Here is a 57671-nt window from a genome sequence, read left to right on the forward strand (position 1 = left end):
GAGGGTCTTCGATGAGTTTCAAGTGTTCAAATAAAGACATGGATTAGGCTCAGTAGAATAACATGTCCGATCAGATCATGCAGATACGAAGAAGTTCCCTACTGTAACAAAGTATGATCCCGCCCTGGGGATTAGGTGAACTTCTGTGGCATTAGAGTTAACTATTCGCATTAAAAGAGTTATGCATGTCCTATCTTTTGATCTTTTGTACTGAGTCTAGTATAGGAGCCTAAAACACGCGATCTATTATGGGTGGCTCAATTTATCTTTCCCTGATAGGTGACTCAATTTTTCCTGAGAGCTTTCAGTTTAAGCCCTAAAATTACTTCCACCAATACAAACAAAGATATAGAATTGCTTTGGACGTCAAAATAAAAAAGGATTGAAAGTGGCTACACAACAAGAAGACATAAGAGTCATAAAACATTACCTAGGAAAAATTGATTATCAATCTCGCACACAAAAAGTAGATGCTGGAAATATATCGGAAAGTCATGTAATAACTGTAGAAGAGCTTTTTGAATATATATTCAAAACTAAAGAATATAGCAAAGGGTATTTTAATGGGAAACTCCTTTTTACTCTTGAAAAAGTTGAGATCGTAAACGACCACTTAGTTTTAATGATTAATATTTTAGACAAAAGCAAAGCTACAACAGTATTAAAAAACCAAAAAACAAAGGAACGAACAGAAATAACTCCAAATATAAAAAATGGACAAGGTTACGAATATTCATGCCATATATTAATAGATCTAAAACCAAATAAAAAATCAAATTACAACATCCTAATCGAGCAAGTTAACAAAGTAAGCCAGCAAACTATCTCTCTATTTTTGAATAAAATACTTTTTCAGATTTCTAAAGAGAATGAAGAAGAATTGAGCTGTGCACCTAGATATCAAGATCCTAAGTTAAAGACTATAAAATACAAACCTGTTCTGACTCTTAATTCAAAACCTTGTGATTCATTTTTACAAGACATAAGAAAAGGTACAATATCCAATATCACTCTGATCAAAGAAACTATTAGCGATATAAATATACCAGACAGTCATAAAATTATTCGTCCAAAAGATTATAAAATGAGTATTGACGCCAGTGTTATAACACAAGATTCGATCGGTTATTTACGAAGTGTGTGCGAATACTTAACGGATAGTGAAGATTATAATTTTGATAAAATAAAAATATCTTATAAGCAACAAGAGGCCTCCAAAGGGTCAAGCACTGCCACCTTGCTAGTAGACGGATTTATTGCTGAGTCAACGGATAACATTGTAACAAAAAAATATATTTTGCAGAACTTTGAAAATCCATTAAAAGACTCATATGATGAGATAAATATGGAATTGATTCAAAAAATGCTTACTGAAAAGGAATTATAATATGTTCTATCAACTATTAAGACCTTTTTGCTACCTCACAATCGAAGGGATGAATGGAAAAAGGTTTTACGACATCATATTACCAATTATTTTAATGGCACTAACAACTTTAATAATCTTACACCCAAACTACAATATAAAAATGTTGTTTGAAGAAAAAGGTTTCATTGAAAAAATTGTCTCATTTATCATTGGTCTTCCTGGTTTCTTTATTGCCGCACTTGCAGCAATCGCAACATTTAACAGAGATGGAATTGACGAACCAATAAATAGCAACGGTGAATCACCATATATTTCAGTAAAAGTAGTAAGAGATAATGGAAATGAGTATACATCAAAAGAAATCATAACAAGAAGAGTTTTCCTTTGTATGTTATTTTCCTTTTTAACTGCACAAAGTTTTATTCTTATTATAGGGTACAACATTTTCAATTCTGCTGAGTATTTAAACTCAAATTTAATAATCACAATCAGCATGGCATGCACTTTTATATTTATATTCTATCAAATAATTGTAACTACATTTTTTGGTCTTTATTATCTTGGTGATCGAATACACCATTAAATTATTAATCCCAGACTAATGAATACACTAAAAGTGGCCCTATTGCACCAGTGACCTTATAAAATATGAATTTTAGTAGAGCTTACAAGGATTCTATTTTTTAAATCAAATACCACAGCATGTTACTGGAGTAGCTAATACAATAGAAGGCAAAAAATGCGGCAGGCAATTGGTCACACTATTGCTTTGAAGCGATAGCATTGCTAATTCGCAACATCTAGCGTACCAGAAATATCATCTGGTGTGTGGTGAAGCCCTACGACTTTGATTCACCTCGGCCGACAGGCCTTATCAATCCAACCATAACGCACCAAGTAAAGAAAGCATCCAATTCGATTGTAAAGTGTTTAATGATGCTTTAAACGCCTAAAAAACAATGTAATGAATAAATGAAGGGCAGCCATAATCATATGGTATAAAGATATGGCTCCTAATTTTTACGTATAAAATATCTAATACCTTACTACGGCAGCACTAATTCCCCTGAATCGTATGCTCTATCAAATTCTGCTTTTGCATCGGCTTTGTGGTTGATGCACTTGACCATGTGTTCGTCGGACTTAAAGTTTTTACAGTCTTCGGGGACTAGATAATACTTGCGCCATGCTTCGGCTTTGCGTAATCGCGTGGCCTCGTTTTGCTTAGCTGTACGAGATTTATCTAGCGCTTTTTGCTGTAACTTTTGTTGAATTTGATACTCTGCCTGCTGGCGAGCAAGTTCGGTTTGCTTTTGTTGCATAGCAAACTCATTAAACCCTTGCGTCAGCCGGTATTCGACATAACTCAGATAGCCAATTCGCACTAACAAAGTGACCAAGCCCGCTAACAAGATACCCAACGTAATTTGTAAAACTGATTTCATCCCTAACTTCCAAAGTCCATTACTATTCTGAATTGTTATTTTTTAAGCAGAGAACAAAAATGCTAAGGGCTACACCCAAATTGGCATTGTTGCACCAGTGACCTTCTAAAACATGGATGTTTTAGCAGAGCCTACAGGGATGTATTCACGGCGAGTCATTGGTGTAACTGTGCGAAAGCCTGCGGCAGGCAATTAGCTGCACTGATAATTGGCAGAGATATCAATGCCCATTAGCTACCCAGACAAATCAGCACAATCAAAACAATCAAAACATTTCAACTTTCTCGTTCGACAAAGCTTCCCCATTGCTACCGCACTTCGCCAACATCCGTCAGCCAAGCCATCAATCAAAACAAGGTCGCACTAGCTCAAAACGTCCACTGCGGAACATTGAGCAAAATGCCAATAAGCACTATGGCAACAAGCATAAGTGCCACAGCATATTCACTAATTTGCAGGAGGATTGGGGTATCTAAGAAAGAGAAAAGACACATCATCCTGATGCAAGTGACTTATATTACTGATTATCGACAGGTGTTATCGATAGGTAAAAAAGTTCATCCTTGTTGAAAACCTAAGATAGCGTTCCGATTAATTCATGTCTAGTATTTTAATAATATAAATTAGCTAGTTAACCAATTAATTCATCAAAATATAGTGGCGGTCACACTAAGGTCTAATGCCGAATATTTAGCCCACTGGCTTAAATGTTATATTAAGTGAGTGATCAAGCCATGAATGTTACCTAGCTTACAAAGTACCTAAATTTAGCTCAGTACAACCGTTCTATTCGCGCCTTCAAATAACGCGGTCAAATACTTACTTATACCGACTAAAGCAACATGAACCGCGCCGTTATACTGCTGCACCAAAGCTATATAAAGGCATTACAACATTAAAATAACGCAGTATTGGTATAAACGGCTGTCGGTTAGGGCTAGGCTAGCTTAAAATAACGTTTTCAATTTTAGAGGGGCCCGCGTGATACAACATAGAGCTAGCCAGATGGTGATATTTCACACTCTGGTGACCAGTGGTAGTTTTACCCAAGCGGCGGCTAAGTTAAAAACCTCGACCTCCTATGTCAGCAAACAAATTGGTGCACTAGAAGCTGAGCTGAATTTACTGCTAGTACAGCGTACTACTCGCACCTTAGTGCTAACCGACGCAGGCCAGCAGTTTGCCCATTACTGTGAGCAAGTGTTTGAAGCAACACAAAATGCCGATGCGATGATGCTCGATGCCCGTGATGATATAAGCGGTACTATTCGTCTAGGTTGCTCGCAATCCTTTGGCACGTTACACATTATTCCTGCGTTAGAAGTATTGCAGCAAAAATACCCTGAATTACGCTTTGCGCTTAGCCTGTTCGACCATAAGGCTGACATGCTAGAAGAAGGTCTGGATCTGTGGATCACCAATCATGAGCAGCTACACGAAAGTTACATCGCCCAGCACCTCGCTGAGACTAACTTTGTAGTCGTGGCCTCCCCCGATTATTTACTCAAGCACGGCGTGCCGCACCATCCACAGGAGTTGGCTCAACATAATTGTGTTATCTATCAAAGTAAAAGCCGTAATTATGACCGCTGGAGTTTTGCTAAAAATGACCTTGAGCAAACCGTGCAGGTGGCGGGGAATTACCGTGTTGATTTAGCAGAAGCGGTGCGTAATGCCGTGATTGCCGGGCGCGGCATAGGTTATGTGGCCACTTATTTACTCAGTGATGAGTTTCAAAGCGGTAAACTGATTCAACTCTTGCCCGATTGGAAACCCCTACAGCAAATGCCCGTTTATGTGGTTTATCCAAGGCGGCGCCATCTACCGACTAAGTACAAACTGATCATTGACTGCTTAAAGTCACATATTGGTCACCCACCCTATTGGGATAAAAGGCTCAAGCCTTGGCTAGGTAAGGCGGTCACCTAAGCTGTATTTCACGCAGACATTGGCTACGGTATTGACACCAAGTCGTCTGTGGCGTGATATCGATTATTGCCACAGACACAAATATTATTTCCTGTTGGCAACAGTAAGCTGATTAGTTTTTATAATCCTTCATAAACAGCAACTTAAACTGCTGCATTTTCAAGCTTCTTTATCGTAACAGCCCAGTAACGCCCCCGACTTGCCCTTACTATTACTCAGCCTACAATGCGCGACTTCTTCCCTCACTAAAAAGAACAAACCCATTATGACCGCGATATTAGGCATGATTAGCATACTGTTTTTTGCATGGTTGCTGTCAGTGAACCGCAAAAACATTCCTTACCGTACAGTGATTTTAGCCCTAGGTTTACAAATTCTGTTTGCCCTGTTAGTGCTCTACGTGCCTGCGGGTAAGTCCGTATTGCAAGCGGTTACCGCTGGTGTATCGAGCGTAATAGCCTACGGCAACGAAGGGATTGGTTTCTTGTTTGGCGATCTTGCCACGGGTAAAGTCGGCTTTGTATTTGCTATCAATGTGTTAGGTATTATCATTTTCTTCTCGGCATTGATTTCAGCCCTATACCATATTGGCTTAATGCCTAAGGTGATCAACATTATTGGTGGTGGCCTACAGCGTTTTCTGGGCACGGGCCGCGCCGAGTCGTTATCTGCTACGGCGAATATCTTCGTTGGCATGATTGAAGCGCCGCTGGTAATCAAACCTTATTTAAAGCACATGAGCGACTCGCAGTTTTTCGCGGTAATGAGCTGCGGCCTAGCCTCTGTGGCGGGTGGCACCTTAGTGGGATATGCCGCTTTAGGTGTCGACCTTAACTATTTGATTGCCGCCGCCTTTATGTCAGCTCCTGCGGGTCTGTTGATGGCAAAAATCTTAATGCCACCGAGCGAGCATGATAAAAATAGTATTGATGAAATCACTTCAGTTGAACTGCCACGCGCGACCAATGTGGTTGAAGCCTTAGCCGATGGCGCAATGTCGGGTATGCGAATTGCCGTAGGGATTGGTGCTACTCTGCTGGCTTTTGTCAGCGTTATCGCCCTACTTAATGGTATTTTAGGTGCTGTGGGTGAATGGTTTGGTTACAGCTTAAGCTTCGAATTTTTACTTGGTTATTTATTCGCGCCAATGGCTTGGCTGCTAGGTATTCCTTGGCATGAAGCGATTACTGCGGGATCTCTCATCGGCCAAAAAATCGTCGTTAATGAGTTTGTGGCCTTTATTCAGTTAATGAAAGTAGAAGACCAACTCAGCATCCATTCTCAGGCCGTGGTCACCTTTGCCCTGTGTGGTTTTGCAAATATTTCGACTATGGCAATTTTGATTGGTGGATTAGGTAGCATGGTGCCAGAGCGCCGCGAGTTTATCGCCCGTAATGGATTTCGCGCCATTGCAGCTGGCGTATTGGCTAACCTAATGAGTGCTGCTATTGCCAGTATTATTCTCTCGTTATAAGTTGAGCCACTGTGTTTAGCTGCCAGTGTTTAGCGGTCGGCAGCTAACTTGCAGAATTTAATATCAGCTATCAAATCACCGACGAGCGCCTTTACTCAAAATAAACCCCACACCAACGTAAACTTGATGTGGGGTTTATTCCACCTATCCCTAAAGAGGTATTTTCGACTATAATATCTGCTTCTTATCTAGCAAAAACACAAACAATATCAGCATCAAGAACACACTCAAGCAATTGAAATTATTTACCTTACACCCATAATTAAATGTAAAAATGGCAAAGTGCGAATGGGTCAATTAGTCAATTAACTACATTTATTTAATACAACTTATGAACTATTTTGTGTGTTAGCTCGTAAGACTTGTTCTTAAATTAACTTATACTTTGTTATGTGTTACAACGCACCTTCCCTCTGTCTGGATATCTATATGATTTTATTTAGTAAACGCTTAAAAGAAGAGAATGAACTCTTAAAAGAAGAGCTATCATCAATGCAGCAGGTTAGGGAAAGCCTAGACAGTGAAATGATCGCAATTACCCTTGATGCTAATGGCAAGGTATCCGCCATTAATAGTCATTTCATTAATGACATGCAGTATAAAAATACATCGCCTGTGGGCAAGCATTTAACTGATTTAGTACCTGAACGCGCCAAAAACACCATCCACTTTAAACGTATGGCTGATGCATTAAGGCAATGTGAGCATTGGGCGGGCGCACTACAAATAACGAAGGGCAATGGTGAAGAAGCATGGCTGCGGGCAATTTTACAGCCGGTAAAAAATAGCAATGGCAAAGTAAAACACTTTTCTATTTATGCTAATGATCTCACCCGTACGATTGAAGAAGCCCAAGAGCACGAAGATTTAACCCAAGCATTACTGCGCTCTACCGCAGTGATAGAGTTTAATTTAGATGGCACAGTCATAACCGCTAACGATAACTTTCTACATGCGATGGGTTACAGTAAAAACCAAATTGTCGGTAAACACCATAAGATATTTTGTGAGCCAGAAGAATATAACTCAATAGAATACCAGCACTTTTGGGAACAATTGCGCAAAGGCAACTTTGTGGCGAGTCGCTTTAAACGTGTCGACAGTTATGGTCGTGTAGTCTGGTTAGAAGCCTCCTACAACCCGATTTTTGACGGTTATAAACAGCTTTATAAAGTCGTTAAATTTGCCACCGTCATTACCGACCAAGTGAACCGCGAGCAGGCTGTTGCAGAAGCAGCAGATATCGCCTATGACACTTCTAAACACACCGATTCTATGGCACAAAAAGGCAGTAAAGTGCTACAAGAAATGGTTGAGGTCATGAATAAATTGGCGCTTCAAATGGGCGCCGCCGCCCAAGGTATTGAAGATTTAGATAAGCAATCGCAGATGATTGGCACTTTGGTACAAAGTATCAGCGGCATTGCGGATCAAACCAATTTACTGGCATTAAATGCCGCCATTGAAGCCGCTCGCGCGGGTGAGCAAGGCCGCGGTTTTGCCGTCGTCGCCGATGAAGTCAGGCAGCTAGCCTCACGCACGAGTAAGGCTACCGAAGAAATCGTTGATGTGGTTTCTAAAAACAAGAAACTCACTGAAAGTGCTGTCAATATGATTGAAGCTGGCAAAAAACAAGCTCAGCTTGGATTAGAGCTCTCTACTGAGTCAGGAAATGTGATGACAGATATCCAAGATGGGGCACAAAAAGTAGTGAATGCTGTGGGTCAATTTACCAACCAGCTCACGGTTTAACGTTAAGTTAAGCGCGATTTTAGCTTTTTTTTACCCGCATTATTTTTAAAGTGCAGCAGACTTTAACCTATTAATTTTAAAATCTTACTCTTTATCTGCTTGTTTTAAATACTGATGTTTAAATTGAATTAGCTAAGGATGGCTGTAATTCTTACTCGTTCACTTACACTCTTACTCGTTCACCTACACTTGGGATAGTGGCTGAATTAACCGATTAAGTTTATTACCTTATCCATAAATTTATTGCAGATAAAGGGAAAAATCATCTGCAGAGGTGCAGCGCTTATACCGAGTGCAGGGTAATATAAACGTATTCGCGTTAACGGCATTTAACTCATTTTTGATGGGGATTAACTTCCCTAAATTATTCTTATCAATTTGTTTAATAGCGTTATTTCTATTAAACACTATTCTCTATCCACAAAAAATATAACGGTCAATACCTTTGTTATGCAGCGAAATGGCTATAGCAATCCTCAGTCAAAATGATGAGTTATCGTCTTTGTACAATTGCGTACTAGGGCGTGTTGACGTTTCGAGATGAAATTTTGTTCGCTCTGGCAAGCTCGTGATCACGAAACGAGGAGTGACATTATTCTACTCAAATGACGAGTGACAAAGAGCAAGAGCTTGCCAGACGAACCCTTCGGGCAGCGTTTGGCTGGCGTTTCTGCTGCGTTATCGCCCGTTTATGTAGAATAACTACACTGCACGGGCTTTGCCTTGCATAAAAGCCAGCCAACTCGCTGCAAAAATAACCCTGAAACGTCAACACGCCCTAGCGTAACCCATCATTCTTTAAGCCATAGTTAATTCAATAAATGAGTTGGCATATTACTCGCTACGCAGTTTGGTTTCGAAAAAAGCTAAACTCCGCGACCAAGCAAGTTCCGCAGTGGCTTTATCATATCGGCTAGTGGAATCGTTGTGGAATCCGTGGTGTACATTCGGGTAAAGATACGCAATATAATCGGCTTTATTGGCTTTTAACTGAGTTTCGTATTCTGCCCAAGTATCATTAACGCGTTGGTCAAGCTCAGCAAACTGCAGCATTAATGGGCCCTTGACGCGATTACGCAACGGCATCGCTGCTGGAGTTCCGTAAAATGGTACGCCCGCATTAAGCTCATCAGGGATGGTAGCGGCTAACATATTGACGATATAACCGCCAAAACAAAAGCCGACCGCACCCAATTTGCCATTGCTCTGCGGATGAGCTTTTAAAAACTGTGCGGCGGCAATAAAGTCTTGTTCTATTTTGGCTTTATCTAAACTACTTTGCATGGCGCGGCCCGCATCATCATTACCGGGATAGCCACCCAGTGAATATAGTGCGTCGGGAGCAAAGGCGATATAACCTTGCGCCGCTAAACGGCGGGCAACATCTTCGATATAAGGATTTAAGCCTCTGTTTTCATGTATGACTAACACCACAGCGGCTTTTTTACTGGGATCTATAGTTCTCGCTTCACCAGCGGTGCTTGCAGCTAACAGTAATTCATCGGGGATCACTAAATAGCCACGCCCTTCACCAAAGCCATTTGGCGAAGGAAATTTTACATAGCTTGCTTGAATAGCGGGATCATTAAAAGATACTTGCTCGGCGAGGGCATAATTAGGTAAAAAGGCGCCTGTCAGTGTCGTCATGGTAAATCCTAACGCGACGAGCCCAGCAAGGCGCCCCATAAATTCACGGCGATCAATAATGCCGTGTGCATATTCGTCATACCAGTCAAAGGCTTCTTGTGGAATAGCTTGTGCATCATGCGCAATTTGCGGGGTTATTATATCTTGGGCTTGCTTATCTTGCTGTGTCATGAGGTGTCTCCATTGGACAAGCTAACCGCAGGTAGTATGCCTTCCCTAAGCTTGAGAGTAATAACGTTTTGAGGGTCTACTAGAGAGTAAAGGAATAATCGTGCCCATGGCAACGTTAGCGTTTATCGTTTTGTAAATAAGTATTTAAATCACACTAAAAGCAATTGAAGTAACAACTCTATGTTCTATATCAATGAGGGCATTCAAGTAATAAAAAAGCAGCATGGCATGCAAAGTCACCATTCCGATTTGAATGTAGCCTATTTGGCTGTAGAGCAAGATATTGAAGGGAAAAAATGTGAGGCATAAACTATCAACCGCAGAATATGCAAAATGAACCAATACTGCAAACGAGACGACCTTTGCGGTCGTCTACTGAGGGCTAACCTAAGCGCTTGCTAAACTAACTAAAGCACTATGGTGTAAAACTATTACGTGAACTGCAGAGTACTAAACCTCGTTCAAAGCTTAGCTAATTGCTGCTGGCTACGCACCCTTTTGTATTGTCTCGCTTCAGCAGGAATCGGGGTCACTTTACCAGTCTCTAACCAATTACGCAGACGATTAGCATCGGCGATATGAGTATATTTACCGTAGGCATCAAGCACCACAAAGGCTACTTGCCTTTTTGCCATTTCGGTACGCATCACTAAGCAATGACCAGCTTCGTTAGTAAAACCGGTTTTAGTCAGATGGATATTCCAGTTATCCTTATAAACCAAACGGTTGGTATTGCGAAAATCCAAACTATATCTTGGCTTAGCAAAGGTAACAGTCTTTTTTTCAGTCGAGCTCAATTGGCCTAGCATAGGATAACCTTCACTGGCTTTAAGTAGCACAATAAGGTCGCGGGCGCTGGAGACGTTTTTATAGGATAACCCTGTAGGCTCAACATAGCGGGTATTTTTCATGCCAAGCGCTTTAGCCTTGGCATTCATCGCCCTAATAAAAGCTTTATGGCCACCAGGGTAATGATGTGCAAGACTCGCCGCGGCACGGTTTTCAGATGACATTAACGTCAGCAGTAGCATGTCTTTACGGCTAATTTCACTGCCAATACGCACCCGAGAATAAACGCCACGCATTTCCTGAGTGTCTTTAATATTGACCGTTAACTTTTGATCCATTGCGAGTTTAGCATCTAAGGTCACCATCGCCGTCATCAGCTTAGTGACTGAGGCTATAGGCAACACAGCATTTGGGTTACTTGAATATAAAACTTCGTTGGTTTTAAGGTCGACCACCATAGCGCTACTCGATGCCACTTCTTGCTGTTTTACTATCGCTTTTTTAACGGCAGTACTTTTGCTGGCATAGCTAGCATAGTTAACGGGGACAGGAGCCGAATCGGCAGAATGCGCTGTCGTGGCAACAGTTAAACTGCTGCATACAAGGATAAAACTACTGAGTAGAAAACGGATCTTCATTTAGATTTCACTGAATAAAAAAGGGATCGATTGTGCTATGGCACAAGGTTTGGCTAAGTATAGGAGTTCTTCAGTGAAAGAAATAGAATGTAATGAGATTTTTATCTGCAAGATCAGCACTTTCTTGTCTATTTTGCCTATGTAAAGCCAGCTTAACCTGTCACTAATCTTGAATAATCAAGCGGCTAGATCCAAACTTTTGACTTACTACAGCAACTATGTCTTTAAAAGAGGGGTTTGGCAGTAGAATCATTGGCAATAAAAATAATGGACGACTTTTTACACTTTTAACAAAAGCGGCTCTGTTAAGGGGTTTTAAGGATTGGAAGACACGATTTATGGCGTATAAACGCATTAACATACGCCATAAATGCCGCGATGGTGCCGTTACAAGCTAACGTAAAACAAATTCGAGCAATGCTTCAGTATCTTGGCTCTCTTGAATTAATTGACCCGTCAGCACAAACCCGTGTTTTAAGAGGACTCGCTGGGAGGCCAGATTATGCTTAGCGACTTCGGCAAAGAGTGGTCTCGCACTCACTAAAGGCAAGAATTGCGCTAAGGTTTGTGTCGCGATGCCTTTGCCCCAGTAGTCACGGTCAATCCAATATCCTATCAGCGCTTGCCCGTCACTGTTCCAATGGCCAATGTTGCCCACAAACTTGCCATCAAAATCGATAGCCCTCGCTAGCACATTGACTTGCCTAAGAATATTCCCATGCCAATGCTTAAAAAATGCTTCCCGATCCCGAGGTGGAAACTGAGCAAGCTGGTTAGCAATAGGATCGCTTTGATGGGCAAAAATCGCTTCAAGATCAGTTTCATCAACCGGACGTAAACTCACGCTTTGTTGTGTTTCTAGCGGTTTATTTCGCTCATTGGACATCTGTAATCACCCTGAATTCTTTGTATTTCAACTGGGTACAGCATGCCATATTTAGGATGGGTCACAAGCAAAAAAAAGGCGCATAACTGAGAAGGTGTTAGCGCCCGAAGAGGCAAATTTGCCAAAATTGAGGTGTGTGAATTCAAGCCATAAAACTCACACGATAGAATTCAAAGCCTAGATAACCTGAACTCGGGATAAGCTCTGCGTCTCTACAGGGTATTTTTCCCTTTATCTGCGTTAACTTTGCTACTAATAGCCCGCTATTAGGTACGCAAACTTGCCTTAATAACGAAAAAACTCACTCTGTAGAGTTAATTTTGTGAATAAGATAATAAGATTAATCAGTTACCACAGCCACTATCCAGAGTTCAGGTTAGATAAAGATCAACGCAAAAACAGGGGCCCCTAGCACCATAGCAATACCAATAAAAATCATTGTTAAACTGGCGATAACCCCCTCTTGCTGACCAATTTCGTTAGCTTTCGCAGCGCCTGCACCGTGAGCCGATGCGCCCAGTGCCACACCTTTACCTAACGAAGTACGAATCCGCATGAATTTGAATAAAGGCTCACACACCAGCATGCCAATCACTCCAGTGATTAACACCATCATGGCGGTCAGTTCAGGTACACCGCCAAAGGCACTGGTAGCCTCCATCGCAAAGGGAGTTGAAACCGATCGCACCAGCAAACTCTTAGACAATTCCACCGGCAAAGGAACAAATTTCACTAGTACCCAAGAAGAAATCATCCCTAAAAATAATCCAGCGAGTACTCCTAAACCAATCGTCAATGGATATTGACGGATAAGCTTACGCTCACGGTAGATAGGTAAAGCAAAGGCGATCGTCGCTGGCGCTAACATGGCCATTAACCAATGGGTATATTCGAAATAAGTAGGTAATGGTATTTCAAGATTAAATACCAACAAGGTAATCACTATCGGCGCTAATACTATCGGCGCTAACCACCAAACTCTATGGTACTTGTATAAACGCTTAGCGCCGAAATAACAAAATACAGTAAGCAGTAAGCTAAATAAGGCTAACCCCGTTTGTGACATTACAAAATCGATGATATTTGAATTAGCCATAACTAAGCAGCCTTAGCGTGGCGACGGGCCTGCTTTTTGATATTGAGTTGCCGTTCAAAACGAAACACTCTGTCGACGACAAAACCAGTGCCAAACATCACACACACACTCCCCATCACTAAGGTGAATAAGATATTGGTGCCGTATTGCTCAAATAACGCCTCGTACTTAATCACTGATATCACTGGAGGGATGAAAAACAACAATAACTCACCAATTAACCAAGCGGCACCCAGTTGCACAGCATTTTCGGGTATTAGCTTAAAACCCAATAAAAACAAAAGGATTGCTAGACCAATCACACTCCCAGGGATAGGCGAATGTGCCCAAGTCGCAAACCAGTGGCAAGCAAAGGACAGTAAACAAAAGAGGCCGATTTGGGTTAATAACAAAGCCCAATGTCGACACTGACGTATTGCGGCTTGTAGGAATGACATGATTTTCTCGGTTAGAACAAAGTTTTCTATGGGGCTATTTTAGGCTTGCTTATTTGATAAAAAAAATGAATATTAAGAATGTGATGCATGAATTTTAGGAATACATTAAAGGTGAATCCAGATGGATCTCAAAGTCATTCGCTATTTTATCGAAATCGTTGATGCCGGAGGCTTTGGTAAGGCCAGCGAAATAGTTCATCTCACGCAACCTGCGCTATCAAAAGCCGTGCGCCAATTAGAACTGGAGCTCGATCTCACCTTGCTTGAGCGCGGTAAACGCGGCACCCAAGTGAAACTCACTCCCGCAGGCGAAGTCGTCTATCGTCACGGTAAAGACCTGCTCGCAGGCCGGCAACGTATGCTTGCTGAACTCACCGCGCAGCGCAGTTTAACGGCTGGCGAGCTCAAACTCGGGTTAGCTCCATTAGGCAGTGCGGAAATTTTTGCACCTATTATTGCCAAATATCGTCAGCAATATCCGCAAATTGATATGCACTTGCTCGTTCGTGGGGGCGTAGAACAAACCGCAGCAATCCAAAAGGGTGAAATTGAACTTGCGACAGGCATTATCGAAGTTGATGATGGTTATGAGGGTATCCGTGTATTTAACGATCCTATGGTCGTCGTACTGCCTAAAGAAAATCCTTTATCGACTAGAGGCGTGCTGCTATTTAGCGACCTTAGTAACGAGCCACAAGTGATGTTCGAAACTGAGTATACTCTTTACCAATTAGTGCTCAGAGCCTGCCAACACGCCGGATTTACCCCTAAAAATATTACTCGTGTTAGCCAAGCTGACTTTGGTATAGCCTTAGTCGCAGCGGGGACTGGTGTGATGGTATTACCGCGCTCAATTGCGCGGCGTTACAGCGTGTCTGGTGTGGTGAATATCCCGCTGGCGAGTGATGAGCTACGCTGGGAATTATCACTATTTTGGCGTAAAGATCAGGTATTATCCTTTGCCGCACAAGCCATGATTAACTTAGTCAAAAAACACTTAACTCAGCAATAATGCTGTTTTCTACCAAGGGATCACAAGGCTTAGGCGCACTAGAGTGTCACTATCCCAAGGTAAAATAGGTAAGTAATCAGCCGAATTAACATCCACTTTAGCGTAGTGGTCTAAATTATATTGGGTATGTTCAGCACTGAGCACTAAATGGCTACTGGGATACCAAAAATCAGTTTGATAACTCATCTCGAATCGATATTGACGCTCTAGCCATTGATCATCATCTTGCCAAGTTTGAGCAGCAACTTGCATATGTAGCTCAGCGGTCGCATCTATACCTAACTGCCCCATCAAGGTATATGCAAATTCACTATTACCAAAATCGCTACGATCGTAACCTCGCGTTTTAGGCACATCATCATCGATTTCAAGATAGTAATAACCCGCTCCCGCTTTCAATTGCGCTTGTAATTGCTGTCCATCAAAGTTGGCCGTTAGTTCAGGAAACAACTTAACTTGCTTTTCGACTGAACTGACAGTGTTACGTTTTCCTTGTAAATCAAGCTGCCAACCCAATGAGAACTCAGGGTTTACACGGTAGAGCTCGCCACTGGCGGCATAGTCAGACTTAAACCACACGGGGATATGGTCAGGATCGAGCTTATCTGTATCAATATCGAAATAGATATCAATCGCCGCAGTCAGCAGAATATCGGTTTGAGTGTGATGTTCAATTAATAAACTCGCATTCACCCCTGGAGTATGGGAATCCTCAACAATAAAATCGTGGACACCTAAGCTGTAATGCCACTGAGTTTGCTCCTCAGCCTTTAGCGTCCCCGATGCACACAGGGCAGCACAAACTAATGCCAAATTGAGATAGTTCACTTTAAGCTCCTAACACATATTCTATGGTCTGTAGCGTCAATAGACCCGTGGTTAACACTGTATAAAATTAGCATAACATCGATAAAAATGGCGCGATGAATAGCGTGCCTCAACGAGTTAATTCTGGGTTTGTGCGCTCCATAAGTTAATTTAGCTTTGATGCATAAGTGAATATTCACATCACGATAAGCCGCTTAAAAATAACTAACATAAACACCCGCGAAGGAGACTCAACACTTACAATAACGTTAGATACCTCCATACAAACAAATATTTAACCAATAAAGAACAACTCAGGTACAAGGCGTCAATCCATCACTTCCCTCTGCTATAAATAAAAAATAAAAATGAATCATTAGTCAATTTTACAGCATAAATATTGACACTCATTCAGCGTCTGCCTATAGTCGCCACACTGATAATGAAAACGATAAGAGAGTCTTAAATGAAAAAATCCATGTTATTAGGCGGCCTGACCTTAACAGCCACCTTGATGTTAGCAGGATGTGGGAAAAGCGATGACGTGTTAGTTGTTGGCACCAACGCGGCATTCCCGCCGTTTGAATATGTTGGCGGCCAAAGTGGTGATGAAATCAAAGGCTTCGATATCGAATTGGCAAAACAAATCGCTAAAGATGCCGGCAAAACATTGAAAGTCGAAAACATGAAGTTCGATTCGCTGATCGTCGCACTCAACTCAGGTAAAATTGATTTTATTGCTTCTGGCATGACTATTACCGCTGAACGTCAAGCAAGCGTTAACTTTTCTGAACCCTACTACGAAGCAACGCAAGTGGTACTGGTTAACAAAGATAACGATAGTATTCAAACAATTGAAGATATTAAAGGTAAGCATTTTGCCGTGCAATTAGGTTCCACTGCCGACATTATGGCAAAGCAGTACACCGAGAATGTGACTGCTTTTAATACCGGTTTTGAGGCCATTATGGAGCTTAAAAATGCCAAAGTAGATTTGGTGTTATTTGACAGCGAACCTGCGGCTAATTATCTGGCAAAAAATCCTGAATTAAAGCTGATAAAACTTGATTTTCCGGCTGAGTTTTACGGCTTTGCCGTTTCAAAAAAGCAACCAGAACTGTTAACTAGCATCAACAATACCTTGGCAAAAATGAAAGCCGACGGCCAATACCAAACACTGGTTTCTACCCATATAAAGTGATTTCAGCATGATAGACGCGATTAATAATTCGCTATTTAGCCCAATCGGCGAAGATGGCATGATAGGTATACTGCTGATATTAAATGGCTTGAAGGTGACATTAATTGTCACTTTCTTCGCCATGTTATTAGGTGCAGTGTTAGGCATTGGCACCACCTTTATGAAGATGTCGTCTAAGTGGTATATCCGCTTCCCCGCCAATCTTTATGTCGGCGTGATCCGTGGCACCCCTGTAGTAGTACAGTTAGTGATTCTTTACTTCATCGTGCTTTCAGCCTTAGATGTCGATAAAATCACCGCTGCTATTATCGCCTTTGGCCTTAATAGTGGCGCTTATATTTCTGAGATTATCCGTGCGGGTATTCAAGCCGTCGATAAAGGTCAAACCGAAGCGGCACGTTCACTCGGTTTATCGCAAACGATGACCATGAAATCGATTATTTTGCCCCAAGCGGTTAAAAATATTCTGCCTGCTCTCGGTAATGAATTTATCGTACTCCTCAAGGAAACCGCAGTAATTGGCTTTATTGGTGGCGTTGATTTAATGCGCGCGGGTGAAATCATCCGTAGCCGCACCTTTGAAGACAGTGTGCCGTTATTTACCTGCGCCCTTATTTATCTATTCCTGACGTACAGCTTCACCTTCGTGCTATCGAAATTTGAAAAGAGGTTGAAACAAAGTGATTAAAATAACCAACCTGCATAAAAACTTCGGCGATAACCACGTGCTCAAGGGCATTAGTGAGCATATCCGTCAGGGCGAAGTCGTCAGCGTGATCGGCCCTAGTGGCAGTGGAAAAAGTACTTTTTTACGTTGTATCAATCTGTTGGAGCAACCTAGCCAAGGTGATATCGAGATTGAAGGTCAGCTCATCACAGCACCAAACGCCTGTGTGGATAAATTGCGGCAAAAAGTGGGCATGGTGTTTCAAAACTTTAATCTGTTTCCCCATAAAACCGTGATTCAAAATATTACCTTAGCGCCCATTAGCCTAAAGCTGATGACGCCAGCTCAGGCCGAAACTAAAGCCCTCGACCTACTGGCACAGGTTGGTTTAAGTGACAAAGCCAATGCCTACCCCGCCAGTTTATCGGGTGGCCAAAAGCAAAGGGTCGCCATTGCCCGTGCATTAGCGATGGAGCCGGACTTAATGTTGTTTGATGAGCCAACATCGGCACTCGATCCTGAAATGGTCGGTGATGTATTAGACGTGATGAAAGATTTAGCGCTAAAGGGCATGACCATGGTGATTGTCACCCACGAAATGGGCTTTGCACGAGATGTATCCGATCGAGTGATTTTTATGGACGGCGGTTATGTAGTTGAATCAAGCCCACCCGAAGAGCTATTTAGCCACCCAAAAGAAGCCCGTACCCAAGCGTTTTTAAGTAAAGTACTGCGTGCTGGTTAGATTGAATGATGTGAAATAATCATACTCACTGCCGTTACTTTTATCAGAGCGTGCAGTGAGTGAAGGATTCAAATTAATAGTAAGTTCCCTCTTACTTCAACGGTAAATGTACCAAACTCATATCCATAATGCTTTTTGCGTTTGAACCTTAACCCACCAGCCCATTTAACGTTTTTGCCTCTAACATCTGCCGTGATCACATTGTATTTTATGTAAACCCGCTTAGAATGCTGGCATTGAATTTGTATTCCTTGATGATTTGGAGCCGTTACATGAGTGACTTAAGTTTCCTTGCTAAAAAACGTTACACCACGAAAGCGTTTGATCCAACTAAGACGATCCCTGCAGATAAAATACAAGAAATCAAAACTTTATTGCAGTTTAGCCCCTCATCAACTAACTCACAGCCTTGGCATTTTGTGTTAGCGAGCACTGCCGAAGGTAAAGCGTTAATTGCTCAAGCAACAGAAAACTTCGCCTTTAATACTCCAAAAATCCTTAATGCTTCCCATGTGGTCGTGCTTTGTACTCGTACCCAGTTAGATGAAGCACACTTACAGCAAGTATTGGAACAAGAAGCTAAAGATGGCCGTTTTGCCAACGAAGAAGCTAAGCAAGCGCAGCACAAAGGCCGCTCTTTTTTCGTGAATATGCATAATTATGAGCTGAAAGATGCGCAGCATTGGATGGAGAAACAAGTCTACTTAGCTCTTGGCACCCTAATGCTCGGCGCCAGCGTGTTAGATATCGATGCTTGCCCAATTGAAGGCTTCGATGCGACTCAATTAAATCAAGTATTAGGCTTAAGAGAACAAGGTTTATGCGCGTCTGTCGTCGTTGCGCTTGGCTACCGTGCAGAAGAAGATTTCAATGCTAAGTTGCCTAAATCGCGTCTAGCACAAGATAAGATTTTTACTGAAATCTAACACTGATAAACAGCTTATTTGACGTTTTTCAACCAAAAGCTGATAAGACCCTTGTTTTATAACGATATCAGTAAGGGTCTTTTATATTTAATACAGCTCAATAGCCCGTACTCAAGCTGTCAGCCTGCAATTTATGTATTAAGTGAGCATTGACAATAATATTACTCACAGTAGAAGCAGCCTGCTGTGCTATTGCTGTAAAATTCACCTTTGCCTACACTTTGGCTCTATGGCATGATTTAAGAAACGATTTGAAAAATAATTTAATAATCAGTTTCGTAAATCATTAATGTTCTGCGTTTTAACACTTTTGAGCAGCCTAATACACGTTATCGGCGCCATGTTTACACTCACTATTTAGGATGGGACAGTCAGTATGTTATTTGCCAAACCCTCTCTCACTGCAGAACCTCAATCGATTCGAGTTACAAACACTAAGGGCGATAATCCATTGATTTGGTCGTTGCTGACAGTTTTACAAGCTTCAAATCAAAGCTGGAAGATTCATCACTTAGCGGCAGAGTTACAAAACCAAGGCCTGTTACATCAACTTGATGAAAACCCCGGCAATGATCTCTTCAAGCGTAATTTTTTACTGATGAACGCCCTGTTTGAGCTACAGGAAATATTACTGCCCAAGCAATGGCTACAAGTGAAAGCCATGGAAATTCAAATTTTTCGCTTAGTGCCATCCAACGTTAATACCCTGATAATGCAGGATAGTTCTCTACGTGACTATTACCTTGATTGGAATAATTACGACACCAGTGAAAACGTGGTGCGGGAGCTACTCGAAGCCTTTTGGAGTAATTATAAAAGCTATATTGGCTTAAATATCAATTTGATGAATAAGGGTAATGCCTTAAGAGTATTCGAATTAGACGAAAGTGCCACTGCGCGCGATATCCGCAAACAATGGCGACGGTTAGCTCTAAAATGGCATCCTGATCGACCCGATGGTGATGCAGCGCGCTTTAGAGAGGTCTGTGAGGCTTGGCAGTCATTAAAAGATGCGGCGTAAACATTGCTACTCAATACTGCACTATGCCCTATGTGGTGCCGTTTTAATGGTGCCATTTAAACGGCGTTTGATGCTCACATGAAATATTGCACAAACATCCAATCCTATGGCGCTTTATCTCGGCTAGGGCAGGAACTCTGCAACGTGGTGATGTGATCCCGCTTACACTCCTATAAATCTACAGCAAAACTTCCATTGAGATCACAGATTTAGCACAGTCGTAGCAGGCTAATTCAGCCATAATTAAGCCTTTCCATTTACCCTAAACCCATGCGCCAATGCTGGAATTTTTGCTAGGCCGACACTTACACTGCTGTTCACTTTTACTCTTATGCTAACCATATAAGCACTGATAAAGAAAAATGACTGATACTCCGCATTTAACACCATCGAATTTGAGGACATTATGATTAAACAATTAGCCTTGGCTGTCACCTTAGTGATCACTCCATTGAGCAGCTTGGCCGCCAATTTTATTGAAGGCACGCATTACACTCAAATCTCTACCAAAGCGCCAAGCAGCGAACCTAAACTCACTGAGTTTTATTCATTTTATTGCCATAACTGTTTCAATATGGAAACCAATTATCTGCCCGATATTAAAGCCAATCTCAATCCCAAAATAGGCTTTGATAGTAAGCATGTCGATTTCATGAATAGTGACATTGGCACTGAAGTCATGCGATCGCTGGCCGTGATCCAAAGCGTGGATAATAAAGATGCCTTAACTCATGCCATGTTCATCGCCATTCAAGGTGTAGAAGGCCAAAATGGCCACGATCACAGCGCTCCCGGCCATGAACATGAGCAGCAAATCAATAACCGTGATGATATAAAAAAGATCTTCGTCCCATTAGGTGTCGATGCAGCCCAGTACGATAAAGTCGCTGACAGTAAAAGCACCAATGAAAAGCTCGCTCTGTGGCGTACTCAACAAAACGAATTTAAGATTGAGAGCGTACCAGCCTTCATCGTGAACGATAAATATGCGGTTAACTTAAACAGCATTAAAACCTTAGATGAGTTAATTGGGTTAATTAACTACCTTGCTATTGAGAAAGATGTCGCTCCTGCTAAAACCTCATCTGGCGGCAGTTTAGGTGGGTTATTTTTAGCCTTCGCCGCAGCAATAGCCGTTACTCGTCAGCGACGTCTTAGCTAATTTGACGTTAACCAATATCAAAAAATGGCCTCAATATTGAGGCCATTTTTTTAAGTTTAAAAAGGAGTGAAGAAATCTATTGCCGGATAAAATCGATGATATGACTGATAGCTAAGAGTAAATGCACCACTAAGAAACCAATAAATGCCTGAGCAAATAGCTGATGATAACCGCGCCACTCTATCGCAGTAGCCGTGCCCTGAAATAGAAACCAGATTAAACCGCTAAGGCCAGTCGCCACCAGTAACAACATGCCTATGCCTTCAATCGCGCTAAATAACCCTTTGCCACCCGCGATAGGAAATTTACCTCTTACAAGCCCGACAATGTCCTGTTTTAACTGCATGCCATCGCCGACTAACCACCCAAAATATTGACGCCACTTTCCTTGCAAACAATTGTTGATTAAAAAAAGGATGCCAAGACCTGTGCAGACTAAACCTAAATACACGTGTAAATAATCCCAGAGGCTAGCGTTATCGGGTATCCGCCGCAACATAATAATCCAAGGGCTAGTGCACACAAGTAAGCTACTTAACATCACAATCCCTACATGCAGATATCTCATCAGCATACGGCACCGAGACCTGAGCATAGTTAGCATATTTATAACTCCTCCCTGATAAAGAACATACTCAACCCTTTAATACTGTTCCGTTCAATGCTGCTCCGTTCAATAGATAATCCCATGGTGGTAAACAGCATTGTTATTTCAACTCTCACATTTAAGCGCGATGAATTTGCTCACCAAATTCATCGACTTTATGCCAGTCAGTGTATTCAACATTAGTCACAGGATCCGTCGGGCCTTTCGTTAACCACATGATAAATCGAATAACGTTTCGGTCTAACGCGTTGTAACCTTGATAATTTAAATTACCTCCAAAAACCCGTAGCAATTGTGGCCGCCATGTGGTTTTACTCAAAAAGGCTTGCATATAAGGGTTTGTTTCAGGAGTATTTTTAGTGGGTTTACGCGCGACTAAACTCACGGAGAAAAATCCACTTACTTTACTCGCCAATACCGTTTGATGCTTTTCAATAAACTCATACAAACGAGGGTTATGTTTACCGTGGCGGATACTGGCGCCGATAATAACTTTGTCAAACTCATTAAGGGCTGGAGCAGCCTTGATATCAGCAGTCACCACTGAGTTACCCAAACCGATTAGCTGCTGCGCTAATTTAGTGGCAATTTTTTGAGTCTGACCGTGAACACTAGAATAAATAATGAGAATTTTTTTCAATTTAGCCTCGATTCAGTCTAAGTAAAATAACCATTAGCAATATATAAAATGGCGACTTGATAGTGACGCAAATACCCGCGATCGTATTGTGAGTCAATCAGATTCCAGTAGCGTTTAGCTGAGTATACAAAAGAAAATAACACTTAAGATGCTTCATAGTAGGTGATTTACTCTGCCATTTACATGAAATAGATCACGGGCTTAACGCCAAAGACGCCATGTATATACGGTTGTTTTAGCCAGCTCACAAAAAAGGACAAATCCTGAGGTTGACCCTTTTTGAAAGAGGTTAAAAAGTCTGGGCGAACATAGGTAGGCTTGTCTCCCATATTCTGTAAGGATAAATCCGTGACGGGATAAACCTTGCCCCTTTTTAACGTTCACTCATGGTTTATCTGCTGAGGCGTAGGCATAAAGCACTAGGGCATCACTAGGCTGTACATTTATTGTTTGCGCACAATTCTCATCCTCACCGAGGTAAGCTGGCCTCGATATTGGCATCATATGCATGATGCTTACTGTTGAATGTCGGCGAGTTTTACGATTAATCACATTACAACAGTCATTATTACCGTATTATGAGGGCCATTATGGCAGGGTATTTCGGCTTGAATTTTTATATTGGTGCAGGCTTTAGCGCATGTTGGTTAATTTAGACGCTTAATGTGTCGCGCTATTCAGAACCTTGTAATGAAATCCTATGGACAGCCAATAAAACATCCACTAAAACCATAGAATAGAATGCAGTACACGAAACATATCACTGACATGCAGGGATTTATTACATGATGAAGGATTCAGATATTTTAATGTTGGCAGAAGAAGGCGAGTCAGCATCCGAGGTATCCGCTCGCAAAAAAGCCCTGCTACTTGGTCGCCAATTAGGGCTCGCCAGTGAGCAAGAATATCGCCCTGCGAACGCCTCAATAGCCGAGCGAGCTCAACATAGAGCACGCAAGTTATCGAGCCAATACCAGGCCAATGTGGAAACCATTTTTGCCTTAGCCCTCAGTTATACCCACTCAGATGTTACTGGGGTCGATCTTGATCCCGATTGGAGTCATCAATTTTTTATGATGGCAGAGCAAATCCATAATCGTAAGATGCAAGATTTGTGGGCTCGGATATTGTCGAGCGAGATAGTCAATCCCGGTAACTTCAGTCTACGTACCTTAGCACTGCTCAAGCAACTGACTCACAGGGAAGCACAAATTCTTGAAAAAGCCCTTGGCATGGCGGCGAAGGTGAATAACGAGCAGCGCCTAAAACTCATCAGTGGCTATCGCTTATCCGGTGGGATTGGCCAGTATTTCCGTAAAACCACCTCAGTCAATTTAGGCTTATCCCAGTTTGGGCTACCTTATTCCAGTATTTTGACCTTAGTCGATGCGGGAATACTTCACAGCAGTGAGTTCGAAACCGGCCTACTCAATAACAAAACACCAATTCAATTTGCCCTGCAAGGCATACAAATGAAGCTTACGCCCAAGAGCGGTAATTTGCTTTTTAGTTATTATCGCTTAACACCGATTGGTGATGAACTCGCCCAACTAGTACAGCCTAAGCCGGATCAAGAATACTTGAAGGCTCTGCAGCTCTTATTTGCTAAAGACTTTAAAATAGAATAATGCTCACGCCATAAAAAATTATGAATCAATGGTATAAGCAGTAAAACCCAGAAATAACAAAGGAGCCTAAAGGCTCCTTTTAAGCAAGATAAGGGCTAAATGTTAAGCTAGCGCTTTTGCCTTATCGGCATTGATAACATTGATTGCCGTCAGATAATCAATTAAGGCGCGTACTTGAGTCACTAAATCGCCTTTGCTGGTATCTATGGTTAACTCGGCGGCCAATGGCGCTTCATAGGGTGATGAAATACCAGTGAAATTGCTAATTTCGCCACTGCGCGCTTTCACATATAACCCCTTAGGGTCACGCTGCTCGCACACACTCAAAGGCGTCGCTACATGCACTTCAATAAACTGCCCCGCAGGAAAACGGGCACGAATACCATCACGTTCTTCACGGGTCGGGGAGATAAAGGCTGACAACACCACAAGCCCCGCATCCACCATCAATTTAGCCACTTCGCCGACACGGCGCAGGTTCTCGTCACGGTCTTCAACCGTAAACCCTAAGTCTTTACACAGGCCATGGCGCACATTATCGCCATCAAGCAAATAAGTGTGGAATCCCGCCTCAAATAACGCCCGCTCTAATGCACCCGCCAGTGTTGACTTGCCCGCGCCAGACAGTCCGGTAAACCACAGTAATACTGGATTTTGGCCTTTCTGCTCGGCTCTGGCAGCTTGATCTACAGGATGTTGATGCCACACGATATTTGTCATAAAAACTCCTCAATCCCTATGTTGTTAAACGGCTAACACAAGGGCAATAAACTCAAGCTAATCACTAAAATGGAAAGATGATCGGCACCATAAATATCACTATCAGGGAATACAGCACAGATAACGGCAATCCTAGGCGGACGAAGTCACTGAAGCGATAATTACCCGCATTAAACACCATCAAATTGGTTTGATAGCCGTAGGGTGAAATAAAGCTCGCGCTGGCACCAAAGACCACGGCCATAATAAAGGGTCTTGCATCGACACCGTAATTAAGCGCAATCGCGTAGGCGATAGGGAAAGCCAGCGCTGCGGCAGCATTATTGGTCACCAGTTCAGTCAGCAACAAGGTCATCAAATACACGCCGACAAAAGCGCCAAATACCCCATAACCGTTAATAACTGAGAGTAATCCTTGGGCTAAACTGTCCGCAAGGCCTGTACTCATCATCAAGTTGGCGAGCCCTAAAGCACTCCCCACGATCACCACTAATTCCAATGGGAAACGGCGTTTAAGCTCTGCCAGCGTGACTGCGCCTATGGCAAAATAACTGAGCAGCAATATCACTAAACCTTTAGCCAAGGGTAATACACCGGTGACACTCAAAACGATCGTGACCGCAAAGCCGAGCAATACCCAACGACCACGGCGACTGTCCAGACGCACATTCAAATCTAAGCCGCTAATCGCCGCAAATTCTGAACTTAATTTTGCGCTATTGCTGAAACCATCACCTGGTGTCAATAACAACACATCACCGGGTTGCAGAATAATGTCACCGAGTCCGCCCTTCAGCGGATGATTTCCGCGGCGAATGGCCATCACAGCCGCATCAAATTGCTCACGAAAACGCGACTCTTTCAACGAACTGCCCACTAAACGAGATGACGGTGCGAGCACGGCTTCAACTAAATTTTGTCCTTTGGCTTGATGTTTACCAAACCAATCTAAACCATCGAATTGGTGCAATAACTCAACCGATTCCACCGCGCCACTAAAGCGCAGCACGTCGTCCGCTTGCAACACTAACTGGGGCGGCACAGGGCAAATACAAATGCCACTGCGTTCTAATTCAACCAGATATAACTTTTTAAGCGCCCTAAGTTTATTATCCACCACACTGCGACCGACCAAGGACGAACCTTTCGCCACATGGGCTTCGAGCAAATATGGCAGCGCTTCTTCACCTGATTCTTCCCGTCTGTCAGGCAGAATGTTCGCCAGTAAGGTCAGTAACAAGATGCCCGCGACGACGATCACCACAGCAACTGGTGTAAACTCGAAGAACCCTAAGGCGGGTAAGCCGGCGTTTTCTACAAAGGAGTTCACAATCAAGTTGGTCGAGGTACCAATCAGGGTCAGTGTGCCACCTAAAATTGCCGCATAATTTAACGGCAATAATAACTTAGCGGGTGCGTGTGCTTGATTGCGACGCACAACCCCGATAAGCGACGCCACCACCGCAGTGTTATTGGTAAATGACGACAGCAAGGCGGTCGATAGCCCAAGCTTTGCCATTGTCATAGGCAAAGAACTATTGCCTATGACTTGACTCAACTTCCCCAGCAGGGAGGTTTTTTCTAACGCCGTCGCGGCCAACACCAACAGGACCAGCGTGACTAAGCCAATATTGGTAAAGCTTGTTAATGCGGTATCGAGCGCAACCATGCCAAGCAAATAACAGAGCAAAAATGCAAATAAAAACAATACCGCTGGATTGATACGGCCGCTAATTAAGCCAGCCACAAGCCCTATCAAAATAATCGCTAATAGCCACAAGTCACTCACAAATTAAGCTCCAAGCTTAGAGATATCTATCGCTTGCCAATGTGGGTAGTGTTTACGCACTAAGGCATTAAACTCAACTTCAAAGGCACTAAATTGTGATGCTGTTTGTTTGTTAACATGCTGACCCGACACCACCATCACTGCGGCAACCGTCGCATTGCTCAGGCGATCGATTAAGATCATTCCGCCGGTATCGCGTACTAACGAATACGCATCGAACACTATGTCTTCGGTCAGCTCTAAGGTCACGCGAGCAATGGCGTTTAACCCAAGCGTGTCCGTCGCGCTGCGCGCTAAGGTATTAACATCAACCACATAATCGATAGCAGTCACAGAAGCTTGCGTCTTCTTACCGGCCACTTTGATGTCGTATAACTGGCCGAGTTGTAATGGCTTTTCATCCATCCACACTATGTCAGCGCTGATCACGTTAGCGACGGCGGGTGCAGAATCCGGTCTTGCCAGTAAATCGCCACGGGAAATATCAATTTCATCTTCCAGCGTGATGGTCACAGCTTGGCCAGCAACCGCTTCTTGTATGTCGCCATCGAAGGTCACAATACGTTCAACCTTGCTGCGTTTGCCCGATGGCAAAGCGACTAACTCGTCGCCGACATTGATAATGCCAGAGGCTAAAGTGCCTGCAAAACCGCGAAAATCTAAGTTAGGACGCGACACATATTGCACAGGAAAACGTACTGGCAATGAGCTAAGTTCACGTTGAGTATCAATAGTTTCTAGCAGTTCAAGCAAAGTACCACCTTGATACCAGTCGCTTTGCGTACTGCGCTCAACCACGTTGTCACCATTAAGCGCCGATAACGGCACAAAGTGGATATCGAGATTACCGAAATCTTTAACGAAATCGGTAAAGTCAGCACGAATGCGATTGAATACTTGCTCGTCAAACCCAAGCAAATCCATCTTGTTCACGGCAACAACGAAGTGACGAATCCCCAGTAATGACGCGATAAACGCATGGCGTTTAGTCTGAGTCTGCACGCCGTAGCGGGCATCGACTAAGATCACCGCCAAATCACAGGTCGATGCACCCGTTGCCATGTTGCGCGTGTACTGCTCATGCCCTGGCGTATCGGCGATGATGAACTTACGCTTATCACTTGAAAAGTAACGGTAAGCCACATCGATAGTGATGCCCTGCTCGCGCTCGGCTTGCAGACCATCTACCAGCAAGGCTAAGTCGATAGCTTCACCTGTGGTGCCCATCTTAGCGCTGTCGCTCTTTAGGCTCGCCAATTGATCTTCATAGATCTGGGCACTGTCGTGTAACAGGCGGCCGATTAAGGTACTTTTGCCGTCATCCACACTGCCACAGGTTAAAAAGCGCAGTAAGCCTTTGTGTTGCTGCAGGGCTAGATATTCTTTCACACCATGGAGGGTAATTTCTGCCGCCATGAGATTGGTTTTATTGACCACTTTGTCCATCTTATTTTCACTCTTGATCTGCTTGGCTGAAGGTCGAGCTTTACTTGCGCCACCTTCGCGAAATAGGGTTAACCTTGTAGAGATTAGAAGTAGCCTTGACGCTTCTTCTGCTCCATCGAGGCGCTTTGATCTGAGTCGATCAATCGACCCTGACGTTCGCTTGAACGAGTTAACAGCATTTCTTCAATAATCTTCTCTAGGCTGTCGGCCTCAGAATGCATGGCGGCAGTAAGTGGGTAGCAACCTAAGGTTCTAAAACGCACCAATTCTTCTTTAAACTGCTCGCCTTCGGCTAACTTCATCCGCTCGTCATCGGCCATGATTAACTGACCGCCGCGCTCAACCACTTGACGTTTAGCCGCAAAATACAAAGGCACTAACTCAATGTTTTCTTGATAGATATATTGCCAAATATCCAGTTCAGTCCAGTTAGATAATGGGAACACGCGAATACTTTCGCCCTTGTTCACTGCGCCGTTATAGGTACGCCATAATTCTGGACGTTGGTTTTTAGGGTCCCATCTGTGGTGACGGTCGCGGAAGGAATACACGCGCTCTTTGGCGCGGGATTTTTCTTCATCGCGGCGAGCTCCACCAAAAGCCGCATCGAAACCGTATTGGTTAAGTGCTTGCTTTAAACCTTGGGTTTTCATGATGTCAGTGTGTTTCGCACTGCCATGGTCGAAGGGGTTAATTCCCTGCGCCAACCCTTCTGGGTTAATGTGCGTCAGTAACTCGAAGCCAAATTTCTTTGCCTGCGCATCACGAAACGCGATCATCTCTTTGAATTTCCAACCTGTATCGACATGCAGCAGCGGGAATGGGATCTTGCCCGGATAAAAGGCTTTACGCGCTAAGTGCAACATAACGGAAGAATCTTTCCCGATGGAATACAACATCACAGGATTATCGAATTCGGCTGCAACTTCACGAATGATCTGGATGCTCTCAGCTTCCAGTTGTTGTAAGTGGCTTAATTCACGCCCGGCCATACTATTCTCCGTTTACCTTAAATTCGCTGCGTTACCACAGCATGGGTTAGCTTAATATGTTTAACTGCTTAATAGCTTTAACTGTTTGCGGCTTAGTTTATCGACGCGGCGGCCGAGGCTCTAACCGATTGAGTCAGCTCATCACTGGCTTGAGTCGATTCAATCGTTTCAGGTTTGAACCAATGCAAGGTGTCACTCAGCGTGACGACTTCACCTATGATCATCAAAGCTGGCATTTGTAATTCTGGATCGGCGGCAAGCTGTTCAAGCTCACCTAAACGGCCGATAAAACGACGTTGCTCTTTAGTAGTTGCCTTTGACACTATCGCCACGGGTGTTTCAGGGCTTCGGCCCGCATCGACTAGACCTTGGCGAATAATGCCTGCGTTCAGAATCCCCATATACACGACTAAGGTATTGTTAGGATTCGCATAACCTTGCCAATCCATAGGGCGACTCTCTAACTGACAATGGCCAGTGATAAAAGTGACGCCTTGGGCATGGTCTCTGTGGGTTAGGGGAATTCCAGCATAGGCTGACGTGCCGCTGGCAGCAGTAATGCCGGGAACGACTTCAAACTCAACCCCCGCTTCGACTAAGGTTTGCAACTCTTCACCACCGCGGCCAAAAATAAAAGGATCGCCGCCCTTAAGCCGCACTACATTTTTACGGGTGTAAGCTTTGGTAACGAGTAACTGATTAATCTCGTCCTGTGCGGCGCTATGCTTGCCCGCACGTTTACCTACGGCAATCTTTTCAGCGTCTTTGGGAATGAGATCGAGGATATCTTGGCTGACTAAAGCGTCGTATAGCACTGCATCTGCGGTTTTAAGGATTCGCCACGCTTTTAACGTCAATAACTCAACGTCGCCGGGACCAGCACCCACCAGCCAGACTTTGCCTTTGGCCGCTTGGCCCGGTAAAGAGAAAATTTCCATCAGCATCCCCAAGATCACTTTAGTCTGTAGAAATATAGCGCGTCTTATATTCCATAATAAATAGATAATTATTAGTTTTTATATCATTTAGATATAAAAGAAACTAAGGGTGCCAGTAATAAAACAGTGAAATTCTATGTTTAAGCCTTAGTGTCATCTAGAATATAAACATAAACAATTACATAACAACAACTTAGTAACAATACCGCGTTTTAATAAAACCACGCCTTGTTAAAGATATTGATGATTTTTGCACTATGTTATTCTCAAACACTCTACTTAAAAGACGAATACCCGATGATAAATATCAAAATGCCATCCCTTGCTAACTTAATAGCCTCGACACCTTTGGCTAAAAAGCCAACATAAAACCTTGGAGTGCACCATAACATTTGATTTTTCAATAGCTATACATTTACTTTCTAGTGGTAAGCTGGCCACCATTATCTTTGTTGAGCTAAACAGACAAAAAACTAATCAATGCATCATGGAGGACAGATGAAACGACTTTATTCAGCTATCGCAGTGATTGGACTATTATTGAGTGCGAATATAAATGCCGAAGAATCATTAGTTAAAGACAGGGTAGAAGTTGAGCTAGCCACAGCGGATCTGCCTTTTGTGATTACACCGCATAAAGTGAATTACTTTTTACCTGTTACCTATAATCCCGATCCTAATATGGATCCCTTTACCGAAGATGCTGTACTCAACCCCTATTCATTAGATGAATTTGAAGCGAAGTTTCAAATCAGTTTTAAATTCCCTATTTGGTACAATATATTCGGTGATAATGGTCATTTATTCTTTGCTTATACCAACCAATCCTATTGGCAGGTATATAACAAAGATACGTCATCTCCCTTTAGAGAAACCAATCACGAACCTGAAATGTTTTTGATGTTTAATAACGATTGGAAAATCGGCAGTGTTACTAACTCTTTATGGGGTATTGGAGCTGTACATCAATCTAACGGTAAAGCGGGACCACTTTCCCGTAGCTGGAATCGACTTTATGCCACGATGATTTTTGATGCTGGTTCGCTCGCCTTCTCAACCAAAGTATGGTGGCGCATTCCAGAAGATGAAAAAACAGATCCAAATCAGGCAAGTGGCGACGATAACCCCAATATTGAAGACTACGTAGGTAGAGCTGAGTTTGTCGGCGTTTATGGTATTGATGCGCATAGGTTCACATTAACCCTTAAAACTAACTTAGAAGATATCGACCGCGGCTCTGCAGAACTGACGTGGAGCTATCCCATTGTCGGTAACTTACGCTTTTATACTCAATATTTTAATGGCTATGGTGAGAGTCTCATCGACTATGACTACCATAATCAACGTATCGGTATCGGGATTTCACTCAACGATCTGCTATAGAAATATAAAGTGACAGAGTACAAAAATCAGCCATAATCTGCTGCTAATAGCTCAGATGAGGCTGAGTCTATATTCAGAACAACACTCCGAACAGCGCGATTGACGTTAATGCCAAGGGCAATTAGGCCAACGGTTGCACGCCTTTTATGCCCTAAAGCAAAACCGAATGATCATGGAGGAATATGAGTTTTAGCTACCGCAGTATCGTCACATTGCTTTCAGCGATCATTTTAGCCAGCTTACTTCAGCTCATATTTTTCGCGGCACCCAAAAATAATCCCCTTCCAGAGCTCACCGCTCAACAAATACGCCAAGATCTCTACGCCCTATTAAGTCAAATAGAGCAATACTCGGGTTTCTATGCGTTAACTATGGATAACACCAACGCGCAACTACGCCATGTGGCGAGCCTCATTGTTGACCAACATCAGGATATTACGCCACATGCCAGATTTGCTGCAGAAATAACTAAACTACTGAATACACTAAAAGACCCTGGTGCACTGGTACAAAATTATGATGATAAAAGTGGTGAACTGCCACTAATATTACAGCCTCTAAACGATCAATGGCTAGCTTTAGATAAAGACAATAGTCCAATCAATAGCCAATTTCCCTTTATCACTCATATTGATGGGCTTCCCATACATAAATGGGTTACTGCTAGCCAAGCTTATTTGCCCGAGCCTGCTAGACAAAGCCAAGAAATGCAGTGGCCTTGGCTTAAAAAACTTAATTTATTGCGCGAAGACTTAGGTTTGAGCATTAAACCCTATGTACTTATTACTCTGATTAATGACGACATGCAGACTCAGCAGGTCACACTGGCCTTAGCACCAAAACAGTCACAAGTTATCGACGCCATTGCCAAAGAAGATGACAACCGTGAGCCCAGCGTGTTTGATGTCATTAATCAATTATCGACATTTGAACGTCATGAATTTCAAGATATGCCTCATCGGTTAGCAACGGTCAATACGACTACGGTTAAACTTAAAATAAGTGATCTAAGCGCTTTTGAATTAGATAAAGCGTTGCAGCAAGAACTGTTCAAGGGCATGACGCATCCCTTACTCATCATTGATTTACGTGATGCAAAAGGCTTTAGCCCCAAACTACTTACCATGTTGTCGCGATACCAAGATACAGATTTAAATAATACCCTAGCGCCAAACGTGATGGGATTTGCACATTATCGCCGCTCACCCAAATTCAGAAATGATTACCTAAAACCGCTTAACTTTATGCCACTCGACACGCTAGAGTACAGTGCGCCTCGGCTTAAGGCTCTCACCCGCAACTTACCTACAGTCAACGACGATAAATTTAGTCCTTGGTATGTCCGCACTAAACCTGTGGTGACGCCTGAAGGCCGCAATCGTTTAGCGCTACTTGTAAGCCCACATTGTCGCCAAGAATGTGAATGGATAGCCTATCGCACTCGTTTATGGTCCAGAGTCAATTTGATTGGCGAAAAAACCTCTGGTGACTTTGATCGTCATTATTATTTCAAATTACCAAATAGTGGGCTCGATATAAGGTTGAGTAGCTCATTAACCTATGATGCCCAAGGTAAGCTGTTATCTGGTGTGGGGACTGAACCCGATATTTTGCTGCCGCAAAATAACGACATCCAATGGCAAGGACTGGTGAGTTTAGTCCGTTCAGCAAAACCCAAACCGCAGCAGGGACAACCAAGCTTACAACCCATAAAATTAGCTCAATCTAAGCTCAATTAGCCACAAAAAAAGAGCCAGCAATTAGCTGGCTCGATTTAATATTTATTCGCTAACTCATAGTCACGCATCAATAAATGGCATCTAGAATTACTTTTTCTCTGTCGCTTTAGAATTAGCTACAGAGCCTATGACTAAGCCTTGCTGATTAACATCAAAGCTCATTTTTACTCGCATATTGTAATCTTTAAGCATTTTCATTTCTTCAGGGACTGGCTCACCGCTCATTTCTAATAACGTTAGCATGGGAGTAAACATCTTGCCGTAGTCAGCAGATAAGCTATACATGCCATTGGTTGACAGTTTCTCAGCCGCAAGTTTGTTTGCTAGTTGCAAACCTTTATCACCGCTATACACCACCAAATGCTGACCTTTAATCGCCAACATAGGTTTGATACCTAACTCAGGTGGCAGCATTAATATGGGAGATAAATCAGTGGCATCGCCATTATCGGCTAATTGCACATCCGCCAACATAGGCGCGAAAGGTTTTACCATATTGAATAACATGGCGGGATTTTCGGCACTCAGGCTAACTAAGGCATCTACGCTTTCTAACTGGTAATCTTGATCGTGCGTTGTCATTTTAAAGTCGAGTAATGATACGCTCATACCTTTCACGCCATTAGCCATACCGGTGAACATACCGAGCATCGCTGGGCTTTGTTGACTCAGCTCCGACTGCCATTGTGCTAGCGGCGCACAAGTCAATTGTGGTTTTTGTAGATCATCCCAAATTGCGGTTAATGCAGGCGCGACTTCATTGACATCTAAACCTATAGCCATCGAGAATATAGTGCTGTTGATATCGTCCATATGTGCAGGAATAAAACCACGCATTTTTTGTAACGCTGCCAAAATAGGTTGATTCTTAGTTTCAATCACAAATGAGGCAGCCATGTGACTTTCTTTTTCGCTTACTGAAAACTCAGTTAACCCTGCAACGGTACGCGGCCAGTTTGCGGCAATTGCGGTGAGTTCAGCACGGCATTCAGGTGTTCTAATTTCAGCTAATGGATTTTCACCTGTGCTTTCGCTGGCCAAAAGTAGCGTTAATTGCTGCGATAATAGATTGCTATCGGCTGATGTTAATGCCTTTACAATTTCCACATGATTGATAAAGCTAATGCTGTCATTTTTAAAACCATGGGTCTTAATAATATCGTCTAAAATACCTGAAGCTGCTAATGACTGCGGCGCCTTCTTAATACCGAACGCCATTTCTAATAAATCAGGCTTAGTTAAAGAGGTGCTGAATGTCATCGTTAAAATGCCGTCTTTCTGGGCAAATAATAACTCCACTTTTTCAGCCGCACTATCATCCGATAACATATAGGCTCGGTAATCAACGTCACCGATTTTACGCATTTCGTGGCTTACACCACTGTCTTTTTCGGCTATATCTAACACAGCCCAAAAAGCATCGACTTGATTAACATCAATTTTGAATACTGGCAAAGCGCCTAATGTATAAATATAAGGTTTAACCTCATCAGGAAGGCCAAAGGTTTTCAACAATAAAGCGGGGTCTTTAATTCCCTCCATATATTGCTGATAGATGCTGACAAAGAACTTGCCCATAGGGCTATCTAACTCATCTAGTTCAGTTAAAGCATTACTGGGGTATTGCTGATAATTTCCAGAAATAGACTGTAAATAGGCTTTTAACGGGAAAGGAGTTAACTGGCCCGAAAATAACGGCGTATCAGCGGGCACATAGTCGAGCAAAGGGTTTGCAGAGGCACTTGAACCAGCACCATTTTGCGTATACCAATAACCGCCCGCACCGGCCGCAATAATTGCCGCAGCAATCACAATCTTTTTCATTTAACAAACTCCATTTGAGATCAATTCAATTTAATATAAAAAAAAATGCCTAACATAATGTTCTGGCAATTCAATATTGACTGTTCTTACCTATCCCTAATACGAACAATGTAAAAACCAGAAAGGTATAAATTTTACTATCACAAAGCAGAAAGTAACACCTCAGCCGAAAAGACTGAGGTGTTACTTTAAGAATCAGCATAAAACCACACCACAATTTAACATCAAACAAACATAGATGCGAATGAGGTAAAGACTTAATTCACTAAAAATCATTATTGATAACGTTAAGCTTAGTTTGGTCTTAATTCTGAGATTACCCGTCGATTGATGATGGCGAATAATAAACAATCAAGGCAGGCTATCGGTAAAGGTCATAATGATTATTCTGCTTTATAAACTTTTTTAAGCGTTATATCACCTAACTGATTCATTTGTTTGCGGATCCAAGCAGAGCGCTGCTGCACATAGGACGATGGCGGTGAAATCTTATAGCGCCAAGGGTTAGGTAAAATGGCGGCAAGTAATGAAGCCTCATATTGCGTAAGCTTTGCCGCTGACTTTCCAAAGTAATGCTTTGATGCCGCTTCAGCGCCGTATATTCCGGGGCCAAATTCGACAATATTTAAATACACTTCAAGAATACGTGACTTATCCCAAGTTAATTCCATCAATAGCGTAAACCAGGCTTCTAATCCTTTACGCAAAAAACTGCGACTTGACCACATAAAAAGATTTTTCGCCGCCTGCTGACTTAAGGTACTCGCACCGCGAACTTTACCTCCCTGTTGATTGTATTTTAGCGCCGAACTAATCGCCGCTAAATCGAATCCACTATGGTTGACAAAATGTTGATCTTCAGCAGCAATCACAGCTAATTGTAGCTGGGGAGATATTTGCTCGATATCACGCCATTGGTGCATCACCTTACCCATAGGCGCGGGCGGAGATAAGGCACGTTCAATGCGCCAAGTCCACATAGGGGGATCGACAAATCGCAACAATGTTACTAATAATATCGAGCATAATAATGCCCAAAGTAATCCCTTAAATAGCCAAAACAATAAACGCCGAAAGCTACGCTTTGGCCTTTGAGGTTTTGTACTCATTTTTTTATTCAGACTGGGACGCCGGACATGATCTCGCATCGCATACATAGGAGCTGTCATTTATACCATCTCATCCAAGCACTCTCACCTTTGGCAGTCATTTAGCCATCTTTCTCATGCAGAAAAGTCTCTGCAACAACTCGGTCTAAAAAATAATCTCTAGCACTAAGCCTATTACATGCTGATCATGCAACGAGAATCTCAGAAATACTAAAGATATTTTATAACAGAATCAAAGATAGGCAGAGAATAGACCCTAATAGGAACAAATTAAAAACACAAATGGCACGGAGTAAACTTGATTCAACCTCGGCAGCTTTGACGACAGCTGACCGAGGTGATGATGACAGATTAACAAGGGCTAGCAAGTCAATCAAACAGCTTTTCACTCGCGTGGGCGAGTCAGGTTTTTACCCTATTTATTGCCTTAAGTTTTGTTATAACGATATATAGCCAACTCAGCCCATCAATAACGATGACAACAACCCAACTTTGTAACAGACATCAACGATACCAGTTACACAATAAAAAAGCTCAAAACCATCTACGGGAACTTCAAAATATAGCTCAGAATAAATCAATGTGTCACTTTGTGAAAAAAAATGTATAAAATTCACACAAAACACAGCGGTGACGGAGATTGGAATAAATTTAGCGCGTTTTTATGACATCTAGATTACCGCTACGCCAAAAGATGCCGCCGAAATTAAAAATGTATTTTTAATTTCAAAAATCTTAATGGCTAGCGATGCTGCAATGGCAAGAATCCATTATTAATATTTTAAATCAAAAAGTTAATGATTAACGTTTAAATGTCATAGTGTAAGCCACACTCACGTTTTAGCCCATTAAAGCGCGTTTCTTCCTCTGTCATCCCTAATTCGAGTGGTTTACTCGAATGAGTATCACCTACAGAAACATAGCCTTGGTCCCAAAGTGGATGGTACGGCAAGTCAAATTGAGTCAAATACAGGTGCACATCTTTATTCGACCACTCGACAATCGGCAGTAACTTAAAGCAAGTGCCATGAATCGCCAGTATCGGCAGCGCCTCACGGGTGCTGGCTTGGCTACGTCTCAGCCCTGCAAACCAAGTACCGACGTCAAGCTCGGCTAAGGCGCGTTGCATAGGCTCAACTTTGTTTAAACGGTTGTATTGCTCTAGCCCGTCTAACCCTTGTTCCCACAACTTACCAAAGCGTGCCTCTTGCCATGCGGCTGTCATCGGCGCTTGATATACTTTTACATTCAGTGATAAACGCTGTGTCAGCTCATCGATAAACTGATAGGTTTCAGGGAACAAATACCCTGTATCCGTGAGGATAACCGGAATATTCGCCTGTGCCTGGCTCACCATATGCAGCATCACTGCGGCTTGAATACCAAAGCTTGATGACAGTGCATGATTACCGGGCAAATAAGTTAAGCCCCATAACACTCGCTCTTGTGCGCTCAATCCGGCTAAGAACTGATTTATGCGCTCAAGCTCTATCGTTTGCTCGGCCTTGGGCGCACTCAATAGCGCCGTTAACTCGGCCGTGCTGACCACAGTCGGCACTGTATCACTGTTTTCTTGTTGATGATCAACCATGAAAATCCTTAGCGGCATCAATCACCGCCTTCACAACGCCCACACGGACGGTGAAGTTACCAAAGGTTTCGCCTGCATCACGCTCGACGGCGTAGCGGCCAAACAGGGTATCCAATTCGGCGAGAATTTCCGCCTCTTGGATATTTTCTCTGTGCATCTTGTTCAGACGAGTCCCTTCAAAGCTTGCGCCTAAGTACAAGTTGTAACGACCTGGTGCTTTACCCACAAGGCCAATTTCAGCGGCAAATGGACGTGCGCAACCGTTTGGACAACCTGTCATCCGCACTACAATCGCTTGCTCGCTGATGCCATGTTTTGCCTGCAGCGCATCGATATGATCGATAAACTCAGGGAAGTAACGCTCAGCTTCCGCCATTGCTAATGGACACGTCGGCAAAGCCACACAGGCAATCGAATGACCGCGGGTTTGCGTCAACACTTGGCCCAGTAGTCCGTGTTTGCGGGCTAAGCCTTCAATCGTGGCTTTATCTTCTGCCGCGACACCTGCGATGATCATGTTTTGATTCGAGGTCATGCGGAAATCGCCTTTGTGGATCTTAGCTATTTCACGCAGTCCCGTTTGCAGGGTTTGACCCGGTAAATCTTTAATGCGGCCGCTTTCGATAAATAAAGTTAAATGCCATTTACCGTCAACGCCCTCAACCCAACCATAACGATCGCCGCGATCGCCAATCACTACGTCACGCTTAGGCTCAAACTTCACTCCTGCACGCAATTCGACTTCGGCTTTAAATTTCTCGTAGCCATGGTCGACGATAGTGTATTTAAGGCGTGAGCGTTTACGGTTAACACGATTACCCCAGTCGCGTTGCACTGTCATGACAGCTTCGGCAAACTTCATCACGTCTTCAGTTTTGATAAAACCAAAGTCGTCAGCCAGACGTGGGAAAGTCTCCACCTCGCCATGGGTCGAGCCCATGCCGCCACCCGCCGTTAAGTTAAAGCCAACCAACTCACCGTTTTCAGCAACGGCGATAAAGCCTAAATCGTTAGTGTAAACGTCAACATCGTTATCGGGAGGAACCGCAACCGCCATTTTGAACTTACGTGGCAGATAAGTTTTGCCATATACAGGTTCAACGGTTTCATCTTCGGTTGAGAGTAACTTTTCTTCGTCTAACCAAATTTCGGCATAAGCACGCGTGTGTGGCAGCAGATGATCAGACAGTTGTTTCGCCACCGCATAGGCCTGCTCATGCAGTTTCGATTCCACCGGATTAGGATTACACATCACGTTACGATTAACGTCACCACAAGCGGCAATTGAATCCAGTGCTTCACGATCTAAGTCTTGAATAATGGTCTTCAAGTTACGCTTAGGAATACCGTGGTATTGGAAAGTTTGGCGGGTCGTTAAACGTATGCTGTTTGAGCTGGTTAAGGTCGACGCAATTTTATCTACGCCTAACCATTGCTGTGGAGAACAGATACCGCCAGGTACACGGGCACGCAACATAAAGCTATATAGAGGCTCAAGTTTTTGCTCTTTACGCTCATTCCGTAAATCACGGTCATCTTGCTGATAGAAGCCGTGGAATTTGATCAACTGCTGATCGCCGTCACTGAAACTGCCGGTTACCGCAGAATCTAAGCCTTCTTTAATCGTACCGCGCAGGTAATCACTGTCGGTCTTTAGGTATTCGTTTAACGCTAACTTTTGCTCACTCATGGCAACTGCCTCTTCAAATTCGGTTCGCTGACTGCACAGGTCATCACGTGTGCAGCTTTGGCTATTCTTATGCGTTTCTTATATGCGCAACGGTTGAGATTAATACACGTCTTTTTGGTAACGCTTATCGCTGCGCAATGTTTCAAAATAGGCTTCGGCCGCTTCGGTATTCAAACCACCGACTTCGACAGCCACCTCAATCAAGGCTTGGTGAACATCTTTTGCCATACGTTCAGCATCACCACAAATGTACAGATGCGCGCCGTTTTGCAACCATTGCCACAGGGCTTGGCCTTGTTCTTTAATGCGGTGCTGCACATAAACTTTATGGGCTTGATCGCGTGAGAACGCCACGTCGATACGGCTTAAATCGCCATTTTTCAAATACTGTTGCCACTCAGTTTGATACAAGAAATCCTGCTCAAAGTGTGGATTGCCGAAGAATAACCAACTATCACCTTGAATACCTTGGGCAACACGCTCCTGCATAAAGGCACGGAACGGCGCAACACCTGTGCCAGGGCCAACCATGATCACTGGCGTGTCTGGATTATCAGGTAAACAGAAATGCTTATTCGACTCAACATAAACCTTAACCTGAGTGCCTTCCTGCGCAGAGGCTAAGAAGTGTGACGCACCGCCAAAACGGGCCGCGCCGTGACGCTCATCTTCCACTAACGCCACGGTTAAATGGACTTCGGTTTCCACTTCACTTTGACTTGAGGCGATAGAGTAAAGTCTTGGGGTTAATGGGCGCAGTAACTCAAGCAATCTTGCCGCGCTTAACGTGACAGCGCTATTTGTTAACGGATACTGGGCGACTAAATCAGCAAATTGATGCTTAAGGATAAAGTGACGCACTTGCTCTTTATCTTCGCTCAATGCTAGCAGCTCAGCGCTGCCGCTCAGTTCGGCCCACGCTTTGACTAATCCGGGATACAACTGAGTCAGCTCTTTCTTCTCAAGCAAAGCTTGCTTAAGGGTCAAAGATTCTGTGCCTAGGGTCACTAACTCATCGGCGGCCAACGACAGACCCACGAGGACTTCATCGACTAACACTTCATTATTGCTAAACCACACACCGAGGGCATCGCCCGCTTGATAGCTTAAGCCTGAATCGCCAAGGTCAATTTCAACATGGCGCACATCTCGGTCTGAACCGCGGCCGGTAATTTTTTGGCTCGCTAGCACTTCGGCACTATAAGGGTTTTGCTTAGTAAACTCGCTTTCGCCAATCGTTTTAGCGGTACCAATAGATACCACACTGGCGGACGAGGTTTCGATAAGCGGCTTAACGGCCTCTAATACATCGGCGTGCCACTGACCGGCGGCGGCTTCATAGTCCACATCACATTCAACTAAAGGTAACAATGACTTAGCACCCAGTAGCGCTAGACGAGTACTAAAGTCTTTGCCAGTTTGGCAGAAGAATTCATAGCTTGAATCCCCAAGCGCAAGCACTGAGTAATGTAGATTGTCTAACTTAGGCGCACGTTTCGATGCTAAAAACTTATGTAATTCAATCGCGTCATCCGGCGCTTCACCTTCACCATGGGTGCTGACCACCAGCAAGAGCACAGTTTCTTGTTTCAGTTGGCGAACATTGTATTCGCCCATTGAAGCCAGATTGACCGCATAACCTTGCGCCTGTGCCTTATCAGCGAGCGCTTTGGCGACACCACGGCCATTACCCGTTTGACTACCGTAAAGGATAGTTAACGTCTGAACTGTTTGAGTTTCGACTGCGGGAGTCAGTTGGCCGGCGTTAGCTGTCGCGGCAAGATAGCCACTGACCCAAGACAGTTGTACCGCACTTAACTCTGCAGTGAGCTGTTTTAGCTTTTCGACTTGTCCTTGAGACAATGGCGAAGCCAGCGATGAAAGTTCTTTTAACAACATGAAATGGCCCTGTGACAATGTGATATTCACCAGCTTATCCCGCTTTAAGAAAAGCAAAAAAGAATAAAATAAGATTTTTAATTCCTTTTTGGAATATACAAAGTGCAAAATTTAAGCTACAAAAGTGTGCACTGGTTAAAAGTTTTTGATCCGACCAGTGCTGAAACGACCGGCTTGTGCAATATGCACTTGTGCCAAATTAAAGTCTTGCCACAATGGTAACGAGCCTGTCGTACTGTCACCTCTGTTGTTCAAAGAAAAGTGTGTTTCTAAAACGCACGTTTCATACTTGATATTGAGTGTGATAACTTGCCGCAATAAAATAAATGAGTTAACACTAATAACGACCTTTGTAGCTCAAGCGTAATAAACAGTACTCAGGCGGAACGATTATATAAATCATCAGGGAGTAGTCATGCAGATTGGAATACCGAGAGAAAGTCTCGCCGGTGAAACTCGAGTCGCCGCGACGCCAGCCACCGTTGAGCAGCTAAAAAAACTCGGCTTTGAAGTGATGGTTGAATCGAATGCCGGTCAACTGTCTAGCTTTGACGATGCAGCCTTTACAGCTGCAGGAGCAAATATCACGACGGATGTCTGGCAAGCCGACCTAATTTTTAAGGTCAATGCGCCAAACGATGCTGAAATCGAACAAATCAAAGACGGGGCAACTGTCGTCAGCTTTATTTGGCCAGCACAAAACCCAGAGTTAGTTGAAAAATTGTCTAAACGCAATATCAACGTAATGGCGATGGATATGGTGCCACGCATCTCCCGCGCTCAGTCACTCGATGCTCTCTCCTCTATGGCTAACATTGGCGGTTATCGCGCCGTGGTTGAAGCGGCACATCAATTTGGTCGTTTCTTTACTGGCCAAATTACCGCTGCTGGTAAAGTGCCTCCTGCCAAAGTGTTAGTAATTGGTGCTGGTGTAGCTGGCCTTGCCGCTATTGGCACCGCGGGCTCACTTGGCGCCATAGTACGCGCCTTTGATACCCGTTTAGAAGTCGCTGAACAAATCGAATCTATGGGTGGCCAGTTCCTTAAGCTGGACTTTGGTAACGAAGACGGTGGCTCATCCGATGGTTATGCTAAAACCATGTCGGATGAATTTATCGCCGCTGAAATGGCACTGTTTGCTGAACAAGCCAAAGAAGTCGATATCATCATCACTACCGCGCTAATTCCGGGTCGTCCTGCGCCTAAGCTCATCACTAAAGCCATGGTCGATAGCATGAAGAGCGGCTCTGTGATCGTCGATTTAGCCGCCGCGACTGGCGGTAACTGCGAATACACTCAATCGGGCGAGTTATTTGTCACCCCTAATGGCGTTAAAGTGATTGGTTATACCGATCTACCGGGCCGTTTACCCGCGCAATCGTCACAACTTTACGGTACTAACTTAGTCAATTTGATGAAGTTAATGTGTAAAGAGAAAGACGGTAATGCCAGCATCAATTTTGATGATGTAGTCATGCGTAATATGACAGTGATTAAAGCCGGTGAAGTGACTTTTCCGCCACCACCGATTTCGGTGTCAGCAGCACCGGTAAAACCGGCTGTGAAAATCGAACCTAAAAACACCACACCTAAAAAGCCATCAAAACTGAAATACGTGCTCGCCGCTTTAGGTGTTGCAGGATTTGCTGCTGTCGCATCCGTTGCACCGGCAGAATTCCTATCGCATTTCACGGTATTTGTGTTGTCTTGCGTAGTCGGCTATTACGTTGTTTGGAACGTTTCACATTCACTGCACACGCCTTTGATGTCAGTGACGAACGCGATTTCAGGCATTATCGTGGTCGGCGCGTTGCTGCAAATTGGTCAGGGTTCAACGTTGGTTACTGTACTGGCATTTATCGCCGTGCTGATCGCCAGTATTAACATCTTTGGCGGTTTTACCGTCACTCAGCGCATGCTGAAGATGTTCCGTAAGGATTAAAGGGGGTTTAACGTGTCTCAAGGACTGGTAACTGCAGCTTATATTATTGCCGCCATTCTCTTCATCTTCAGTCTCGCGGGACTGTCGAAGCAAGAGACGGCAAAACATGGTAATTTATTCGGGATCCTCGGTATGGCAATCGCCCTACTGGCGACTATTTTTAACCCTGATACTAACGGTATTGCATGGATCTTAATCGCCATGGTGATTGGTGGTGCGATTGGTATCCGCTTAGCATTGAAAGTCGAAATGACTCAAATGCCTGAATTGGTTGCTATATTACATAGCTTTGTGGGTATGGCCGCGGTATTGGTTGGCTTCAATAGCTTTATCGATTTGCACCCACAAGAAGTGTCACAAGTCGTGGTGGCTGTCGGTGGTGATATTAATGCCACTCTCGCTGCGGTGAATGATGCCCTAAGTGAAGTGGCTAAAGCCGCCAGCAAAGAACATCTCACTGGTGCGATGCTTAACATCCACTTAGTCGAAGTTTTCCTCGGTATCTTCATCGGTGCGGTCACTTTTACCGGTTCGATTGTCGCTTTTGGTAAGTTACGCGGTACATTTTCATCTAAACCTATGATGTTGCCACATCGCCACAAACTCAATTTAGTGGCGGTTTTAGTGTCTTTAGCCCTGATGGTGTATTTCGTACAGACAGGCGGCACTATGCCTGCACTACTGTTGATGACCTTGATTGCCTTCGCCTTTGGCTGGCATTTAGTCGCATCGATTGGCGGTGCGGATATGCCAGTGGTTGTGTCTATGCTGAACTCCTACTCAGGTTGGGCAGCGGCGGCAGCGGGCTTTATGTTGTCGAACGACCTCTTGATTGTCGTTGGCGCATTAGTGGGTTCATCGGGTGCTATCCTGTCTTACATAATGTGTAAGGCCATGAATCGCTCGTTTATTTCAGTTATCGCGGGCGGCTTTGGCACAGATGGTGTAGCCTCAACTGCCGATGAAGAAATGGGCGAATACCGTGAAACCAACGCTGAAGATGTGGCGGATATGCTTAAAAATGCCACTTCAGTCATCATTACTCCAGGTTACGGTATGGCAGTGGCGCAGGCGCAATATCCTGTTGCTGAAATCACCCAAAAACTGCGTGATCGCGGTATTAAAGTTCGTTTCGGCATACATCCCGTCGCAGGCCGCTTACCCGGGCACATGAACGTACTGTTAGCAGAAGCAAAAGTCCCCTACGATATCGTGCTTGAAATGGACGAAATCAACGAAGACTTTAAAGACACTGACGTAGTGCTGGTTATTGGTGCAAACGACACGGTTAACCCCGCGGCAATGGAAGACCCAGGTAGTCCTATTGCGGGCATGCCAGTGCTAGAAGTGTGGAAAGCACAAAATGTCATCGGCTTTAAACGGTCAATGAATACCGGTTATGCCGGCGTGCAAAATCCACTGTTCTTTAAAGAGAATACCCAAATGTTATTTGGGGATGCGAAAGCCAGTGTCGAAGCAATTTTAAAAGCACTATGATTTTAAAAGCGTCTAATATCGGCGCGCAATTGACTCATCGTTAAATAGCATTAAGGGAGCCATAGGCTCCCTTAATTTTTAGTAATTTGTTACTGTTGATTATGCCGCTTTTTCTACATCGAAATTGGATAGCAACATGACAGCACTACGACCTAATAAGTGATTAATCGTACTATCACCGACTAAACCGAGTTCAGCAATCGCTTGTTGGCGCGCGTTGCTTACCGCTCTAAAGAGAGTGATTTCATTATTAGCACCACCACAGAGGCTAAAAAACAGTCTCAATACAGCGCGATAGTGCTCTTCTTGCATCGCCTGCATCCAAGATGTTTCTAAGGTTTCTTGGCTAGAAAAGTCTAATGCCTCAACAAATAGATTGCCAATACGGCCATCTAAACGCACTAAAAAGTCAGTTTTTCGTGGAAAATGATGACTAATACCAGTGCGGCTAATACCGGTTGCTTCTGACAACGTGGTATAGGACATGGTCTCAAAACCGATAGTCAAAATCTGCTTTAATGCTTCATCCATAATTTGATTAATGGTCAGCTCAGTTTGTACTCGCGAGCGTTTAGCCACAGTAAGATCTCCCCTCTTATTTTTAAGGGCAAATCTTACCAAAGCCATCTAGGGATTACTGCTGCGAGCTTAGCCAAAACTAGCGTATTTAACCTTCGTTCAGCTAAGGTTCAGACTTAAATGGATAATAACACCATAAAAATTAACACATTCACAACATAGAGTTTTGTACCAACCAGTCTTGTGCTTCAACATCACCCATCAACACAATTAAGGTCGGTTTTAAATATTGTCCTAAAGCGGCTTTTCTCCAAAAAAGATAGCGAGGCAGCGGTTGTAGCACACTTGCCCCAAAAGTACGTTGCAACAAACTCGAATATTCTCCCAATAGTCTTGGATCAAGCTGTTCAGCTCCTGGGTAAAAATCCATCACAAAATCGGCGTAAACAGTAAAATTAGCCATTTGCCTCGCATTATAACGATGAAACACTTGTATCATCATAGGGGCACTCCAATGCGACAAATGCGCCTGATTTGTTAACGCATCAAGATTGCGTCTATGATATTGCTGCCATGCGAGAGAAAAGTCACCTTGCTGACGCGCAATACGCCAAATTAAGTAGATATCCGCAAGCCATTCATGTTGATACGTACTCAACTGAGAGGGCAAAACTGTGCCCTGCAGAGCACGGTTTTCTAGGTGACCGAGCTCATGCCACAGAGTTAATTGTGTTTGTTGATGCAAAGGTAATTGGTAGGTCACGCTATCGATACTGGCTAACTGAACCGCTGGTGTTTGCTGCTCGTTGACTAAAACTAGCCCGGCTATTTTGCTATCGTCAACCGGCATCACCATCGCACTTCTTTGCCCTAAAGCCTGCGTAAATTGCTGCTGCGTTAGGGGGAGCTGCAACAGCACTTGCTGAGGCAATAATGCCAAGCAAGTGCCAAGCTCGGGTAAAGGGCAAATTAACGCCTGCTTATCGGCGATAGGAGCCCAAGACAAACTCGCTGCAAAGACTAGAGCAATCAGACTCACTGATTAGCCATGATATTTTGGATAATTGCTGTCGTTGAAATACCATCTTCAAAACCCAGCACCTGCACTTGCCCCCCAGCGGCAATCACTTCAGCGCCACCCGCAATATCTTCAAGCTTATAATCGCCCCCTTTAACCAGCAGGTTTGGCAATAATCGAGCAATAATGCGCTGCGGCGTATCTTCACTAAAAGGTACAACCCAATCGACCGAAGCTAAACCGGCTAACACCGCCATACGGCGATCAATTTGATTAACTGGACGACCCTCTCCCTTAAGGCGCTTCACTGAAGCATCATCGTTTACTGCCACAATTAAGCGATCGCCCAAGGCTTTGGCTTGCTTGAGATAACTCACATGTCCCGCATGTAAAATATCAAAGCAACCGTTGGTCATGACCACACGCTCACCGCGTAATTTAGCTTGCTCAAGGGCGTAAGCCAGTTGGTCTTCACTCACTACGCCAAAACCCGATTCGCCTTGGTGCACAGCTAGCGCACTAATTAGTTCAATGCGACTCACAGTCGAAGTGCCCAGTTTACCCACGACCACACCTGCCGCCGTATTGGCGATAGCGCAGGCTTGCGGTAAATCAGCACCTGCCGCCAATGAAGTCGCTAGCGCTGAAATCACTGTATCGCCCGCGCCAGTCACGTCATAGACTTCACGGGCAACGGTGGGAATATGTAATTCAGGCGCATTGGCGGTGACTAAGGTCATGCCCTTTTCTGAGCGGGTAACTAAAATGGCATCAAAGTTATGGAGTTTGAGTAAACCACGGGCTTTTTCGAGCAAATCGGCCTCTGAGGTCACAGTGCCCACTACGGCCTCAAACTCGCTCATATTCGGAGTAATCAAGGATGCACCATGATAACGGCCAAAATCACTGCCCTTAGGATCGACTAACACCATCACTCCTTTAGCGCGTGCTAAGGCAATAAAATCCCGCGGCTCATTGATGGCACCCTTAGCATAGTCAGACAACACCACCACATCGACAGCATCGAGTAAGGCTTCAGATTGTTTAAGTAAACGCACACTATCAGCCTTGTCGAAGGCTTCTTCGAAATCCAGACGGATTAACTGCTGATTGCGTGATAATACCCGCAGCTTAGTAATGGTGGGCTTATCGGCAATGGTTAACCACTGAGGTTCAACCCCTAAGGTTTGCACGCCGAGCGTTAAGGCTGTGGCAGTATCGTCTTGACCGACGAGCCCAGCAAGTTGTACTTGCCCCCCTAAGGTTGCAATATTGAGCGCCACGTTTGCTGCACCACCGGGTCTGTCTTCGACCTGATTAATCTTCACCACAGGCACAGGGGCTTCAGGGGAAATTCGTGCAGTAGGACCAACCCAATAGCGGTCTAACATCACATCGCCGACGACTAACACTCTGGCTTTTTCAAATGCTGGCAGTGAAACCTTCATAGTGGCCTTATCTTCATATGCAGAAATTAAACCGTGATTGTACCTAATTTCAGTAGGATTTGAGTTAGAATGAGCAGTAATTTTCAAAAGTAGTGAGTATTTTGTGGTCGAGAAAGCCGAGTTTTCATCTTCGTTATATCATCCTAAACATTGGCCTATGTGGTTTGGCGTATTTTTGATGCGTTTAACTCAACTACTTCCGCTATCTTGGCAGATGAAATTGGGTAAAGGTTTAGGCCGTTTAGTGATGAAGTTTGCGGGTAGCCGCACGCACACTGCGCGCCGTAACTTGACTCTTTGCTTCCCCGAGATGACCCCCGCGCAGCGAGAAGAGTTGCTGCTACGTAACTTTGAAGAAACCGGCAAAGCTATTTTCGATACCATCAATGCTTGGTGGTGGTCCGACGAAAAAGTACAACAGCATATGAGCATTACCGGTCAAGAACACGTGCAAGACACACTCAATGCCGGTCACGGTGTGATTCTTTTTGCTGTTCATTGTTTACCATTGGAAATGGGTGCGCGTATCTTTGGTCAATTTCAACCCGGCGTAGGGGTTTATCGCCCGCACAATAATCCAGTGATGGAATACCTGCAGGTCAAAGGCCGTCTACGCTCGAATAAAGGCTTAGTCTCTAAACGCGACTTACGCCAAATGGTGCGCTGCCTACGTAATCCCGATGTAATTTGGTACACAGCCGATCAGGACTTTGGCCGCTCCAGCGCCGTATTTATCCCGTTTTATGCCATGCCAGATGCAGCAACGATTACGGGCGCCACCACCTTAGCCAAACTTGGTAAAGCCAAAGTATTACCTTTTTTCGTTGAACGTACCGCAGGTGATGAAGGGTATCGTATTGAAGTCATGCCACCGTTAGATAATTTCCCCGGTGAAAATGAGCTAGATGATGCAATTCGCGGTAATAAAATTATCGAAACCATCATTGATAAAAATCGCGCCCAATATATGTGGTTACATCGCCGCTTTAAGACTCGCCCCGATCCCACAGATAAGTCTGTGTATCAGTAGCGCTATCCGTTTTAATATAAGTCCGTTTTTAACATAAAAATGCCAGCAAATAAGCTGGCATTTTTATAGAGGCATTAACCGTAAAATGAATCCAAAGTATTTAGGATGCAATCTCCGTGGGCAAACGGATACCTACGTTTGTCACTTTACCTTCATTAAGCCCCGCCACGACCCAATGTAATGACTGCCACTGGAACTTATCCCCCAGTACAGGATTCGCGCTCAGTTGCGATGTGACTAAGTCTGCGATAGTCATATCGTCAGCCACATTATCTAAGCTAAGGCCATAAATAGGCGCTAAATCGGCTAGTTTTACATCGGTTTCAATAAAGAAGTCACCGAAGAAACGCTGTACGTCTTTTGTCTCTGGCGCTTGGCTAAAGAGCTGGCTTAATGCTTCTAAACTGCGTTCCTGCCCCAATACACAAAGTATGTCACCGGCTTCTAAACAAGTACTACCAGAGGGATGCAGTAAAGTGTTGTTTCTAAATACTGCCGCAATCCGCGTTCCATCAGGCATAGCCAAGCGTTTTAAAGGCTCACCAATACACCACTTACTATCACTCAAACGATATACAAACACTTCCCATTCGCTGCTCGGGTATATCTCAATCCCTGAACGCGAAACAGGTAAAGGCTTTGGGGGCAGTTCCACCTTTGCTAAGCGCGCGGCAAAGGTCAAAGAGGCACCTTGGACGAGTAACGACACTAACACCACGAAGAAAGCCAAATTAAAATACAGTTGAGCGCCCGGTAAACCCGCCATCATAGGGAATACCGCTAGGATGATAGGTACCGCGCCGCGTAATCCGACCCAAGAAATAAACCAGCGATCACGGCTGCTAAAACTTTTAAAGGGCAACAAGCTCACCCAAACTGCGATGGGACGAGCAAATAAAATCATCCCGAATGCCAAGGCAAAACCAGGGATCATAATATCGAGTAAATCTGAGGGCGTAAGCAACAAACCTAACACAAGAAACATGCCGATTTGGCTGATCCAAGTCATGCCATCGAGCACGTTTAAAATAGAATGCCGCCCACGAGTGGGTTTATTACCGAGCAACAATCCCACTAAGTAAATAGATAAAATACCACTACCACCCAACTTATTGGACGCGGCGTAAATGATGAGTCCACCACTCAACACCAAAATGGCATACAAGCCATCAGCTAATTTGCTTAAATTAACCAGTTTCCACAACAGCCAACCACCACCAAGACCGAAGCATATCCCTAAACCAAATTGCTTAACAAAGCTTATAAGCATAAAACTAAAGGAAAGTTCAGCATCCACATTGGCAAGAATGGCAATCAAAGTGACGGTTAAAAATACCGCCATGGGATCGTTACTGCCGGATTCGATTTCTAAGGTTGCGCCAACACGTTCGTTAAGGCTGCGGCCTTTGAGCAAAGAAAATACTGCGGCGGCATCAGTTGAGCCTACAATCGCGCCAACCAGCAAACCTTGCAACCAATGCAAATCAAACAACCATGCGGCCATCATGCCAGTAATACTGGTGGTAATCGCCACCCCAAAAGTTGCCAACGATAATGCCGGCCACAACGCGACCCTAAAACTGGCAACTCGGGTACGCATGCCCCCGTCGAGTAAGATAACGGCTAAGGCTAAGTTACTGACTAAATAGGCCGTCGAATAGTCATCAAATAGGATCCCACCAAGCCCATCTTCACCGGCTAAAATACCCACAGCGAGGAAAATCAATAAAATAGGAATACCCAAGCGGGACGACATAGGACTAACTAAAACACTTACCGCAGTAAGTAAGGCGCCGATCAGAAAAAAACTATTGACGGAATCTGCATCCACAAACGCCTCCTTAATACAGGTTATTGAGTTAAACGATAAAGGTTCACCGAGGTTGAAAATGATACGAATTACAATTTTATGATTTTATATTAGCATAATAATTGTGAATTAATGGAGTGTTAAATATTAAAATTCAATCATCTATACTGATAGCACCGAAAAGCAACCTTTTAATAACATTATAGTAAATGCTAAAGCTATGCCTAAAATACACCAGAATACAGCCACATAATTTATCAAATTTAAAATAACTAAATATCAATATGTTAAAAAATAATAACTCGATATAAATCTAAATTATCAACCCATTATCAAGCTACAAACCTCTATAAATGCATGCTATCACTATCAACTCTGCCTCAAATGAAACTTGAAGCCATAAAATGGTGAATATTTGAACATCGATTTTAAGGGTGCCCTCGTCATCCTCCTCCATACTTGGGTAATATCAGTTGTTAACGCTCAAGAATTATCATCAACTGGATGAAAAATGTGAGGACAAAGCTGTTATGGATAAAGGTAGAAAACACACATAAAGTAATAAATACGCTTTATAGAACAGATTTCAGTTGAAATAATGGCCAAAATAAGGAAGGATGCGAGCTTCGCGCGCCAGTGCATTTTGCTCGTCAATTTGCCATTCTCGTTTTATGAGAGAAAGCGGCGTTAAACACGCTTTTTTATTAACAGGAATCGTAGTCTCCGCTTATGAGTATGCTTCGCACCACAGCTTTATTATTGACTTTGGTTTTCCCTAGTCTGTCCGCTTTAGCAACGGAATACCCTTTACCAGCCGCCCAAAGCAGGTTAATTGGCGAGAACCAGTATTATACGGTTCCAGAGGGTAAACATACCCTCGAAGATATTGCAGCCAAATACCAGCTTGGTCTTAGTAACTTACTGGAAGCTAACCCAGGCGTAGATCCTTTTCTACCAAAGCCAGGTAGCAAACTACTTATCCCATTACAATTGATTCTGCCTAATGCTCCCCATGAAGGTATCGTCATTAACGTTGCTGAAATGCGCCTTTACTATTACCCCAAGGGTAAAAAGACCGTTGAAGTGTTACCTATTGGTATTGGCCAAATAGGTAAAGATACCCCTGAAAACTGGGTGACAACTGTGCAACGTAAGCGTGCGAATCCAACATGGACCCCTACGCCGCGCATTCGTAAAGAATATGCCGCGAAGGGTGAAATCCTGCCTGCGGTATGGCCGGCGGGCCCAGACAACCCTATGGGCCTTTATGCGCTATATATCGGCAACTTATATGCGATTCATGGCACCAACGCCAGTTTTGGTATCGGTTTACGTGTCAGCCAAGGTTGTGTTCGTTTACGCCATGAAGATATCGAACATTTGTTCAAGACGGTCCCTGTAGGCACCCGCGTACAATTTGTGAACCAACCGATTAAAGCAACCGAAGAGCCAGACGGTAAGCGCTACTTAGCCGTACATCAACCACTGTCTCGCACGATAGCTGAATTTGAATCGAATGATCCCGTTGCGATTTCATTACCAAAAGAGATCGCCAAGTTTATTGCTAAAGCGGACACTGATTCTTCTGTGATCAAGAAGCTGCTCGATGAACGTACCGGTGTACCATTGATCATTAATCAATAATTCGCTGGTAAATATCAGCTAAAAAAATACCCGCAGATAGCGGGTATTTTTTTATCATTCATGAGGCGATTAAACACCTCGTAGAATAATGACATCAATCACATAAAGGTGCACACAGGGCCAAGAAGTGGGTCATGACCGCACTATTAGCTAATACACGTTGATCGAAGTTTTGCAGTGCAGGCGTTTCGGTACAAGCGCCGACCCGGGCGCCGCTTCGCACTAAACAAGCTTCGAATGAGGTGTCAAAATGATTGAAAATCAAGCCATCCTTCACTGGACACTCATCAATCTCGCTATCCGCTGCAATAGGGAAATATCCACCTAAAGTATCGCGTAAATCAAGACTAAAACGGCCCGGTACCTGACTTGGTTCAAAGGAATAAACATAGGCTTCACTGCTTAACACATCTTCATGGCACGTTAAAATACCATCACGACTCGCAGCAAGGAGCAATTGTGCTTGTTCTAGCAACAGCTTGCCCTCTACCGATGTATATTCATTAGCCTTAGGTTTCCCATTATCGAATACAAAACCACGATTAGGGTTCTCACCGTATTTATTAAATCGATGACCACGACTAAATCCGGTTGGATTGACGAGAGGTAGAAGGCTCAAGTTTACCCGTTCAAAGAGGTCTGCTGAAGCTTCACTCAAAAAATGTAGCAAACCCCAAGGGCCTGCAGATTCTTCACCATGAAAACCTGCACTGATCAATAAAGAAGGTAAGCCTGACTTAGCCGCAGGAGATTGATATAAGCTGAGATTGTATTTACCCACTTCACCTAATATCTTCTCAACCATGCCCAAACGGGTCATTTCCTGCTCAAGCAAAAGATAAAAATTATCAATATCAGTGCTTTCACAGTTAAAAATATCGCTTTTCCACTGAAAAGATTCAAACGGGGATCTGCTTACCATGTCTTGTACTTATGCCAGAAAAAGAACTTTGCCATCATAGCAGCTCTTTTTAAAAACTGAATGCTATTCAACTGATTTTGATGAAATCTCAGCACTCTATGACCGAGTAACAATCGGTATCACAGCGGAACGGTACTAATAACCATAGTGAAGCAATCGTGTAGCCATAAGTGAAATCATCGTTAAACTATAATGAAGCCAGAGTTTAGTAACATCTAGCTTCAGTTATTTTTTCAACGAATATCCCAAATAACCCTATAAGGTATTCACTACCGTCGCTATACGCGCCTTAAACTCCTAATAATAGAAAGCGTTAATGATAAGATGCCTTATGTTTTATTCGGGAAAGTGCTATTAAAAATAATAATAGCATCCTACTAGCTCACACCCAACAACACTCGATTTACCGTAACTAATGCCTTAAAAATCGCTAACGAGACCCCGACATGGCTCATTCAAATTCTGACAATCTGCAATTAACAGCCCACACGCTAACGCCACTAGAAGCTTATCGAGCCAAAGTGAACGAGAATGTGGTTGACGATCCCGCTCAACAGCAGAGCATACTCGCTCTAGATGATTTGTTTAAACAGTTGATGCAACAGCAAAATGCAGCCCATAGCACGCGTTTTGCCCAAAAAACGATTAAGGGTCTGTATCTTTGGGGTGATGTAGGTCGGGGTAAAACTTTCTTGATGGACTTATTTTTTGAGTGCTTACCGGATGGAATAAAAATAAGGCTGCATTTTCATCGTTTTATGGCGCGAATACATCAAGCATTACGCGAACATGCGGGCCAGCGAGATCCTTTGGCATTAATAGCTAAAAATCTTGCACAAGAATGTAAGGTACTGTGTTTCGATGAGTTCTTTGTCTCAGATATTGGCGATGCCATGATACTTGCCGGTCTATTTGAGTGCCTATTCGATCGCGGTGTCGTATTGGTCGCGACGTCAAACATCCCCATTGAACGCTTATATGAAAACGGCTTAGCCAGACACCGATTTTTATCCTGTATAGAGTTACTGCAAGCACACACTCAAATGCTGCATCTCGATGGCAAGCAAGATCACAGAATACGCAGCTTAAATACTGAGCTTATTCTAGACGCTATTACATCGACCTCGGATAATATTGCTCTTACCGGAACACTCGATTTCAATAATATATTCAACCAATTAACGCCTAAAATACCGAGTATGAGTAATACGAGTATCCGTATCTGTAATCGTGAAATCCCCGTTATCCGCACAACCATGATGCCAGCGAATACCCCTGACACATACTCAATCGCATGGTTTGACTTTTATGCCCTGTGTGATGGCCCACGATCCCAGCTCGATTACATTGAAATCGCCAGTCGATTTAACATCCTAATGGTAAGCGGTGTCCCTAAGCTTGGTGGCGAAGTCAAAAGCTGGATCCGCGCTCGCGGCACCGAAGATGGCACTGGTGCAAACCAAGCCGCAACCACGGGTGAACGTAAACTCTCCTACGCCGCCAACGACGACCCCGCGCGACGTTTTATCAGTTTGATTGATGAATTATACGACCAAAATGTACGCTTATATTTGAGCTGCGATGTACCGCTCACTGAGCTTTATCAGGGCGGCGCACTCAGTTTTGAATTTCGTCGCACTTATAGTCGATTAATTGAAATGAGTCGAAACGAATGATTAAAACAAGAGTGCAATCTTAAGTGACTGCATTTTAAAAAAGAATCCACACAGCCCTTGATGAATTTGTCTCACACTTTAGTTAACGCTCAGAATAATGCGCATCACTAAATCGTTTTGTCAGCCCATTGATATCGGCAGCGACCCATTCAGGCTCGATGCACTCGGCTAAATGCGCTGCCATAAAATCCACCAGCTGCATCGCAGCATAGGGTAAACGGCGATCTTTACGACCAACAAGGTACCAGTTACTTTCAAGCGGAAAACCCATCACCGACAAAATTGCTGGTTTCTCACGGCCTTCTTGTAAGGTGTGCGCCGAAATCACCGACAAACCTAAGCCCGATGCCACACTCAAGCGTATCGCCTCATTGCTCTCGATTTGCATAGTGTCACCCAGTGTAATCCCTTGACCGCTACACCAAGATTCAAACATTAAGCGGGTAGCAGAACCCGGTTCACGCACGATAAAACGCTCATTTTTAAGGTCATTAAAATTTACTTGCTCACGCCCAACCGCCCAATGATCTTTAGGTGCAATCAATTGCAGTGGGTTTTTAATAATACGCGCTGATAACACACTATCACCGCTAGGCGGATGACTAAAGAGATATAAATCATCTTCTTGGCGTTCAAATCGCCCTAGCACATGGGCTCGATTTCCGATATTTAAGGTCACTTTAACCTGCGGGAATTGCCGATAAAAAGCACCTAAAATCCGTGGTAACACGTATTTGGCGGTAGTGACGATACCGATATTGATGTGACCGACGCTGCCACCTTTAGCTTGCTCTATAAAGGCATCAAAATCCTCAAAACGACTCAAGGTATCGCAGGCAGCGCGGTAAAGCTCATTACCAATCAAGGTAGGTAACATGCGGCCATCACGACTCTCGAGTAACGGCTCACCCAACACATCAGCCAGTTTTTTAAGCTGTAATGACACTGTAGGTTGAGTTAAATGCAATGTCCTCGCCGCTGCGGAAATATTGCCTAACCGTACCACTTGCACATACACCTGCAGTAACCGAAAACTCAAGTGTCGTAATTTAAGTGGAGTCGATGATGAACGCTTATCCATAGATAGTTATCTATACCCAATTGGTAAACAATTTATTTTTCAATATAACCAATTAGGTCCAAAATCACCAGCCATCAGCATCACCCGATAATTAAGCCTGTTTTACACAGCTTAAAAATCAAACTTAATGAGATACTTATGCCCGATATTGTCATTGCCTTTTTCGCTTTAGGCTTGTTAGCTGGCCTAGTGAAGTCAGATCTTAAAGTTCCGCCCGCGATCTATGAAACCCTCTCCATTCTGTTAATGCTTACGTTAGGCTTAAAGGGCGGAATGGCACTACATGGTCACACCCAAAACTTAGTGATCACTGAGCTGTTAGCGGTTGTAGCCTTAGGTTTCATTATTCCCTTGGCTTTATACCCAGTGTTAACACGGCTCGTGCGCATCAATCACACCGATGCCATTAGCATTGCCGCTCATTATGGCTCAGTCAGTGCGGGAACGTTTGCGGTGGTGATGGCGATGGTTGAAAAATCAGGGCTCATATTAAGGCCCGAAACTACCCTATATCTTGTGCTACTAGAACTGCCGGCGATCGTCGTGATGCTCTGGCTACATAGGTATTTAAGCGCCAAACACCCCGTGAAAACGACAGCGCCAAACGCAACTAAATCAAGCGTATTGCATGAAGCATTAACCAGTCGCGGCGTAGTATTACTGCTTGGGGGTGTAGTAATTGGTTGGCTTTACGGCCCAGCAGGACTTGCGCCGCTTACACCTGTGCTACTAGGCGGGTTCAAAACCTTACTGGCATTATTTTTACTGGAAATGGGCTTAGTAACGGCCAAAGTGTGTTTGCCGCTGCCGCTTAAACAATGGCGATTATTGGTGTTTGCCGCCGTCATTCCTTTTGTATTAGCTTGGTGTGGTATTGGTGTTGGTATATGGCTAGATTTACCCTCGGGGAGTATTTTAGTGCTAGCGGGCTTAAGTGCTAGTGCATCTTATATCGCAGCGCCTGCGGCTATTCGAGCAGCGATACCCGAAGCCAATATTGGACTGGCTATGTTGGCCTCACTCGGGATCACGTTTCCAATTAACGTGTTAATTGGCTTACCTTTATATCAACACTGGATCATGCTCATTACGGCTTAACAGCGCAATGCAATGCTTAAGCTAATAAAAAGGGAGACATTATTGTCTCCCTTTTTATTAGCTTAAGAACACATCATTTAAGACGCATCACTGTGGTGCACGGCTTTATCCTGATACATAGCTTTATCTGCATAGTCTAAAAGATTATCTAAACAGATATCTGAATCGGGTGTCCAATGTGCGATACCGATACTGGTCGCTAATCTATGCTGATGTTGTTGATTATATTGTTCAAGTAGCAACTTAAAGCGTTCAATAGCTTGATTAACCATATCTTTATGCACAAAACTTAACAGCACGACAAACTCATCGCCCCCCATTCTAGCAATGACATCCGACTCTCTAAAGGCCGTCATTAAGATATTAGCAAAATCACATAACAACTCATCGCCCTTGCGGTGGCCAAAGCTATCATTAACTTCTTTAAAGAAATCGAGGTCAAAAAAGACCACTGCCGCAGCCATTTTTGTACGACGGCAACTCGCTAATGCTTGATGTGCTAATAACTCAAAACCACGACGATTAGAAATAGCGGTCAGAGGGTCTAGGGTATTCTGGACAATTAATAATAATTCAGCCTCTACCATTTTTCCTAAATCGGTTAGAATTTCAATCTCTTCGCCAGTCAGTTGCCGAGGTTTGGTATCTATAATACAGAGGGTTCCAACACGACACCCATCACTCATCGTTAATGGATATCCAGCATAAAAGCGAATAAAAGGCTCTCGTACGACTAATGGATTATCATGAAATCGCGGATCTTTAAGCGCATCGTTAACGATAAAAACACCGTCATGATTAATCGCATGGCCACAAA

Annotated in this window: 46 protein-coding genes and 2 pseudogenes (1 of these 48 running past the window's edge); 22 read left to right on the forward strand and 26 right to left on the reverse strand. The window is 43.7% G+C overall.

What is annotated here, in order from left to right; all coding sequences use genetic code 11:
* The first annotated feature begins 388 nt into the window (after positions 1–388).
* The gene (locus ACRN9H_RS11045) at positions 389–1387 is read left to right on the forward strand and encodes a hypothetical protein (protein WP_432313691.1); all 999 of its coding nucleotides are present in this window, start codon (positions 389–391) and stop codon (positions 1385–1387) included.
* Position 1388: 1 nt separating this feature from the next.
* Entirely contained in the window at positions 1389–1952 is a 564-nt protein-coding gene (locus ACRN9H_RS11050; RefSeq protein ID WP_432313692.1) for a hypothetical protein, read from the forward strand.
* Positions 1953–2415: 463 nt separating this feature from the next.
* On the opposite strand, the gene ACRN9H_RS11055 is transcribed toward ACRN9H_RS11050, so the two are convergent.
* The gene (locus ACRN9H_RS11055; RefSeq protein WP_432313693.1) at positions 2416–2814 is read right to left on the reverse strand and encodes a hypothetical protein; all 399 of its coding nucleotides are present in this window, start codon (positions 2812–2814) and stop codon (positions 2416–2418) included.
* A 981-nt stretch (positions 2815–3795) separates the two neighbouring features.
* Between ACRN9H_RS11055 and ACRN9H_RS11060 the strand changes: the two genes are divergently transcribed.
* From ACRN9H_RS11060 to ACRN9H_RS11075, 4 genes and pseudogenes are all read left to right on the forward strand, one after another.
* Positions 3796–4743, forward strand: coding sequence for a LysR substrate-binding domain-containing protein (locus ACRN9H_RS11060; RefSeq protein WP_432313694.1), 948 nt, complete (start codon positions 3796–3798; stop codon positions 4741–4743).
* A gap of 265 nt (positions 4744–5008) precedes the next feature.
* The gene (locus ACRN9H_RS11065) at positions 5009–6217 is read left to right on the forward strand and encodes a NupC/NupG family nucleoside CNT transporter (protein ID WP_432313695.1); all 1209 of its coding nucleotides are present in this window, start codon (positions 5009–5011) and stop codon (positions 6215–6217) included.
* A 525-nt stretch (positions 6218–6742) separates the two neighbouring features.
* A pseudogene (locus tag ACRN9H_RS11070) lies at positions 6743–7429 on the forward strand (PAS domain-containing protein); the annotation flags it as partial.
* A gap of 99 nt (positions 7430–7528) precedes the next feature.
* A pseudogene (locus ACRN9H_RS11075) lies at positions 7529–7969 on the forward strand (methyl-accepting chemotaxis protein); the annotation flags it as partial.
* 834 nt (positions 7970–8803) lie between these two features.
* Here the strand turns inward: ACRN9H_RS11075 and ACRN9H_RS11080 are convergent.
* From ACRN9H_RS11080 to ACRN9H_RS11100, 5 genes are all read right to left on the reverse strand, one after another.
* A complete protein-coding gene (locus tag ACRN9H_RS11080) occupies positions 8804–9787 on the reverse strand; it encodes a dienelactone hydrolase family protein (RefSeq protein ID WP_432313696.1) in 984 nt (327 codons plus the stop codon).
* 461 nt (positions 9788–10248) lie between these two features.
* Positions 10249–11214: a D-alanyl-D-alanine endopeptidase gene (gene pbpG, locus ACRN9H_RS11085; RefSeq protein WP_432313697.1), complete on the reverse strand. Its 966-nt coding sequence runs from the start codon at positions 11212–11214 to the stop codon at positions 10249–10251.
* Positions 11215–11608: 394 nt separating this feature from the next.
* Positions 11609–12100 (reverse strand): GNAT family N-acetyltransferase, encoded by a 492-nt coding sequence (locus ACRN9H_RS11090; protein ID WP_432313698.1) that lies wholly within the window; start codon positions 12098–12100, stop codon positions 11609–11611.
* A gap of 376 nt (positions 12101–12476) precedes the next feature.
* On the reverse strand, positions 12477–13196 hold the full coding sequence (locus ACRN9H_RS11095; protein WP_432313699.1) for an LrgB family protein: 720 nt from the start codon (positions 13194–13196) through the stop codon (positions 12477–12479).
* A gap of 2 nt (positions 13197–13198) precedes the next feature.
* A complete protein-coding gene (locus tag ACRN9H_RS11100; RefSeq protein ID WP_220773630.1) occupies positions 13199–13633 on the reverse strand; it encodes a CidA/LrgA family protein in 435 nt (144 codons plus the stop codon).
* A gap of 121 nt (positions 13634–13754) precedes the next feature.
* On the opposite strand from ACRN9H_RS11100, the gene ACRN9H_RS11105 reads away from it, so the two are divergent.
* Positions 13755–14645, forward strand: a complete 891-nt coding sequence (locus ACRN9H_RS11105) for a LysR family transcriptional regulator (RefSeq protein ID WP_432313700.1) — start codon at positions 13755–13757, stop codon at positions 14643–14645.
* A 9-nt stretch (positions 14646–14654) separates the two neighbouring features.
* On the opposite strand, the gene ACRN9H_RS11110 is transcribed toward ACRN9H_RS11105, so the two are convergent.
* Positions 14655–15473 carry a hypothetical protein gene (locus ACRN9H_RS11110; protein ID WP_432313701.1) on the reverse strand — a complete coding sequence of 273 codons (819 nt, stop codon included), beginning with the start codon at positions 15471–15473 and terminating at the stop codon, positions 14655–14657.
* A 445-nt stretch (positions 15474–15918) separates the two neighbouring features.
* On the opposite strand from ACRN9H_RS11110, the gene ACRN9H_RS11115 reads away from it, so the two are divergent.
* The 6 genes from ACRN9H_RS11115 to ACRN9H_RS11140 all read left to right on the forward strand — a co-directional run bounded on the left by ACRN9H_RS11115 (position 15919) and on the right by ACRN9H_RS11140 (position 21174).
* Positions 15919–16653 (forward strand): basic amino acid ABC transporter substrate-binding protein, encoded by a 735-nt coding sequence (locus ACRN9H_RS11115; RefSeq protein ID WP_432313702.1) that lies wholly within the window; start codon positions 15919–15921, stop codon positions 16651–16653.
* Between the two features lie 7 nt (positions 16654–16660).
* Complete coding sequence (locus ACRN9H_RS11120) at positions 16661–17341, forward strand: amino acid ABC transporter permease (RefSeq protein ID WP_220773626.1); 681 nt, start codon at positions 16661–16663, stop codon at positions 17339–17341.
* Entirely contained in the window at positions 17334–18065 is a 732-nt protein-coding gene (locus ACRN9H_RS11125) for an amino acid ABC transporter ATP-binding protein (protein WP_432313703.1), read from the forward strand. The genes ACRN9H_RS11120 and ACRN9H_RS11125 overlap by 8 nt, the downstream gene beginning before the upstream one ends.
* 272 nt (positions 18066–18337) lie before the next feature.
* Positions 18338–18991, forward strand: a complete 654-nt coding sequence (nfsB, locus tag ACRN9H_RS11130; RefSeq protein ID WP_432313704.1) for an oxygen-insensitive NAD(P)H nitroreductase — start codon at positions 18338–18340, stop codon at positions 18989–18991.
* Positions 18992–19367: 376 nt separating this feature from the next.
* Positions 19368–20012: a DNA-J related domain-containing protein gene (locus ACRN9H_RS11135; protein ID WP_432313705.1), complete on the forward strand. Its 645-nt coding sequence runs from the start codon at positions 19368–19370 to the stop codon at positions 20010–20012.
* A 406-nt stretch (positions 20013–20418) separates the two neighbouring features.
* Positions 20419–21174, forward strand: coding sequence for a thiol:disulfide interchange protein DsbA/DsbL (locus ACRN9H_RS11140; protein ID WP_432313706.1), 756 nt, complete (start codon positions 20419–20421; stop codon positions 21172–21174).
* 76 nt (positions 21175–21250) lie between these two features.
* Here ACRN9H_RS11140 and ACRN9H_RS11145 read toward each other — a convergent pair whose 3' ends face one another.
* Both ACRN9H_RS11145 and hemG read right to left on the reverse strand, forming a co-directional pair.
* Complete coding sequence (locus ACRN9H_RS11145) at positions 21251–21748, reverse strand: cytochrome b/b6 domain-containing protein (protein WP_432313707.1); 498 nt, start codon at positions 21746–21748, stop codon at positions 21251–21253.
* Between the two features lie 151 nt (positions 21749–21899).
* On the reverse strand, positions 21900–22421 hold the full coding sequence (gene hemG / locus ACRN9H_RS11150) for a menaquinone-dependent protoporphyrinogen IX dehydrogenase (protein ID WP_432313708.1): 522 nt from the start codon (positions 22419–22421) through the stop codon (positions 21900–21902).
* Between the two features lie 788 nt (positions 22422–23209).
* Here hemG and ACRN9H_RS11155 point away from each other — a divergent pair.
* Complete coding sequence (locus ACRN9H_RS11155) at positions 23210–24049, forward strand: TIGR03899 family protein (protein WP_432313784.1); 840 nt, start codon at positions 23210–23212, stop codon at positions 24047–24049.
* Between the two features lie 102 nt (positions 24050–24151).
* Here ACRN9H_RS11155 and cysC read toward each other — a convergent pair whose 3' ends face one another.
* The 5 genes from cysC to cobA all read right to left on the reverse strand — a co-directional run bounded on the left by cysC (position 24152) and on the right by cobA (position 29934).
* On the reverse strand, positions 24152–24769 hold the full coding sequence (cysC, locus tag ACRN9H_RS11160) for an adenylyl-sulfate kinase (RefSeq protein WP_105251589.1): 618 nt from the start codon (positions 24767–24769) through the stop codon (positions 24152–24154).
* Between the two features lie 64 nt (positions 24770–24833).
* On the reverse strand, positions 24834–26558 hold the full coding sequence (locus ACRN9H_RS11165) for an SLC13 family permease (protein ID WP_432313709.1): 1725 nt from the start codon (positions 26556–26558) through the stop codon (positions 24834–24836).
* A gap of 3 nt (positions 26559–26561) precedes the next feature.
* Positions 26562–28004: a sulfate adenylyltransferase subunit CysN gene (gene cysN, locus ACRN9H_RS11170; RefSeq protein ID WP_432313710.1), complete on the reverse strand. Its 1443-nt coding sequence runs from the start codon at positions 28002–28004 to the stop codon at positions 26562–26564.
* 83 nt (positions 28005–28087) lie between these two features.
* Positions 28088–28996 carry a sulfate adenylyltransferase subunit CysD gene (cysD, locus tag ACRN9H_RS11175; RefSeq protein WP_012586925.1) on the reverse strand — a complete coding sequence of 303 codons (909 nt, stop codon included), beginning with the start codon at positions 28994–28996 and terminating at the stop codon, positions 28088–28090.
* A 92-nt stretch (positions 28997–29088) separates the two neighbouring features.
* Positions 29089–29934: a uroporphyrinogen-III C-methyltransferase gene (cobA, locus tag ACRN9H_RS11180; RefSeq protein ID WP_432313711.1), complete on the reverse strand. Its 846-nt coding sequence runs from the start codon at positions 29932–29934 to the stop codon at positions 29089–29091.
* Positions 29935–30432: 498 nt separating this feature from the next.
* Between cobA and ACRN9H_RS11185 the strand changes: the two genes are divergently transcribed.
* Together ACRN9H_RS11185 and ACRN9H_RS11190 are read left to right on the forward strand one after the other, a co-directional pair.
* Positions 30433–31317, forward strand: a complete 885-nt coding sequence (locus ACRN9H_RS11185; protein ID WP_432313712.1) for a phospholipase A — start codon at positions 30433–30435, stop codon at positions 31315–31317.
* A 182-nt stretch (positions 31318–31499) separates the two neighbouring features.
* A complete protein-coding gene (locus tag ACRN9H_RS11190; RefSeq protein WP_432313713.1) occupies positions 31500–33056 on the forward strand; it encodes a S41 family peptidase in 1557 nt (518 codons plus the stop codon).
* An 87-nt stretch (positions 33057–33143) separates the two neighbouring features.
* Here the strand turns inward: ACRN9H_RS11190 and ACRN9H_RS11195 are convergent, their stop codons facing one another.
* The 5 genes from ACRN9H_RS11195 to ACRN9H_RS11215 all read right to left on the reverse strand — a co-directional run bounded on the left by ACRN9H_RS11195 (position 33144) and on the right by ACRN9H_RS11215 (position 41169).
* On the reverse strand, positions 33144–34880 hold the full coding sequence (locus ACRN9H_RS11195; RefSeq protein WP_432313714.1) for a hypothetical protein: 1737 nt from the start codon (positions 34878–34880) through the stop codon (positions 33144–33146).
* A 383-nt stretch (positions 34881–35263) separates the two neighbouring features.
* A complete protein-coding gene (mtgA, locus tag ACRN9H_RS11200; RefSeq protein WP_432313715.1) occupies positions 35264–36049 on the reverse strand; it encodes a monofunctional biosynthetic peptidoglycan transglycosylase in 786 nt (261 codons plus the stop codon).
* A gap of 748 nt (positions 36050–36797) precedes the next feature.
* Positions 36798–37580: a phosphoadenylyl-sulfate reductase gene (locus ACRN9H_RS11205; RefSeq protein WP_432313716.1), complete on the reverse strand. Its 783-nt coding sequence runs from the start codon at positions 37578–37580 to the stop codon at positions 36798–36800.
* Positions 37573–39270, reverse strand: coding sequence for an assimilatory sulfite reductase (NADPH) hemoprotein subunit (cysI, locus tag ACRN9H_RS11210; protein WP_006085931.1), 1698 nt, complete (start codon positions 39268–39270; stop codon positions 37573–37575). Before cysI ends, ACRN9H_RS11205 begins: the two co-directional genes overlap by 8 nt.
* A 99-nt stretch (positions 39271–39369) precedes the next feature.
* Positions 39370–41169, reverse strand: a complete 1800-nt coding sequence (locus tag ACRN9H_RS11215) for an assimilatory sulfite reductase (NADPH) flavoprotein subunit (RefSeq protein WP_432313786.1) — start codon at positions 41167–41169, stop codon at positions 39370–39372.
* Positions 41170–41584: 415 nt separating this feature from the next.
* On the opposite strand from ACRN9H_RS11215, the gene ACRN9H_RS11220 reads away from it, so the two are divergent.
* Together ACRN9H_RS11220 and pntB are read left to right on the forward strand one after the other, a co-directional pair.
* Positions 41585–43111 (forward strand): Re/Si-specific NAD(P)(+) transhydrogenase subunit alpha, encoded by a 1527-nt coding sequence (locus tag ACRN9H_RS11220; protein WP_432313717.1) that lies wholly within the window; start codon positions 41585–41587, stop codon positions 43109–43111.
* 12 nt (positions 43112–43123) lie between these two features.
* Positions 43124–44608, forward strand: coding sequence for a Re/Si-specific NAD(P)(+) transhydrogenase subunit beta (gene pntB, locus ACRN9H_RS11225; protein ID WP_432313718.1), 1485 nt, complete (start codon positions 43124–43126; stop codon positions 44606–44608).
* Positions 44609–44707: 99 nt separating this feature from the next.
* Here pntB and ACRN9H_RS11230 read toward each other — a convergent pair whose 3' ends face one another.
* The 3 genes from ACRN9H_RS11230 to hldE form a co-directional block, all read right to left on the reverse strand.
* Positions 44708–45187: a TetR family transcriptional regulator gene (locus tag ACRN9H_RS11230; protein ID WP_220774070.1), complete on the reverse strand. Its 480-nt coding sequence runs from the start codon at positions 45185–45187 to the stop codon at positions 44708–44710.
* A 151-nt stretch (positions 45188–45338) separates the two neighbouring features.
* A complete protein-coding gene (locus ACRN9H_RS11235; RefSeq protein WP_432313719.1) occupies positions 45339–46166 on the reverse strand; it encodes a hypothetical protein in 828 nt (275 codons plus the stop codon).
* A complete protein-coding gene (gene hldE, locus ACRN9H_RS11240; protein WP_263189810.1) occupies positions 46163–47593 on the reverse strand; it encodes a bifunctional D-glycero-beta-D-manno-heptose-7-phosphate kinase/D-glycero-beta-D-manno-heptose 1-phosphate adenylyltransferase HldE in 1431 nt (476 codons plus the stop codon). Before hldE ends, ACRN9H_RS11235 begins: the two co-directional genes overlap by 4 nt.
* A gap of 103 nt (positions 47594–47696) precedes the next feature.
* Between hldE and ACRN9H_RS11245 the strand changes: the two genes are divergently transcribed.
* Positions 47697–48623, forward strand: a complete 927-nt coding sequence (locus tag ACRN9H_RS11245) for an LpxL/LpxP family Kdo(2)-lipid IV(A) lauroyl/palmitoleoyl acyltransferase (RefSeq protein ID WP_432313720.1) — start codon at positions 47697–47699, stop codon at positions 48621–48623.
* Positions 48624–48723: 100 nt separating this feature from the next.
* On the opposite strand, the gene ACRN9H_RS11250 is transcribed toward ACRN9H_RS11245, so the two are convergent.
* Positions 48724–50454, reverse strand: coding sequence for a potassium/proton antiporter (locus ACRN9H_RS11250; RefSeq protein ID WP_432313721.1), 1731 nt, complete (start codon positions 50452–50454; stop codon positions 48724–48726).
* A gap of 708 nt (positions 50455–51162) precedes the next feature.
* Here ACRN9H_RS11250 and ACRN9H_RS11255 point away from each other — a divergent pair.
* Positions 51163–52077 carry a L,D-transpeptidase family protein gene (locus tag ACRN9H_RS11255; protein ID WP_432313722.1) on the forward strand — a complete coding sequence of 305 codons (915 nt, stop codon included), beginning with the start codon at positions 51163–51165 and terminating at the stop codon, positions 52075–52077.
* A 94-nt stretch (positions 52078–52171) separates the two neighbouring features.
* Here the strand turns inward: ACRN9H_RS11255 and ACRN9H_RS11260 are convergent, their stop codons facing one another.
* A complete protein-coding gene (locus ACRN9H_RS11260) occupies positions 52172–52999 on the reverse strand; it encodes a M14 family metallopeptidase (protein ID WP_432313723.1) in 828 nt (275 codons plus the stop codon).
* 446 nt (positions 53000–53445) lie between these two features.
* Here ACRN9H_RS11260 and zapE point away from each other — a divergent pair, with 446 nt between their 5' ends.
* Positions 53446–54675 (forward strand): cell division protein ZapE, encoded by a 1230-nt coding sequence (gene zapE, locus ACRN9H_RS11265; RefSeq protein ID WP_432313724.1) that lies wholly within the window; start codon positions 53446–53448, stop codon positions 54673–54675.
* Positions 54676–54757: 82 nt separating this feature from the next.
* Here the strand turns inward: zapE and ACRN9H_RS11270 are convergent, their stop codons facing one another.
* Positions 54758–55756 (reverse strand): LysR family transcriptional regulator, encoded by a 999-nt coding sequence (locus ACRN9H_RS11270; protein WP_432313725.1) that lies wholly within the window; start codon positions 55754–55756, stop codon positions 54758–54760.
* A gap of 138 nt (positions 55757–55894) precedes the next feature.
* Between ACRN9H_RS11270 and ACRN9H_RS11275 the strand changes: the two genes are divergently transcribed.
* The gene (locus ACRN9H_RS11275; RefSeq protein ID WP_432313726.1) at positions 55895–56854 is read left to right on the forward strand and encodes a sodium-dependent bicarbonate transport family permease; all 960 of its coding nucleotides are present in this window, start codon (positions 55895–55897) and stop codon (positions 56852–56854) included.
* A 77-nt stretch (positions 56855–56931) separates the two neighbouring features.
* On the opposite strand, the gene ACRN9H_RS11280 is transcribed toward ACRN9H_RS11275, so the two are convergent.
* Positions 56932–57671: the 3' portion of a diguanylate cyclase domain-containing protein gene (locus ACRN9H_RS11280; protein WP_432313727.1), read on the reverse strand. It continues 226 nt past the right edge of the window; the window shows 740 of its 966 coding nt (coding positions 227–966); its start codon lies beyond the right edge, outside the window — the gene reads right to left on this strand; its stop codon occupies positions 56932–56934.

It is taken from the genome of Shewanella sp. MF08487, from assembly GCF_050848685.1.
Lineage (GTDB): Bacteria > Pseudomonadota > Gammaproteobacteria > Enterobacterales > Shewanellaceae > Shewanella > Shewanella glacialipiscicola.

What these genes read in the sequence shown, in the direction of transcription:
- ACRN9H_RS11260 (WP_432313723.1), bottom strand. Translation starts at nt 52,999, where the DNA reads ATGGTAAGCAGATCCCCGTTTGAATCTTTTCAGTGGAAAAGCGATATT.
- ACRN9H_RS11140 (WP_432313706.1), top strand. Translation starts at nt 20,419, where the DNA reads ATGATTAAACAATTAGCCTTGGCTGTCACCTTAGTGATCACTCCATTG.
- ACRN9H_RS11050 (WP_432313692.1), top strand. Translation starts at nt 1,389, where the DNA reads ATGTTCTATCAACTATTAAGACCTTTTTGCTACCTCACAATCGAAGGG.
- ACRN9H_RS11090 (WP_432313698.1), bottom strand. Translation starts at nt 12,100, where the DNA reads ATGTCCAATGAGCGAAATAAACCGCTAGAAACACAACAAAGCGTGAGT.
- zapE (WP_432313724.1), top strand. Translation starts at nt 53,446, where the DNA reads ATGGCTCATTCAAATTCTGACAATCTGCAATTAACAGCCCACACGCTA.
- ACRN9H_RS11055 (WP_432313693.1), bottom strand. Translation starts at nt 2,814, where the DNA reads ATGAAATCAGTTTTACAAATTACGTTGGGTATCTTGTTAGCGGGCTTG.
- ACRN9H_RS11185 (WP_432313712.1), top strand. Translation starts at nt 30,433, where the DNA reads ATGAAACGACTTTATTCAGCTATCGCAGTGATTGGACTATTATTGAGT.
- ACRN9H_RS11095 (WP_432313699.1), bottom strand. Translation starts at nt 13,196, where the DNA reads ATGGCTAATTCAAATATCATCGATTTTGTAATGTCACAAACGGGGTTA.
- ACRN9H_RS11190 (WP_432313713.1), top strand. Translation starts at nt 31,500, where the DNA reads ATGAGTTTTAGCTACCGCAGTATCGTCACATTGCTTTCAGCGATCATT.
- ACRN9H_RS11105 (WP_432313700.1), top strand. Translation starts at nt 13,755, where the DNA reads ATGGATCTCAAAGTCATTCGCTATTTTATCGAAATCGTTGATGCCGGA.
- ACRN9H_RS11115 (WP_432313702.1), top strand. Translation starts at nt 15,919, where the DNA reads ATGAAAAAATCCATGTTATTAGGCGGCCTGACCTTAACAGCCACCTTG.
- ACRN9H_RS11275 (WP_432313726.1), top strand. Translation starts at nt 55,895, where the DNA reads ATGCCCGATATTGTCATTGCCTTTTTCGCTTTAGGCTTGTTAGCTGGC.
- ACRN9H_RS11145 (WP_432313707.1), bottom strand. Translation starts at nt 21,748, where the DNA reads ATGCTGATGAGATATCTGCATGTAGGGATTGTGATGTTAAGTAGCTTA.
- ACRN9H_RS11100 (WP_220773630.1), bottom strand. Translation starts at nt 13,633, where the DNA reads ATGTCATTCCTACAAGCCGCAATACGTCAGTGTCGACATTGGGCTTTG.
- cysC (WP_105251589.1), bottom strand. Translation starts at nt 24,769, where the DNA reads ATGACAAATATCGTGTGGCATCAACATCCTGTAGATCAAGCTGCCAGA.
- pbpG (WP_432313697.1), bottom strand. Translation starts at nt 11,214, where the DNA reads ATGAAGATCCGTTTTCTACTCAGTAGTTTTATCCTTGTATGCAGCAGT.
- cysN (WP_432313710.1), bottom strand. Translation starts at nt 28,004, where the DNA reads ATGGACAAAGTGGTCAATAAAACCAATCTCATGGCGGCAGAAATTACC.
- ACRN9H_RS11120 (WP_220773626.1), top strand. Translation starts at nt 16,661, where the DNA reads ATGATAGACGCGATTAATAATTCGCTATTTAGCCCAATCGGCGAAGAT.
- hldE (WP_263189810.1), bottom strand. Translation starts at nt 47,593, where the DNA reads ATGAAGGTTTCACTGCCAGCATTTGAAAAAGCCAGAGTGTTAGTCGTC.
- nfsB (WP_432313704.1), top strand. Translation starts at nt 18,338, where the DNA reads ATGAGTGACTTAAGTTTCCTTGCTAAAAAACGTTACACCACGAAAGCG.
- ACRN9H_RS11065 (WP_432313695.1), top strand. Translation starts at nt 5,009, where the DNA reads ATGACCGCGATATTAGGCATGATTAGCATACTGTTTTTTGCATGGTTG.
- ACRN9H_RS11135 (WP_432313705.1), top strand. Translation starts at nt 19,368, where the DNA reads ATGTTATTTGCCAAACCCTCTCTCACTGCAGAACCTCAATCGATTCGA.
- cysD (WP_012586925.1), bottom strand. Translation starts at nt 28,996, where the DNA reads ATGGCCGGGCGTGAATTAAGCCACTTACAACAACTGGAAGCTGAGAGC.
- ACRN9H_RS11155 (WP_432313784.1), top strand. Translation starts at nt 23,210, where the DNA reads ATGAAGGATTCAGATATTTTAATGTTGGCAGAAGAAGGCGAGTCAGCA.
- cobA (WP_432313711.1), bottom strand. Translation starts at nt 29,934, where the DNA reads ATGGAAATTTTCTCTTTACCGGGCCAAGCGGCCAAAGGCAAAGTCTGG.
- ACRN9H_RS11255 (WP_432313722.1), top strand. Translation starts at nt 51,163, where the DNA reads ATGAGTATGCTTCGCACCACAGCTTTATTATTGACTTTGGTTTTCCCT.
- ACRN9H_RS11220 (WP_432313717.1), top strand. Translation starts at nt 41,585, where the DNA reads ATGCAGATTGGAATACCGAGAGAAAGTCTCGCCGGTGAAACTCGAGTC.
- ACRN9H_RS11215 (WP_432313786.1), bottom strand. Translation starts at nt 41,169, where the DNA reads ATGTTGTTAAAAGAACTTTCATCGCTGGCTTCGCCATTGTCTCAAGGA.
- ACRN9H_RS11080 (WP_432313696.1), bottom strand. Translation starts at nt 9,787, where the DNA reads ATGACACAGCAAGATAAGCAAGCCCAAGATATAATAACCCCGCAAATT.
- ACRN9H_RS11270 (WP_432313725.1), bottom strand. Translation starts at nt 55,756, where the DNA reads ATGGATAAGCGTTCATCATCGACTCCACTTAAATTACGACACTTGAGT.
- ACRN9H_RS11205 (WP_432313716.1), bottom strand. Translation starts at nt 37,580, where the DNA reads ATGGTTGATCATCAACAAGAAAACAGTGATACAGTGCCGACTGTGGTC.
- cysI (WP_006085931.1), bottom strand. Translation starts at nt 39,270, where the DNA reads ATGAGTGAGCAAAAGTTAGCGTTAAACGAATACCTAAAGACCGACAGT.
- ACRN9H_RS11195 (WP_432313714.1), bottom strand. Translation starts at nt 34,880, where the DNA reads ATGAAAAAGATTGTGATTGCTGCGGCAATTATTGCGGCCGGTGCGGGC.
- mtgA (WP_432313715.1), bottom strand. Translation starts at nt 36,049, where the DNA reads ATGACAGCTCCTATGTATGCGATGCGAGATCATGTCCGGCGTCCCAGT.